The sequence below is a fragment of the Leptolyngbya sp. FACHB-671 genome, assembly GCF_014695745.1.
Lineage (GTDB): Bacteria > Cyanobacteriota > Cyanobacteriia > Elainellales > Elainellaceae > JAAUTN01.
This window is the reverse complement of the sequence record NZ_JACJOV010000136.1, coordinates 1-57671: the sequence shown is the minus strand read 5'-3', so window position 1 is coordinate 57671 and position 57671 is coordinate 1. Positions and strand designations below refer to the sequence as shown.

The window sequence follows — 57671 nt, the reverse complement described above, 5'->3', positions numbered from 1 at the left end:
CGCTGTTCCTGGCTAGAGGTTTGAGCTAGTTCATCATCGTTGTAGTCATTGCGATAAAGGGTATCGAAGCCCAACAACCGTAAATAGGTTGCCAGCTTGCCCAAATGCACATCCACCACAAAGCGCATCGGCGATAGCGTTGGGGGCTGCACCTGGGAGACGGGTGTGATATCCAACGTGGTGAACTGGGGATAGACACTGATGCGATCGCCCTCCTGCACCAGATAGCCAAAACTAACCGATTCCCCATTCACAATAATCAGGTTAATTTCGGGATGAGGGACTCCTACCGCTTCGATCGCATCTTTGATAGAACCTCGGTCTTTGATATAACGCTCAAATTCCACCTGCCGACGGTGGGGTGGCAGGAAATCATTCAGGCTGCTATAAAAGCGAAAAAAGGCATGGGGCATATTATCGCTGGAGCGTGACGTTGGCTTATCAAATTGCGCTGATCAAATTAGTCCGCATTCACTTCTGATTCTGTATCCTCAAACAAGCGATCGCCTCGGTGTAATCGATATGCCATCTGATAAGTTTGCTCCTGCGATCGCATCGTGGGCGCATGAGCCGCCAGATATCGCGCCGCTGCTACCAGTACAGGTACCCCTTCCACAGGATTGGTGAGTTGAGAATACAGGCGAAATGCCGCTTCCATCGATTGCATCACATGAAAATCTCGATTCTCGCGCAACATTAGTTTTGCCAGCACGGTCATCAGAGCTTTAGGATTGCCACCGCTATAAAGATATTGCGCCACCAATCGACCCGTTTCGTTGACCTGCTGCTGGCGATCGAGCAGGTCAGGCAATTTCTCCAATAAAGATTCAGGATTGGCAACAGTATCTTTAGCGTCCGGTAAGCGCGCAGGCGGCACGTTGAGAAATCGGTTCAAATAAACGCTCATAGCTGCATCAAATACACCCCGAAGTAGCTCAACCGTTGGAACCCGACGAATTCCCTGTAGGACAGCATTCGCAAAGGTAAAGGGATGGTGGGCACTGTTCCAATCTCCATGATCATTATTCGTGTGGAATCGGGCAACGCGCAGGGCAGCTGCATAGGTGACGATTTGGGCTAACTGTTCCTCAGTACAGCCCGACCGCAATGCATCTAACAAACCATTGGCGATCGCCTGAGCATCCTCTCCCAATAACACGGAAAGGAATTCTGGAGGTTGAACCCACTCTCCTCGATGAGATTTTCCAGTTTCTAGCACAGCAGGCAATTGCTCAAATGCCTCTTCTAGAATGGCTACCAAATCCACCGGATATCGCCATGAACTGGCTTCTTCCATGCGCGTTGCATTTGCCAACCCTGCCACAAGACTTGCCAGAACAGGTTCAGCTTCTTGCCAATCGGTTGCCTCGCCGTGCTCCGAAGGAGTAACCGCATCTAATGCCTCTAATGCCTTATTGATAAAATCCAGCACATGCCCCACATCCAGGTAGCGATGATCGGTTGCTGCTGCAAATAACATTTCGGCAATCTGAGTACGACTGATTCCAAGCTCTACTGCGGTCACCAAACACCGTTCAGCCGCCTCGCGATCGCGCTGGTCGATAAACTGACGAAACCAGGCTTTTAAGGTCACAAAATCTAAGTGAGTTGTCGGCAGGGGGTGTACTCGAAAATGAGGAGGAGACCCTGCACTGTCACGCGCAACAGCAGAAAGTCCCTGATAGAGGGCACGGGGGCAATCGCTTTCATCAAGGTAGGGCAGCAGATTCATCATGCAGGTGAGCATGGTTAGCCCCGTATCCCATCCGGTTTTGTTGTAGCGAGTGCCAAAGGACAGCCCGACCTGAAAGGGCTTAGTTGGCGCAATTCCCAAATCTAGTAATGCGATCACTGATTTCGCAATAACCAGTGAAATGCCTTGCTCCAGTCCATCCTGTAATCGTTGCTGATGATGAACTTTGAGGTTATCCAGGGGGGTAACGTCTATCCAAATCTCCCCATCTCGAATCTGTACGGGAAACGATCGCACATCATCTGCCCAAGAATCAAACGTGCCGCCGCTTGCCAAGTCAAACCGAGCATAGTGCCACGGGCACGTGACAATCCCATCCTTACACACACTGCCGTGTAGTGGAAAACCCATGTGTGGACAACGGTTATCGATCGCATAGACGCGATCGTCGCTGTAGAACAGCGCAATGGGTTGCTGGTTTAAACGGACGAGTAACTGTCCTTTTTCCTGAAGTTCTACCAGAGTTGCAGCACGAACAAGTGATTGAGGTCGGTCCGAAATAGATTTCATATTTATAAAGAATTAACTTTATAAATATCCTAAGCAAGTCCCCTTAGTTTGTAAAGACTTTCCTTTAGTTTCTTGACTGCCGCGATCAAGATTGGTTTGGAATTGCTTTGTCAGTCACCACTGTAGACAAAACGATGGAAACTTCGACCGCTCCCAGTTGGAGAAATCGCTCCATCATCCCTTCCAGGTGTTGCATGGAAGGGAGAACTGCTTTCAAGATGTAATATTCGTTGCCCACAACGCGATGGCAACCTGACAAGCTATCCGATTTTTGAAGGGGCTTAGCAATAATCAAGTCCCTTCAAAAATTTATCATGAGGTAATAACAACGTTGAGCTACTTATCCTAACTCACTCATTCTATTTTGCCGCTTAACGCGGTAGTGGTCATAAGCCGCACAAATCCACGCTCCAATTAGCATAAACACATTTTTGTCCCAGTTGCCCTGGTTATTAGGCAATAGTCCACCTGGTCCAATTAGACCAAAAGCCAGAATAAAGCTCAGGAGCATGAGCATCATGATGATGCCAGCCCAGCGCACCCAACGGTTTACTACAAAGGCGGCTCCCACAATCATTTCGACTGCCGGAAGCAGATAGGCATAGGGCAAAGCAAGGAAAGCGGGCAAAGGTCCAACCCCTTGAAATCCCCAGCCCCAGAGAGCTAGCTTGCTCTGTGTCACTGTTTCAAAGAAACCACCTGGGGTGCGAAAGTAGATGTAGTTGGCGATTCCTGAAAGGATAAAAAAGATGCCTAAGAGGACGCGCATGGTGGCGATCGCCGTGATCACCATGCTGCGTTCGCTCTTTAATCCAACTCGCTGATCAAAAGTGTCTTGAAGCATTTGAAATTTTCCTAAAGTATCGGTTTCCCTGTAGAAGCGTTTCGCGAAATACCCCTACAAAATTCATCTATCTAGTTAGCAATGCCTGAAAACACTACTGGCTTTGCTGTAACTGATCTAACAACACAGGTAAACCCGTCGGTCGCAACACCTGACTAAATTGATTGGGCTGGATTGCTCGCCAAAACAATGCACTGCTACTGATTACCACCAAAACGGCCGCAATATCTCCCAACCGTTGCAATAGATGAAGGGAAGGTTGACTGGATAGGTTAGGTTGACTGTGACGGCTAAAAACTTCATAGGTGAGCCAATCTACCGTCGCCCTAAAGTTGTGAATAGGGGTTGGCAAAAGCTCTAAATAGGTGCCCTGACGAATCAAATGCCCCGATCGCCCAGAAATGATAAAGCGATCGAATAAATTAGCAGCTGCCTCCCCTAATCCTAGTTTCATCAAGGTTCCTCGAAGGGTAACTTTGACGGGTTTAAGAGGTTTGTTTTGCACCATTGCCATCACATTGTGGGCAATTGTAGCCCCCTGCTGGTAAGCAACTTGCGCTGTTGCAGGTAGCATCATGTCCAGTGCCGCATTATCCCCACCTACAAACACCTCCGAAAAATCAGGTAGCTGCATGGTGGGCGTAATTCGCAGGCGACCAGAGCGATCGCGCCGGTCAGCAGGAATGTCTAGTTGCTTGAGCAAAGGGTGAACGGCAGTTCCGGCTGTCCAGATAATTGTCGCCGCATCAAGCTTGTTCTCATGTCCCTGCTGCTTGTATTGCAAACACTCTGGATGAATGGCGCTGACTGTTGCTTCTGTCACAAGTTGCACGGGAATGGTGCGCTTCTTCAACGCTTTTTCAGCTACTTCCCGCAAATGACTATTAATGTCTCCTTTAAGAATTTCCTTACTACGATTGAGGATAAAAATTTGAATTTCTTCAGGGTTACCATTGAGCTTTCGATACCACTGGGGCAACAAGTCTGCTAAGGTAGCAGCCATTTCTACACCAGACGGACCTGCTCCGGCGATCGCCACCGTCAACAGGACGCGACGACGCTCTAGATCATCGGTTTGACTTGCCTGCTGGAGACACGCTCGCAAGTGCCGTCCCAGCGATAGTGCATCCTCACCCGTGCGAAATGCAAAGGTGTAGTCTTCTGCTCCAGGAATGCCAAAGTAGTTTGTTGTACTTCCCAATGCCAGCACAAGATGTCCATAACTATATTGCAATCCAGAGGCTAACTTAACCTGTCGCTGATGCAGATCAATCCCCTGAACCGTATCCTGCACAAACGTGATGCCGTCACAATCTAGCAGTTTTGCATAGCGAGGTTGAACCTGGCTATCGGCCATTTCACCACTCAACAACTCATATAGGAGTGGCTTAAACACAAATCGGTCCGCTTGTTCGATCAAAACAATGGGTCGAGAGTGTCGGTGATGGCAAAGGTGTAATGCCGTCAGCAATCCAGTAAAACCACCACCTAAGATCACGGTTGGACTTAACGGATTCATGATCTCCCCATCTAACTAGAGAACTGGGAATCGGTTAGCAAAAGATACAACATACTTTGGGTGGAATAGAAACTGTAGGTTGGGTGGAACAGAGCGTAACCCAACACGGGCTTGAATTTTGTTGGGTTACGCTACGCTTCACCCAACCTACGCCTTTTTGGAGTAGGAACTAGGAACCAGTGAACTGTTAGCAGTGTCAATTGAGGCTATTGAATGCTGGCGCTGCTTGAACCTCCCAGGACGGCATAGCCCATTGTTGCGTTAGCCGTGCGACACCAAATTGAGACGGATTTGAACTCTGATAGATTAACCGAATCTGGAATGGGATAGCGCTGTTCACCCGTGACACTTTGCAGCGCACCCAAGTTTACAAAGCTACCAAAACTAGAGTAGCTACCTGGTGGAACTTCAGAAGTTTCTAGAACGACGTGTAGATCAGGAGCCATATCGGTGGTACTGAAGGCGGAATCTAATACAACATATCTTTGTCCGTCTTCTTCAATAATTTGGGCTGTCCCCGTAGTGGGTGCCTCTGCTGCAACAAAAGTTCCAGCTAGGGCAACGATAGACTCACTTTGAGCAATTAGGCTTTCGGTTGCAATGACCGATCCGAAGGTTCCATGAACAGGATTAGCAATGGTGGCAGCAGCAGCGGCAATTGAAAGTGCTGACGCTAAAACTGAAACCATGCCAAATTTCACAATTGAATGGTGCTTAATTGATTTGATCTTCATGCAGAAACCTCTCTTAGTTAGAATGTTTTTGGAATGATCTGTTGCTTGGGCGATCGGACTAACCGTTAGAATGCACGGCGAAACTGAGAGTTGCCTGAGTTAGCCCTGAGAGTTCTCAGAAAAGATCATCAACAGGAAGTTCCTTTTCCTTGTAGATACAAGCAGCCTTGAGGTAACGCAAGACTTGAACGAAGTATCTGTGCTTAAGTCAGCTCTGTGGAAAAAGATGAAATCGAAGTTAAGGAAAAACTTATTTAATAGACTCCCTGCATGAATCATTTTTTGAAGCGTGAATGGGGCAAACTGAAGCCCCAGGTCGCCCACGACTTCATCCAGTCTCATGTTTTTACTGGTTATTTTGGCTAAATCGTAGGCTAAACGAGTGACTCTGTCGACGCATTTCTAAAAGCTGCTGTGTATACACAACGCTTTTTCTTTGTCACCTGTAATGCCATATAGCAAGTAAGTTTGCTCTTAAAGTTCTCCTTATCTTCAAGTGAAAGATAGACCTAAGCAATAGGAATATTTGACAGAATGCCTAGAAGCTCTGGGTAAATTGATGAATGTAGAACCTCACCATCCCATTTCTATTCTGCGTCGTTGGAGAATGTCATCTCCGCACTTTGCAACCCTGGTTATGTTGGGGATTGTGGTGTTGTCAGGCGCAATTACGGCTGCCTGGTTTGCTGGAGAGGGTACGATTAGCACGCTTTTTCAGCAGTTGGATCAGCTTCAGGCAAGCTCACCCATGTGGATTGAAGCGCCAATGATGGTTGGGAACTACCTGCTGTTTTGGACGGTAGCGCTGATGCTCGTCGTGATTGCTATCACCAAGATATCTCCACGACCGCGTACCTGGTCAAGAACAATTGTAGTAGGCATTCTGTTAATTCTAGCTATCCGCTATTTGCTGTGGCGATCGCTCTCCACCCTCAACCTCAGCACACCTCTAAATGGAGTATTCAGCATCAGCTTATTTTTAATGGAGCTGATGCTGCTGAGCGGCGGCATTATTCAACTCATGTTGTTATTGCGAACCAACGATCGCCGTCCTGAAGCCGATCGCCTTTCGCAAGCGGTGATCAATAAGACCTATTTACCTACTGTTGATATCTTAATTCCTACCTATAACGAACCTAGCTTTATCCTGCGGCGCACGATAATTGGCTGTCAGGCGTTGGACTATGAGGCAAAAACGATTTATTTGCTCGATGATACTCGACGACCGGAAGTGGAGGCATTGGCGACAGAGTTAGGCTGTGAATATCGGACGCGCCCCAACAATCGCCATGCTAAAGCTGGGAGTCTGAATTATGCGATCGCCCACACCCGCAGCGAACTCATCGTGATCTTTGACGCTGACTTTGTGCCCACCCGCAACTTTCTCACCCGCACGCTTGGCTTCTTTCAAGATCCTCAGGTGGCACTGGTGCAAACTCCTCAAACCTTCTACAATCCTGACCCGATCGCCCGTAACCTTGGCTTAGAGAATACGCTTACGCCTGACGAAGAGGTGTTTTATCGCCAGATCCAGCCGATCCGGGATGGTGTGGGAGGTGTAATTTGTGCAGGAACATCCTTTGTGGTGCGGCGATCGGCATTAATCGCAACCGGATGCTTTGTCACGGAGTCGTTAAGTGAGGACTACTTTACCGGAATTCGATTAGCGGCAAGTGGCTATCAGGTTCTTTACTTGAATGAAAAGCTAAGTGCAGGACTGGCGGCTGAAAATATTGCAGTTCAGGCACTCCAGCGAACCCGTTGGGCACAGGGAACGTTGCAAGCCTTTTTCATCAAATCCAACCCACTCACAATTCCAGGGTTAAATCTGTTGCAACGATTGGCACATTTGGAAGGACTGCTGCACTGGTTCACCAGTCCGGCACGGGTTGGGTTGTTGTTTGTGCCTCTGGCTTATGCCTTTCTGGGTGTGATTCCGGTTCGAGCCACAGGAGCAGACGTGCTGTATTTCTTCATTCCCTTCTACCTGGTGCAAATTAGTACCTTCTCCTGGCTCAACTCACGATCGCGCTCCGCCGTGCTATCTGACGTTTACTCACTGGTGTTAGCGTTTCCGCTAGCAATTACCGTGTTTAAAGTCATGCTCAATCCCTTTGGCAAAGGTTTTAAGGTGACTCCCAAAGGAGGAGTAAGCGATCGCTTCTCCTTTAACTGGCAGCTAGCCTTTCCACTGATTGCCATGTTTTTGGTGACGGCAATCAGTTTGTGGATGAACCTGGGCACTTATCTGATCATGGGAACCTGGCAGCCCAGTATGCCCGTAGAAGTGGCGGAACAGTTGAAGGGGATCGGTTTGGGCTGGGTGTGGAGTGCTTACAATCTGCTGATGTTAAGCATTGCCCTGCTGATTTTGGTAGATGTGCCTCGCACTAGTCCCTATGAATGGTATAACTTGCGCCGCACCGCACGGATTCAAGTGGGTGAACAAATGCTTTGGGGATTCACCACTGCAATCTCAGAAATTGGAGCAGAGATTGCATTAACTCAAACTAACCATCTAGCTATGAGTGAAGTAAAAACGTTACCTGTGCAAATAACTTTGATGGAAGAAGAATTAACCTTTCCGGGGCAAATTGCGCGGACTGATCTGAGCAATGAATATCCAATTGTGCAAGTTTTGTTTGAAGCTCTCACCCTGGATCAACAGAGAGGATTAGTAGAACTGTTATATTGCCGTCCGGGGCAGTGGAAGAGTCGCTGCTCTCCCGGAGAGTTAGAATCTCTGGGGTTGCTGCTTAAAATCCTGCTTAAACCGCGATTCCTATTTGACCGTCAGGCAAATGTTAGAGCGATCGCCGTTGCCCACGTTGATTGAGGTAAAAAATTTATGGAAACCGCAGATTTAATTGTGATTGGCAGTGGTCAGGGTGAAATTCCACTTGCGGCTGCTTTTGCTAAAGACGGACGAAAGGTTATCTTATTTGAACGCGATGCACTGGGTGGAAGCTGCGTTAACTACAGCTGTATGCCTTCTTGCCCCAATGCGTAACCCAATCGCATTTTCAAACTCACGTTGTTTAAGAGGTTTTAACCAATGAAATTTGCTCCATTGAGTATCCTTGCCAGTTTTCTTATCTTATCTGTAGGCTGTGCTGAACAAGCTGTTGAACAGCCTGTGAGCGAGACCGCAAGTCCTTCCCCTAGCGCAGAGGTTACGGCTTCGACGGATGCACCTGCCGCGTCGGAGGCTTCCACAAAATCTGGTACCTTTGTGCCCGGAGAAGCCCCAACCGAAGGAATGGTTCAAATTGTAACTGAAAATAGTGAACGTTATTTAGAGCTAGATGAATCCTTCAAAACCAGCGATCAAGGGCCAGACCTATTTGTAATTCTGCATCGTTCTGATGATGTGTTGGCAACGACTGAGCCACCTGCTTATCCCTTACAAGAGGGGGATTATGTCATTCTGGCTCCGCTTGAGGAGTTTACTGGCGCTCAGCGCTACCTAATTCCTGAAGAGGTAAATCTAGACGATTACAAATCTGCTGCAATTTGGTGTCGCCAGTTTAACGCCACATTTGGGGTAGCTAAGTTTGAAGGTTAGAAACAGCGAGAATGAACTACCCCCGACGGACAGCCCTACAGCTTCACTGGAATTATTGTCGAGCAACAGGTGACATAGCTCCGGCTCATCGTACTGACTTTTAGCAGGGCATTCAAATTTGGCTACTTGGTGTCTTTGCCCTGGCACATCTGCGAGTGTACAACATTTATTAGGTAAGAGTTTTAAGCTAATTACTCTTCGTTGCAGCAACGCTCGCATCACCTCTTTTACTGATCAGTCACATCATCGTTTGATTGCTAAATTTCTGTTTTAGCAGAGCGCGAAAGTTTTTCTTCTTAACAGGTTCTTGCAAAACCTCTGAAAGCGATCGCCACAGTTCGGCACCTGCTTCTCGAATGTAACAATCGTCATAACCTGCTTCTTTGGCGATCGCCCTATATTCCCTACCGTTCCAGGAATGATGGAATACCAATGTTTTGACCGAGGTTAATGTCCCTGGTGGTAAAATCCGTTCTACAATTTCCAAGGCTTCTTGGGAAGTCATAATTCAACCTCTAATTTTGATGGGATATGAGCTTGAGCTTTGGCTTCGATGAGAAGGTATCTTGCGGCTCAGGCAGGCACTCGTTGATATATATCTGCATCATTGGATTAAGACTGAAGTGAGCTCCCTGCCGCTGTAGCAACGATCGCCGATTGAGCGAATCTAGTCCCTCTAGCAAGTATGGTTGATTGCTTAATAGAGCAATATCCTTGCAGAACTGCGATATTGAGACTGGTGTCTGATGAAGAGCCAAATAACAAGCTAATTCTCGTTCTACTTCAGAGAGTCGATTGAACTGTTGGCTGAGTAGATCACGCAGATCGCCAAACAACAACTGCCCATGATTGAGATATCGAAGATAGTTAGAAATACGACCGTTGAAATAGTCTTGAATACAAACCACGACCACTTTTAACGCTAATGGATTTCCAGCAAACAGTTCAACAAGCGATCGCCACTCGTCTGTAGATCCAACTAGTTCACTGTGGTTGCCAAACATCTGTTGACATTCCAATAGTGATAAGCCGTTGAGTTGAAGCGATCGAATATAAGATTCTCGTTCAAGTCCAATCGCTCTTGGCTTTTCTCGGCTGGTGATGATTAAACAACTTTGGTGAGGAACTTCTGCAACAATTCGCAGCAATTCACCATAGGCTTCATATCCTGGGCGACAATAGCCTGCATACTGCCTGCCACACAAAACTGCATCAAAGTGATCAAACACTAATAAACAGCGGTGTTTCTGGAGCTGTTCGATTAGCATCCCTTTCAATTCTTCAATATGAGTTGGTAGTTGGAAATTTTCCTCCGTTCGTTTACTCAGACACTGAAGAATGCTGGTCAAAACGGTCGGAATCGTCGGAATATGGTGAAGGCACCTCCAAATCACAAACTCAAACTCAGGCTGGGCTGCCTTCACTAGCATGGTTGCTAACGCCGTTTTTCCGACCCCTGCAATTCCTAAGACCTGCACGAATCGACAATGCTCAGTAATGACTGCTTGATTAAGCTGAGTTAACTCATGAACCCGCCCACTGAGGTGAGCTTCATCCACTGCTTCACTCCAATCCTGATGCTTAACTGGAGAGACTACCTTTAAAGATGCTGTTGCGGGTGCGTTCACAGATGGCTGAACTTCAGTAGATTGGTGACATAAACCTGCATGAGCATAATCCCCCTCCTCAAGCTGGATCTGTAATATCCGAAAAATGAGTTGGATCGATCGCTTGTCTACTCCGTTTTCGCCGTTAAGAATCTTTCTAACCGTTATCGGGTGAATGCCTTCAGGTTCACTCAATTGGACCCGCTCTGCGATTGTCCGAGGGCTTTGCCGCAATCGAGTTTGAATTTCTAGCTGCTTAATTTGTTCCTGTAGCTTTTGCAAACCCACAGTAGTCAAGACAAAACCACGGTATCTTTGAGGGCTACGCAGAGTTTTTGCCATTACGGATCTACCCCAAGCATTTCTAACAATTGTCGTTATCATGACTTGTTCTTCTTAGAAGAAGATTAATTTAGAAACAAATTACTTTCCGATTTTGGAAAAGCAAAAAATTGCATTAAGAAGTTGGGATAATAAGTCTTTTCAAGTTACCCTATTGAACTCTTACCCAACCTTTTAACCAGTTCCTTTGCATGGGAAAAATGAGTTCACAAATTGTTCCTTTGGGGTAATGCGATCGCCTCTGAAACCGTCCTCCTAGTTCCCGAGCAATAACTTTTGCTTGTTTCGTTCCCTGTCCTTCGTGAACAGATGCAGAACCCAAACCATTATCAGTGACTCGCAATACGTAATTATTTCCATCCCGGAGGCACATTACATCTAAACGAGTCGTACCTATTGCGTGCTTCCCCACGTTCCACAACGCTTCCTGCAGGAATAGGCATAATCCTCGTTTTTGTTTGACACTGAAATGATTACGCTTGAGAACTTCAAAATCGGGTGAAATATAGGTTTGAATGTCAACGAAACCAGGAGCCTGTATCTCCAGGGTATAGTTGTAGACTTGATAAAGCAGTTCTGAAATTGGGGCTTGTAGATCTAGAATCAGGTTTCCTTTCAGATAAAGTCTGTCGCTGCGGGTTAACATCTCCTGCCGCATATGTTGAAAAATACTGCGTAGCTCCTCGTTCAGAGACTGTAATTGCTGCTGTAACTCTCCAGGTGAATTGCTCTCGTCCAAACTTCTGAGGACAACAGCCAAATGTTGTAATGGACCATTGTGAATGGCTTCATACATCCGTTCAACTGCAACGCGACGATACTCCAGTTCAAACCGTAGGTTACGCTCTAGAAAAGCTGTAACCAATCCGGCTCCATTCAGTGCTAGTCCCGCTGGCACTAAAGGAATCCACCATCCAAGGATTAAGGCAAAAAAGCTAATACCGATCAGGATAGCTGTGGCGACCACAAGGCTTAATACGCTTCTCCAGGGAGATTGCAGCAGGATTTCTAACATAATTCCTAGCAATCCCCAAGAGGCAATCCACAGATACTCCCAAGCATCAGCCCAAACTCGAAGCTGGGGCTGTCGTGTAAGTGCTATGTTAATGATCTGGTTTGCGGCATGAGCCTGTACCTCTACGCCATAGATGAGTTGAGTTGCTGGAATTAGTCTACTAATCAGGCGAGACGATAACGTTTCTCTCAAAGCAGAGGTAAAAAACACATCTTTGACGCTGGGAGCAGTCATTCCAATGATCACAATGCGATCGCGAATCCACTCTGGTGCAAAGTTTTGTTGTAGAACATCGGTTAATGAGAGCGTTTGAAAGAGGCTCTGGGCGGCACAAAAATTAAACAGTGCTTGATGACCCATTGTTTTAGCCCGAATGTAACCTCCAGAGCTAGCTTGAAATTGACTCAGCTCAGAGGTACCCAATTGAATTGATTTACTGGTGAAGTTTTCAGCTTGAAATGGAATATTTTGACTTGCAAGATACCTCTGCGCCAGCTGTAGTGCAAACGAATACAGCATTCCTCGCTCAGTTTGACTTGCCAAAACCATTCGGCGTAGTTTGCCATCTTCATCGACGCTAACATCAACAAAACCAATTCGCTCTGATGGCAGCATAGAGGGTGGCTTAATGTTTAAGCTTGGTTCTGGATTTAATGCCATCTCAACCCCAACCAGGTTTAAATTTTGAGCAAGCATCTGGGCAAGCGCGTCGTGCCCAGGCTGTACGGGCATATCTCGAAACAAACCTAGCCCAATCACAGCGGGGCTATAACGTTGTAGTGTCTTTAGCAAATCTACTAGTGTTTGATCGGGAATAGGGAAGCCCCCAACCCTATCGAGATCTGCTTCATCAATTCCCACAATCACAATGAAATGCTCCGCCGTTGAAGAGGAGCAGCGGCTTGATAGGGAATCGAATGCCATCCATTCTTGAATTTGTAATAGCCCAGTCCAGCGAATTAGCAGCACAAGGACGATGATCAGTAGCCCTGGCAAAGCAACTTCACACCAAACGATTGCCTGTTGTCTAAACCGTTGCCAGAGCGCAATTAACACATCAGCTGATTAAACCTACTTTTCGGGCTGCAATCTGAATCTGAATCCGTAAATCTTGATTAGGATGATCATAAACATTCAGAGCATCTTGAATTCTAAGCCAATAATTGCGAATGGTGCGATCGCTGATTCCCATCCGTTCTGCGATCGCTTTATCAGACAAGCCCTCCTGATATTTGAGCATTAGAACTTCCAGCCATCGTCGGTCGAACTCTGGGCGCGATCGCACCTCTGAAGGTAAATAAATTGAACCTCGTAAGGCTAAATCTACATACTTCAACATCTCTCGAACCGGCAGGGATTTATCCAATGCTACAAAGCCACCTTCATAAATATGAATAGCAGGCTTAAGCCGTAGCAAAGGTTTCACATTAACACTCAACACCATGAGGTTAGGTGCTGGATCAGTACGCATGAGTAACTCTAGAAGTTGAAGCCCAACTTCAGTACTGGGAACAGTAGCAGGAGAGGCAGGTAAACCGAGATCAACTACAACAAACTCTGGGCAACATCGTTTGATGCACTGTTTTGCTTCTTGCTGACTTTTTGCCGTTAAAATCTCAACCGTTGGATACTTTGTCTGAAGCGCAGGAACTGTGCCCTCCAAAATAGCTTCGTGGTCATCAATAACCAGAAATCGACGTAGTGTTGGATTGGCGCTGCTTGACTGCATAGACAGAATAGAGGGTTGCTGGTGAGATATGGGAACAAGGAATGTAAGTCACTAAGCAGCAGAACCTAGAGAGGCAATCGCCCCCGTCTCATTCTCATCTTGGCAGTCTACTCTAACTGGCAACTTTAAAGCATAAGATAACGGTGAACTTAAGCATTATTTCAAGACCTCAAAACAGATCAGCGCAATACCATCTTTGTTGAAGCGGGGTGTCCCTACAAATTTGCAATACCCCGCTTCAACGCCAGGAGTACAGCTTGAGTGCGATCGCTCACCCCTAATTTACTTAAGATATTGTTTACATGATATTTGACGGTGTTTTCTGCAATGTGCAAACTATCTGCAACATCTTGATTACTTTTGCCCTGTGCCATTAGTTGCAGCACTTCCCGTTCACGATCGCTCAACTGAGGATGACTCAACCGTTCTGCGAGTTTTGCGCCGACTTCAGGCGGGATGTATTGTTTCCCCATATGAACCGTGCGAATTGCTTTGAGCAATTCATCCAGGGGAGCATCTTTAAGGATATAGCCCTTTGCCCCAGCTTGCAGTCCCCGATAGATATCTTCGTCAGTATCATAAGTTGTCAAAATGACAATGCGGGCATTAGGCGAATCTTGGCGAATCTTGGCAATTACCTCTACGCCGTTCATGTCGCCCAAACGTAAATCCATCAGGGTTACATCGGGTTGATGTTCACGAAATTGGGCGCTCGCCTCAATGCCAGTGCTAGCTTCAGCTACCATTTCCATGCCTGATTCATACTTGACCATCAGCACTAAGCCATTACGAACAATAGGATGGTCATCAACAATCAAAATCCGAATCGGCTTAGAGGGTATCATGATGACTCCAAAGGTACTTGAATGCAAATATTAGTGCCTTGTTCTAGTTGGCTCTGAATAGTCAAATTGCCGTTAATGCGATCGGCTCGTTCAGACATACTAATCAGTCCAAAACCACCCGTATCATTAGGAAATAAGAAGCCACGCCCATTGTCTTGAATGCATAAACTGACCCATTCAGCCTCGTAGGTTAGCATCACTTGAAGTTGAGTCGCACAGGCGTGTTTAAGCGTATTGGTGATAGCTTCTTGCCCGACCCGCAGCAAATTTTTACCAATTAGTGGAGAAAGTAGACGAGGGTCTCCTACAATCTGCATTTGAACTTGAATGTCAGTCCCTTGAGTCATTTGTTCAACGTATTGGGAGAGCTTTGTAGCTAGGTCGGCAAATTCTTCTGCTGTTGGATGCAATGCCCAAACTGACTGCCGCGCTTTAGATAGGGCTGTATTCGCAAGTTCCATGACGCGGTCGAGAATTTGTGACACCTCATCTGGGCTATGTTGAGCGATGCGTTTCGCTACACCCAGTTGAATCGAAATCGCTGTGAAAGCTTGAGCCAGCGTGTCATGAATCTCGCCTGCCCAACGGTTACGTTCTTGGGCGATCGCTGCCCGTTGAGCCTCTTCTGCCAGTCGAGTTAGCTCTAGAGCCAGTACCGCTTGGTTAGCCAGAGCGTGAGCGAGTTCAGCCTCCTCTGGAGTAAAGCAGTGGCGATCGCCAAATCGCAGCACCAGGATTCCCCGCAGCTCGTCATCTAAAAACATAGGAACTTTCAACGCCGCTTTAATCTGCCGCTGTTTAAAGTAATCTCGATACTGCTCGTAGGCAGGTTGAGTCTCAAAATCTTCCTCGTAATCTGCGACAATCTCACGTTTTCGCAAGTGAGCCAATATATCTTGATTCCGAATTTTCTTAGCCACTTCCAGACTGCCACCGGGATGAGATGCCTCTGATCGCAGTCTAATCCTGTCATCTTCGTAGGAGACAAACAGGCGAAAGATGCCCTCCTCATAGCGCCAAAGCCCTGCTTCTGAAGCTGCAAACCGTTTGGTACAAACCGTTAACAGATGTCCCAAAAACTTTTCTAACTCTGGTTCTTCTGCCAATTTTCGCAGTGAAGCTTGCAGAACTTTGTTTGCTTCACTAAGTTCTACAACTCGCTTTTGTGCGGCTTGCTCTTGCTCGTGGATAGATTCCTCCCGCTGCCTGTATTCGAGCACCTCTGCTTGCAGTGCAGCATAGGCTGCTTCCAGATCTAAATTGTAGGGTGAGGTAAGCGATTGTGAGGAGGTGAGTTGCGATCGCAACATTGCATTCTCCGACTCTAGGGCAGCGATGCGTTCCTCAAGTTGAGCAATCTGTTGATCCTGTTCGGAGTGGGAGTTTGACACAGTTTTACAATAAACCTATTCACTTCTACTCTTACCTAACTGCCAATCTAGCCACAACCCTTCACTCGCCCATCGCAACCTAACAACTCAAAGACTAATCAAAAGTTGAGGGATCAACCCATCCTTAGGAGTAGGTCAAACTTGGCGTTTTGAAAGGGCCACAATAATCCTACAAGCGGGTGACATGTAGCATCTGACTTTGTAAGCTTTCAGAAACTAGATCAATCGTTGTAGCCCAGGTTATGTAGATGTTATCTAAACCCTAACGTAATAGAAATACAGAGAAAACTGGTACAGCTTGCTTCTAGAATGGAGTACAAGACGAATGCAACCCCGTCTCCCCAATGCTTCAAGCAGGGTAGAATTAACTCATATTTTGATAGTTGGGCAAGGTGCGACAGTAGATGCAATCAAAATAGAACTTTGTCGGCAAGGCTATCAGGTTGATACGCTCGATAGCAACAAATTGACACTCCTCACTACTCACAAGATGCATTCCGACCTTGTGATTTTAGATGGACGGCACTCAACCCTAGTGAGTCTTGATATTTGTCGTTACTTGCGGCAGTTAAGCCAAGTACCGATTATTTTATTAGCTTCTACTTATGAGCTGATTGACTCTAACGCTGGGTTCGAGGCTGGAGTTGATGACTGCATCTATCATCCATTTGAGATTGAAGAGCTATTAACCAGGATTCGGGTACGCTTGCGCTACGTCCATAAGGAAAAACCACCTATTTTACAGTTTGACAAGTTGACATTGAATTATCAGAAACGCGAAGTGCATTGGAGCGACCAAGAGATCAGATTAACGTCTAAAGAATTTGACTTACTCAAATATCTAATGGTTCGCTATCAGCAGGTCGTTCCTCGATATGAACTGATGGAGCATCTTTGGGGATCGAAGTACAATGTATCTTCTAACGTGGTTGAAGCTTACATTTGCCGATTACGTTTCAAGTTAGAACAATATAGTCAGGAGCGTCTAATTCAAACTGTGTATGGAGTCGGGTACAGGCTGTATTACGGAAATTGTCAGGACTGAGTATCAAATATTGCCTCTTTTTCATAAAAGTATCTTTCCTCTCCTTTCCTTTGTTAAGTAGCAGCGTTGCTTTATCTCTTGATGACTCTGCTCAATCAGATTCTCTCTGCAATCTCCTACCTCATGTTCAACCGCTTCTTCCAGTTCTTCCTCAATCGCTCTGAGATAGCAGGTGTTTTCATCAGTTGCTACTCGTTGCGGGAAGGTACTGTGCGACCTCATAGGATTGAGCGAAGAATGCTTTTGCGGATTCCATGTCTCGCTTCTCGCTCAATCCCACATCCACCCAGGCTCAAATTGAGTACCCAGTTCTGACAGAGTCCGTTAATCAGATGACTCACTGAATAGCGATGGCTGACCTATTGAAGCATCCAACCCGCAAATTGTTTTTCAACGGCTTTCAAGGGATCGGCGATCGCAGAGAATGCACTCTGAGAAACTGGATCGGGATAGACATCATCAATTCCTGTCTCAATTGCCTGCAAAGCGGCTTTAGCTACTTCGCTCGGAGCAATTTTTTCTGCAGGAACGGCTTCAGCCATTGCCGTATCGACCGGTCCAGGGAATACACCAATCACTTGCGTTCCCTGCTGTGCCAGTTCTGCGCGAATGCGTTGGGTTAAGGAATGGAGCGCGTCTTTGGAAGCACTGTAGCAGCTAAATACAAGTGCATTAGCAACGGCTACCACTGACATCATATTGACGATCGCACCGCCACCGTTGCGCTCTCAGACGCAGGGTTGAGGCGGCTAAGCCAACATTGTAGAACCATCGCCACAGCTTGTCGGCTGCTTTAGGGTCATTCTCGTGAATGCTGGTAGCAAGGATATGATCTTTAAATTGTTTAATTCATTCTCCGCACGTCGTTGCAGAAGAAGAACCGCTAGCAGAATCCAGGTAATCAGCCCATTCAAAGGTCTTCGCAGCCAATTTAGCGCTACCATCTTTGCCTCAGCCTCGGCTTGTTTAGGCCCTTGATGGTTAGCATATATGCCCAACGGAATCCTTTGCTGATGATCCTTAGTTTTGATTGAGTCTGTTTTTGGCAGCAGCGTAGCTATCAGGCTAATGCGATCGCCCCGTAGCTGTAGGGCAACTCCCATTTTTGCTGCTTTCAATCTGGCATTGGCTTTTCGGACTTCCTCTTGAATGTTCATGTCCAATCGAAATAGAGACACAGAGACAACGTAGAGACGCAAATAGAGACAGGGTGTTTTTAGCCCAAAACCCAGTGATTACAATGGTTTAAAAGAATAAGAAGAAGAAAATAGAGACAACTTTTTCTTTTCTGCTCCATTTCCTTTGATCCGTAGTTCTGAAGCTTAACGGATTACAATCAGAGATTGGCTTAAGTTTGGCTTAAATTTAGGGCAGAAATTGAAAGAATTGAGTGCGATTTAGAAGATAGACATCCCTCCAAATCACACCCGAAACTCTTGACGCTTATGAATTTTGGCGAAAGCTGGTGACAAGACTCGAACTTGCGACCGGCTGATTACAAATCAGCTGCTCTACCAACTGAGCTACACCAGCAATATGACTAATATATCAAATTGGGCGATCGCCTTCCAACAAAATCGCCTTCCAATAAAAAAACCCAGCAGCCCCTTGCTGGGTTAGTTCAATCAACGTCACTTACAGTTATTAAGGTAACGGCAACCGATGGTCTATCGCCTCATTCCAACGGCTCACCTAGTTGGGTGATTTTCACCAATGTTGGATTTTGAGTTCCAAATTTGAGTAAACCGCTACAACTTCATCTTTTACCCTTGCGCTGCCGCCTCAGTCTTTGCCTTATCAAGCTTCAGCACTAGTACGCCTAACGGTGGCAAACACAGATCAATCGAGTAAGGGCGATTGTGGTAAGACCATTCCTCTGCCCACTTACCGCCCAAGTTGCCCATGTTGCTACCGCCATATTCCCGCGCGTCGCTGTTAAACAGCTCTGTATAGAAACCAGGTTGAGGCACACCGACCCGATAGTGGGAATGGGGCTGGGGGGTAAAATTGCAGACCGTAACCACAAAATCTTCAGAGTCCTTAGCTTTGCGAATGAAGGAAACGACGCTGTGGCGATTGTCGCTACAGTCGATCCATTCAAAGCCGTCAAAGCTAAAGTCATGCGTATACAGAGCTGGCTCGTCGCGATAAAGCTGATTTAGCTTGGTAATAAAATGCTTCAGCTTTTGATGCGGCTCGAACTGGAGCAAATGCCATTCCAGGTCGCCCCAGACATTCCACTCGCTCCATTGCCCAAACTCCATGCTCATAAACAGTGTTTTCTTACCCGGATGGGTAAACATGTAGGCATAGAGGCAGCGCAAATTAGCAAATTTCTGCCATTCGTCACCTGGAATCTTGCCGATCATGTTGCTCTTGCCATGCACCACCTCATCGTGGGAGAGCGCCAGCATAAAGTTTTCGCTGAACGCATACATGATGCTAAAGGTGACATTGTTTTGGTGGAACTGGCGGAACCACGGGTCCATGCTGAAGTAATCGAGCATGTCGTGCATCCAGCCCATATTCCACTTCAGGTTAAAGCCTAAGCCGCCAACGTAAGTGGGCCAGGAAACCATTGGCCAGGAGGTCGACTCCTCGGCGATCGAGAGCGCTCCAGGGAAATAGCTAAACAGAGTATGGTTGGTCTGGCGGAGGAAATCGGCTGCTTCAATATTTTCTCGTCCGCCGTACTGGTTCGGCAGCCATTCACCGGGTTCGCGGCAGTAGTCAAGGTAAAGCATGGAGGCAACCGCATCTACCCGAATGCCGTCAATGTGGTACTTGTCAAACCAGAACAGGGCATTGGCAACCAGGAAGTTACGCACCTCATGGCGGGCATAGTTGAATACTAGCGTTCCCCATTCTTTGTGTTCACCTTTACGGGGATCGGCGTGTTCGTATAGGTGGGTGCCGTCAAAGTTAGCCAATCCATGTCCGTCTTTAGGAAAGTGCCCGGGCACCCAGTCCACGATTACGCCAATGCCGTTTTGGTGGCACTGGTCGATAAAGTACATCAAGTCTTCCGGACTGCCATAGCGCGAGGTGCAAGCATAGTAGCCCGTCACTTGATAGCCCCAGGAACCATCAAACGGATGCTCAGCGATTGGCAGTAGCTCGATGTGGGTAAAGCCCGTCTCCTTGACATAGGGGATCAGCCGATCTGCTAGCTCTCGGTAGGTCAGGAAGCGTGCTCCAGGCTTAAGTTCTGCCACAATAACGACGGGTTCGTCTTCGCCTGTGAGAGATTTGGCGGGTTCGGCGGCTGAAGCGTGTAGCCAAGAGCCAAGGTGAACTTCGTAAACTGAGATCGGCTGAGTCAGGGGGTCGGAGTGGCGACGCTGTTCCATCCAATCGCGATCGCCCCATTCATACCGATCCAAATCCGCCACAATAGAAGCCGTCTTAGGACGCACTTCCTGCTGAAATCCATAAGGGTCAGACTTCTCGTAAATATGACCCGTCTCATTCTTAATCTCGTACTTATAGCAGTCACCAACTTTTAGCCCGGGCACAAATAGTTCCCAGATGCCGCTCGAACCTCGGCGCATCTGATGCTTACGACCATCCCAATAGTTGAAATCGCCCAAAACGGAGACGTTTCGCGCATTCGGTGCCCAGACTGCAAAATAAACGCCTTCAACCCCTTCAATTTCGGTCAGGTGAGCGCCTAACTTTTCATAAATTCGGTGGTGGTTGCCTTCGGCAAACAGGTGAATATCAAAGTCCGTTACCCGGGGCGATCGAAACGCATAAGGATCATAGATGACTCGCTCATGCTCCCCTTCCTTAACGCGAAGCTGATAATTAGCAAGTTCAGGGCGTTCTAAAGTGCATTCAAAAAAGTGCGGATGATGCACGGTCTGCATTGGGTACTCGGCCCTTTCTTCTGGCAATACCACCCATGCTGCGCTGGCATCAGGCAGATAAGCCCGCACCACCCAGACAGCTTTGCCGTTGTCCTGAATTCGGTGGGGACCTAAAACCTCAAACGGGTCTTGGTGCTGGTTCCAAACAATCCGTTCGATCTGCTCTGGAGCGACAGTCATCGACATGAAACTACCTACCTAAATCGAGTTGTTGAACAGAGGTTAAAGGGACTTCAAAAATAAAAGATTACTCTTTTGGGTTTAACTTAGCTGCTTACTAATACAGGAATAGGGAAACCCTTAGAACCTGCCACTACTGCTGATAAAACTAAATCCAGCCAGTCTTCACATCAGTCTAGGGATGCAATCCTGGCGGATGGGGTCAGTTAGATGTCATCCATCTAAGGAAAGGAGGAAAGTATAAAGAATATGTAAGCATCTGTAATAAACCGTAGCAAATAGCGGTTAAAGTCTCAAATGTCGCATGGGAGAAATATTGGAAAATCCGTCTCCGCATCTCTTTTGCCTCTGCGTCTCTATAGTAGTGGTGCTAGGTCAACAACTGTGATAAAGATTTTGAGGCATTGCTGAATTGGGCAATTGCCAGCGCTTCCAGGTAAAACAGCATTGTTGAAGCTGCACTAGAATGAAGTATTGAGGAATTAACAGCCAGACGGGCTGGCGGATTTTTATATGTCTTTGCCTATAGTTGCTATTATCGGTCGCCCCAATGTGGGCAAGTCTACGCTTGTCAATCGTCTGGCAGGGGGAATGGATGCGATCGTACACGATGAACCCGGAGTGACCCGCGATCGCACCTACCGAGAAGCCTTTTGGCGCGATCGCGAATTTTCAGTCGTAGACACAGGCGGTCTGGTCTTTGACGACGACACCGAATTTCTGCCGTTGATTCGAGAGCAGGCAATGGCAGCTCTCGCAGAAGCCAGCGTGGCGATTATGGTAGTTGATGGTCAGGAGGGTCCAAATGCTTCTGATGAAGCGATCGCCACTTGGCTCAGGCATCAGACTGTTCCTGTACTGCTTGCGGTAAACAAATGCGAATCGGTCGAGCAGGGAGCAGTGCAAGCGGCAGAATTTTGGAGCTTGGGGTTAGGCGAACCCTACGCGGTTTCTGGCATTCATGGCAGCGGCACAGGCGATTTGCTGGATGCACTAATGATGTATCTGCCCGCTACAGAAGAATTGCCAGAAACAAACGAGATTCGAGTGGCGATCGTCGGTCGCCCCAACGTGGGCAAATCTAGCCTGTTGAATGCCTTTGTTGGAGAATCTCGTGCGATCGTCAGCCCCATCTCGGGCACCACTCGCGATGCGATCGACATGGTGGTCGAGCGTCAGGGGCAAATCTATCGCCTGGTTGACACCGCAGGCATTCGTAAAAAGAAGCAGGTCGAGTACGGCCCTGAATTTTTTGGCATCAACCGTGCCTTTAAAGCAATTCGACGGGCTGATGTAGTGCTTCTAGTGATTGATGCCATAGACGGTGTGACCGAACAAGACCAAAAGCTAGCCGGACGAATTGCCGAAGACGGACGTGCCTGTGTCGTCGTCGTGAACAAATGGGATGCTGTCGAAAAAGACTCCTACACTATCTATGCCTACGAAAAAACGGTGAAAGATCGACTGCACTTCACCGACTGGGCTGAAACGATCTACGTCAGTGCCATGACCGGACAACGGGTAGAAAAAATCCTGGAACTGGTCAACATTGCTGCAGAACAACATAAGCGTCGCGTTTCAACTTCCGTCATTAACGAGGTGCTGGAAGACGCGGTCAAGTGGCACACGCCTCCCACAACCCGACAGGGACGACAGGGCAGAATCTACTACGGCACTCAAGTGACCAGTCAACCCCCAACGATCGCCCTGTTCATCAACGATCCCAAGCTGTTTAACGACAACTACCGCCGCTACATCGAGCGCCAGTTTCGCCAAAGCCTTGGCTTCAATGGCACCCCTGTTCGTCTCCTCTGGCGCGGCAAGAAAATGCGCGAACTAGAGCGAGGCGCGAATCGGGCAACGAAGGTTAAAGGGTGAATCTGGGGCTGGGAACTGGGGAAAGAGGGAGAAGGACGCAAAGAGCAGGAGGGAATTACTTTTCTGCTTTTTAGAGTCTTTTGGTGGTGTTACACATTTGACGAATGATTTTCGTAGGGGCAAGGCAATGCCGTGTCCTTACAGTGGGCAATTCGCATACTAGGAATTTCCGCATCATTCTCAATTTGTGCAATGCCCTTTTGGCGACTTCTCTTTGAAAAATTGCCCAATGTTTGCAACGCTGTAGACTGGACTGAGCTTGTGAAACTTAGACATTGCACAGACAGAGACTTAACGATGCCAAACTCTCACAGCCGCAGGATTGGGCAGGTTAAGCCCATCTCCTCTGTTGGGTTCCGCCGCGCTTCACCCAACCTACGGTTCTGCGATCTGTAGGTTGGGTGGAGCAGAGCGAAACCCAACGCTTTAGACTTGCCGTACTACTACCGTTCTACAATTCCGTGATCTTCCCTAGCCCCCAGCCTCCTCCTAGTCCCTAATTACCCTCATGGATCTGCTGCGATCGCTCCCAATTGGGCTTTATCTCGAACAACCCGTCACCTGGCTCCATCGGATTGATCCCCGAATCAAACTGGTCTGGCTATTTGGATTTTTGCTCTCGCCGATTTCAGCGGGTCCAATTTGGCGGCTTTCACTGGTTGGCTGGCTGCTGCTGTTGACGCTGGCAACCCGAATTCCGTTTCGGGTTTGGCGGCAACAGATGGGGTTGGTGATCATCTTTAGCCTCCTGCTGTTTTTTGTCACCATGCTGGCTCCAGACGGCTTAAATGTAGGTCATCAGGGTCGGTTGCCCGAGAATGAACTTGCTTTTGTAGAAGCAACGTTAGAACCTACAGATGCGGCGGTGGAGGTGGCAGCTAGTGGATTGCCTCAGCCCACGGGCTATCAATATGTGCTGATTGAGCAGTCCCGAATTACGGTGACGCGGCGATCGCTGGAGTTAGCCATTCGCGCTGGGACGCTGATGTTTGTGCTGATCTACAGTACGAATTTGTATCTGCTAACCACTGCGCCTGAAGAGATCACTGCAGGACTGGATAACTTGATGCAGCCGTTGCGTCGATTTAACGTACCCGTCACTGAAATCGTGCTGACGTTGACGCTATCGCTGCGGTTTATTCCGCTGGTACTGGAGGAAATTCAGAATTTGGTGCGATCGGTTCGCACTAGAGCGATCAACTGGAAAAAATTGGGGCTTCGGGGCACGACGCAGATTTGGCTGGTGATTTCTGAGCGGCTATTAGACAACCTGCTGCTGCGGGCAGAGCAAATTGCTAGCGCTATGCAGGTGAGAGGGTTTACCAGTCCCAATCAGCATCAGGTGCGCTGGTATCAGTTTCGGCTGCGGCTATTGGATTGGGCAGTGCTGCTGGGTGCAGGCGCATTTTGGAGTGCCCGTTTTTTCTGGGGCCATCTGTGAGGGGCAATGCTGCAATCGATTCAACCCTGGCACTGGCGATCGCTTCCCCTTAACCAGCGCACTGGCTCAGACGTATTTGAGGCGCTGTTTCACCGTCCAGGTGGAGCTGCTGAAACGGGCGTGGGGGCGATCGCCACCCTGCTAGAAAGTCCTTCTGCCACTTCTATTCCTTCTGCTTCTTCCCTAGCGCGATACTCCATTTGTGCCGGAGCGCCCCGCTTTCAACAGGGGAAACCGCAGGTCTGGACACCCGCTGTCGGCAAGATTTTGCCTCAATTGCGACAGCTACTCCAGCATTCAACCACTCTGGAGATTCCCGATCCTGAACTTCCCTTTACCGGAGGCTGGCTGGGCTGGCTGGGCTACGACCTTGCCTGGGAAATTGAGCGGCTCTCTTCGCTCAACCCCGATCCTCTCCCCTTTCCGGTTGCCTACTGGTACGAGCCAGACCAATTTGCCATCCTCGATCACCACAGCCAAACCCTCTGGCTAGCCGCCACCCATTCCTCGCAACTCGACACCCTCCAATCACGCTTAGAAAGCCCTCCATTCGCCAATTCCCAATCCCTAATCTCTATTCCCCCCTCACTCCCCAAGCCTCACTTCCACACCTCTCAAGCCGACTACGAAGCCGCTATTCTTCAGGCTAAAAAATACATTCAAGCCGGAGACATTTTTCAGGCAAACCTCTCTCTGCGATTTGAGACTCACACTCTGGCAGATAACTGGTCAATCTACCGAGCCCTTCAGCAGATCAACCCTTCCCCCTTTGCTAGCTATTGGCAGACTCCGTGGGGAGCAATGATGAGCTGTTCACCAGAGCGATTAGTAGAATTGCGGGGACGCGAGGCTCAGACTCGACCGATCGCCGGGACGCGATCGCGAGGCAACACCCCAGAGCGCGATCGCCAGCAGGCTCAAGACCTGCTCGACAACGCCAAAGAAAATGCCGAACACATCATGTTGGTTGACTTGGAGCGTAACGACCTGGGGCGTGTCTGCGAATGGGGATCGGTTACCGTGGATGAACTGCTGACGATCGAACGCTATAGCCATGTGATGCACTTAGTCAGCAATGTCAGAGGCAGACTTCACTCAGACTGTGATGCGATCGCCTTGATTCGGGCTTTATTTCCGGGTGGCACAATCACAGGCTGTCCTAAAGTTCGCTGTATGGAGATCATTGAAGAACTGGAGCCCGTCCGCCGCAGCTTGTTCTACGGTTCCTGCGGCTATCTGGACTGGCGCGGCAACCTGGACTTAAATATTTTGATTCGTACCCTTCTCTCCGCCCCTGCTTCATCGCTGTCAGGTCTGACGGAGGGTGCAGCGGGCGATCGAGGGAATGTAATCTGGGGGCAGGTAGGAGCGGGGATCGTAGCAGATAGCAACCCAGAATTGGAGTGGTTTGAAGCACTACACAAGGCACAAGCACAACTAGCTGCACTAGCAATCAAATCTCGTAGTGTCGAGACTTATCAAGAGAAATAAACCCAGAAATGCCCTGATTTTGATAACATTTGATCAGGCTTTCTACAAATTTCTATAAATTAGGAAAAAGTAGCAAAGTCGACATAAATTAAGCAACGGTAAGTAATGTCCAGCCAGCGTTTTGACATCTACCTCCTAAATTTTTGCGTTTGGTTAGACCCGTTCTTTAACTCAATTCCCGATCCTATTGCTGCCACACAGCCCAAATTTGAATGAGTACTGAAACTTATCTAAATCATCCAACATTTGGTTTGCTGTTTAGGGTCTGTCTCGTCGAAGAAAGCCGCGAACTATTTGCTACGCTCTACGCCCAACGATTGTTCTTTCTAGTGACTACCGGACCAGGCGGAGTCCAGTTTGAACCAGTGGGTCGCAGTGATGCTCGAATTCTGGTTGAAAATCGCCTCCGCAATCTGCGCCGTCTGGGGCAGCAGCAGGAATATACTCAGCTTCAGGCGGCATACAAACAAACTTTTCATTAGACCCCCTACATGAATAGGGGCTACAGATGAAAGGGCACCCTGCGGAGCAGGGTGCCCTTTCATCTGTAGTCTCTTTTTAGAGATTAGAGAAACGTTGTAATTTGCGCTCAATTACCGCAATAAACAATCAGGTCAATTTCTACATTGCCCTGACCTGCCAGCCCCATCACTCCAACAGTGGTACGACTGGGACGGCGACTGGCGTCAAAATAAGACGCAAATACCTCATTGACAACCGCATAATCTCTAAAATCAGTGAGAAACAGACGAGCCATCACAACGGTGTCAAAGCTCGCGCCTGCATGGTCAAGCACAAGCTTCAGGTTTTCCATCACTCGTTTGGCTTGCTCGGCAATGGGTCCGAGAATAATCTCGCCACTTTCTGGATCTTCTGATAACTGCCCCGTTACAAACAAAAAATCACCTGCCCGCACAGCATGGGAATAGGGAGCTGGAGGCGGCAGCAGGTTATCTGGAAGCGTAATGAATTCAAGCATGGGCTACAGCGGTTTCGCGACTAAGGTTCCGGGTTCTTGCTGAATTGGCAGCACATCTAAAGTATCAGTTTGGGCGCAATATTTCAGGTCATCAATTACTCCCAAACGCAGCAATCGCTGACCATGACTGGCTTGGTGCAGTAACTCTAGCAGTTTGTCTTGCCACTGCGTATACAGGGCGATCGCCCCCACAACTTCATCGTTACCAGATAGCTCTTTTAGGGAAAGTCCCGTTTGAGTTAGCAAACTGTGGGCGATCGCGCCTGCACAAACCGTATCTTCTAAAGAAAAGCTACCCTCCCAGCCAGAGCCAGAGATCCAAACGGTTTCAGGCTGATGGCTGAGCAAATATTGCACAACCGCATTTCGGTTGACTAGCGCCGCCGTCAACACGACCGGGGCATTCTGAATGCGCTCTAGACAGCGAGTGCCATTGGTGGTGCTGATAAATAGACGTTTGCCGCTCACCCGTTCTGGGGTACAGTCCAAAGGCGAATTTCCTAAATCGCACCCTTCGACCGTAGCTCCCCCCCTTTCACCTGCGCGGAGTCGTTTGTCGGATGGCCACGCTTCACTGGTTTGCATCAACTGGTCGATGCTGCTAAAGACCTGAACCGCTTCAGCACCATTTGCCAAGGCACTTGCCATCGTCGTTGTAGCACGAAGCACATCAATGGCGATCGCACAATCAGGCACGTTATCACTAGGGGTAAGTTCGGGTGTATGGAAAACAAATAGCTTCACGAGTTGGCGCACCTGGGTTGAGAACTGCCGAAAACCATTCTAGGGTGATTAGGGTAGCAAATTAGCATTAAAGTTATTTCGGTGAATCAGTAGGAGCATACTCGGAAAACATGAAAGGGGGAAGCAAATATCAGCCACTACTGGACTACTTGCTTCGGAGCGATCGCCCTGAAGTCACGCTAACCTTTGCCGAAATTGAAGCAATCATGGCTGAAAAGCTGCCTGAATCTGCCCGCACCCATCGCGGCTGGTGGAGCAACCGCAGCAAAGGAGCCCTGCAAGCAACCTCCTGGATGAACGCAGGCTTCCAGGTCGCAGCGCTCGACCTGGATTCCGGAAAAGTCACCTTTCGCAAACCGCCAACTCAGTACATCGTGAAGCGCGTCGGCGACACCGTGATCTGGCACAGCGACTTAATCAAGGCACTCCGACAACATATGCAACTGTCGCAGACCGAGTTTGCCGAAAAGCTGGGCGTGCGACAGCAAACGGTAAGCGACTGGGAAACGAGGGTGTATGATCCCCGTCTGTCTACTTCAAAACATCTAACAATCGTGGCAGAGCAGGCTGGCTTTGAATATGTAGAAGAAAACGGACAGACTTATTCAGAAAACTCTTAACCAGCCTCTTCTCAATTGGATGACAGCCATTCGGCATTCGGTTGACACGATACACATAAGCGTGTATCGTGTTAATACTGCCCGATGAGCCAGTTTTCACAGCCATACCTTACAGCTATCTACCTTATAGAGAGTGTGCTCCCCCCAACTCTCCTGTAAGGTGCGGTGAAAATTCAGCAATTTTCTACTGGAATAGACCAGCGATTTTCTACTGGCTTTGCAGTGCAATGTCTTTGCAGATATCTTTGCAGTGCAATGTCTCAGACTTCGCCTGTATGAATGCTGCAAAGTGAAGCCTTTCATCGCTTGCTCTATACTCCCTGGGGGCATGGCAATGCCATGCCCCTACTGAAGGGATTGAGATCCGTGAATCATACCCGCATTCAGCAACGCCATCTCCAGCACTTCACGCTTGTTTGTCGCAGTGCCACCTCTGAAAACCCAGTTAGTACAAAAATACTATAATTAATAAAAAGGTTAACCCCGGAGGTGTTAGCCAGTGGATGCTAAATACAAAGCTGTTTCACGCAAAGGGCTAGTAATTTCACGCACGCCGACAACAGAAATTCGCCCTGGAGGAATCTTTAAGTACGTGGGGGCAGATCAAGGCTACGCTAAGCGGCTACCAGGGTACGTTTTGATTCACAAAAACAATCCTGAATACAAAATGCTGAAGCGAGAAGACGGTTTTCCGGAGGTTGCCTATGACATGACAATGGTAGAAGCACTGCCTCAGGATTACTGCTTGTTTTGGGTGGAGAAGGCTGATTTGCGCTCGCTCACTCCAGAAGAGCACCAGGAAGCACTAACCCAAATGGGCATCGAGATCCTGGAGCCAGAGTTAGAACCCGAACCCCACTCAGAACTGCAGTCGGTTCAATAGTTTATAGGGGCTTAGTGTTGCCGAATGAAGGGATCGTAACGGGCGATCGCTCTGTTGCCCTGATTTCAGGCATGAGCTACCTAAGGCTCAAAACAATAAGCCCTAACCTCGCGGTCAGGGCTTTGTTTTTTATATGCCAACCTTATAAAGCGTGGCTGGCGGTTTTGGTATAGATGTATCATCCTGCTTTCTTTTGCTCTGGCATAGTCGGTGATCTACCCGTCCTTATGGGTAGATATGGGCAAAGCAAAGAGCAATCATGCTCCTGTATTGGAGCACAATTTCTAACCCAAGGTTTTGCAATTTCTGCCAGATGAGAGAAAGAGAAAAACTGCTTGATCAGCCTTGATAGAGCAAGTGTGTTTTCCACTGTGACTATGAAAGATGTGCAAGCTAAACCCCATACCCACCAAGCGATTTTGGCAGGACTGACCGTGCTTCTGGTTGAGGATGAGCCTGACATTGCTGAACTATTTACGTTCATTCTTGAAGACTACGGAGCCGAGGTTATCCTATCTAACTCTGCTATTGAAGCTTTAGGGAAGTTGGGAGAACGACGACCAGACGTTCTAGTGAGCAACGTCAAGCTTCCTGAAGAAGATGGACGTTGGTTGATTGAACAAATCAGGCAGTTGGAGGGCGTATGGAGCGAGCTTCCAGCCATTGCTGTCACGTCTTATACCAGGGAGTACGACGCTGAAGGAGCATTAGAATCAGGCTTTCAACGCTTTATGCCCAAGCCCCTAGACCCAGATGAGTTAGTTCAAGAGATTCTCAAACTTGTTGGGAGAGGCAAGGCAGAAAAGAATGAGGACAATAGCTAAAGCCTTGTATAGGAATTCTCAATTGCAGTGCATACAGCAGTAACGCACCGTACCACTGCTGTATACACTGCTTTGTAGTCCACTCAAGCAAGAATCGCTATATTTCAACGGAGAGGGTGGGATTCGAACCCACGGTACCTTTCGGTACACTCGATTTCAAGTCGAGCGCATTCGACCACTCTGCCACCTCTCCTTCAGACCTCTTATCTTAACCTGAGTATCTGCATTGGCGAAACCATCCTGATTGTAGGACAGGAAGGTTTTTCTGTCTTAAACCCTTAAGAATCTGCCACTTCATACCGCTTCTACATGAAGCTGCCTAGTTCAAAACGCTCCAAACTAGGCAGCCTTAAAGAGAATTGGTATCAGTCATTCTTAAGTGGATGCAAGTTGTGCAACCGGATTAACCTGATAAAGAATTTGCTCAGAGTGCACGTCGAAATCTTGATTGAGCCAGGTCAGGGTAATTTGCGAAACCACGCCTGACTGAAGCGTGACGAGGGAAAAGTTTCGGAGGCGATCGCCCCCTTGCTCGACAATTCGAGGCACGCTCGCTGCATTCAGGTAGACCGTCCCTTCGGGGCTAGTGTGAACCATTTTGCGAAGCTGGGTCTTGGTGTGACGCAGCCTATGGTGCATGTGCCCAAAGGAAACTAGAGGAATCTTTTTCTGAGACAGACGGACTTGAGCGATCGCCTCTGCCAAGTCCGGATCGCCATAGTCACCGCCAATCGGCTGCCAATCTCTACCACAAGGATCTTCGGCTTTGTCACCCAAGCCGATTGGTCCACAGTGCCCAATAAAAATCAGGGCATCTTCAGTAGCACTTTCAGCCGCCGCTAAGATTTTTGCGGTCGATTCTGCAAAACTGCTGACTCCGTAACGTTCTTGATAAAACTCTTGATTCTTCCAAGTAGAGCCGCCCCAACTAAAGGGACGACCTCCCACCACGGTCAGCCCCAATTTTGGTAAATCTAGCTTGCCGTAACCGACATGGGCTACCCCCAGCAAATCTATTTGCTGCTGCACTCGGTCTTCTTTTTGGCGGTCGTAGGGACACTTTTTTCTGCCCCATTCCGTAGCGCTGTACCAGGCATCGTGGTTGCCAAAGATGGCGGCTTTGGGAATGCCGAGGGCGGCGATCGCCCGGACGACATCTACCGACTCATTGCCAAAATCACCAACCAACAGCACCAGATCCACGCCCAAATGCTTTAACGCCAGTTCATCATCGGCATCCCAGCAGTCATGGACATCTCCAATCACTGCGATCGTGAGTAATTCTGCTTGACCCTGGCTGCTCATGCCAACTCCCTTTATCCTCTGCTGATGTGCAAGTTGTGAGGGCCCACTTCAGAAGGATGCGCCTTCCACAACCCATTTGGGATTCATCCACGATCCCCTTCTCCAGAATAGGCAACGTTAGCTGTTTTTGCATTCAACCCCCGATCACGCGGGGATCGTGTAGTATCAGCAGTAATTCAGCTAAAACAATCCATCGTGTGACCAATGAGTGATTGACGAGTATGCTGAATGAACACATCTGGAAAAAGCCATTCTGAAGCATCACAGGCGTAGGCAAGGGCATGGTGAGGAAGTATTTTGACCGCCGATCGGGGACAAAGACAAATCAATACACACAACACACATCCGACTGGCAAATTCAGAATATCGAACCAGCCGACTTGCACAAGCTGAAGCTGCCAAAGTTACCTATTAGTCCCCCTGATGCTACGGCTCCAGCCTCTCCTCCTGCGGGAGTAGGCAGCACCGTTGAGTCACCGCCCGCAGAAGTGAGCCAACCGCAGGAAGCGGACGCACCTCAACCCGCTCAAGCGGAGAATGCAATTCAGATTGCGCAACCTGGATCAAGGCGATTACCCCAGAGGGGGAACGGCTTCGCATCGCGCCGTCAGCAGATGCGCTCACCCAAGTCGTGGAACTGGTCAATGCTGGGACTGGGGGCAATCATTCTCTCGGTTGGCATGGGGGCTGTTGCCCTAACGTGGCTGACCACCTTGCCACCCCTGCCTGACTGTGGAAAGATATCGCCGATTGCAGCAGATTCAGAACGGCTTTACTGCGCTCAAGAAGCGATTCGCTCAGGCGAATTGCCCCAACTAGTGGCAGGGTTGCAATTAGTGGGGCAATGGCCAGACGATCATCCGCTTCATGGTGAGGCGCAAAAGCTAATGGCAAATTGGTCTAAAGCCATTCTGACGATCGCCAACGACAAAATTAACCATAACGACCTGCCCGGTGCCGTCGAAGCGGCTGAACACATTCCGCCGAACAGTCCCATTTACGAGGAAGCACAGGCATCGATCGCCCACTGGAAAGAACAATGGCAACAGGGAGAAACACTCTACAAGACAGCCCAGGAAGCCCTGCAAAACCAGTATTGGGATAAAGCTTCTGAGCAAGTCTCTGCCCTAGGACAATTAGAAAATCCCTATTGGCGGCAACGGGCAGACCAGCTAACCAGCCAAATTTTGGCAGAAAAGCAGGCTCGATCGCAGCTTGTCGAGGCCCGCAACCTGGCTAAGCGACAGAACCCGAAAGCGCTGGGAGAAGCGATCGCTCTGGCCCAGCAAATTTCCCCCAACAGCCACGCCTGGGCAGAAGCCAAAACCGAATTGACGCAGTGGAGTCAGGCACTCCTCAAAACTGGGATGCAGCAGTGGCAGCAAGGCAACCTGGAAGCGGCGATCGCCCTGGTGCAGCAAGCCCCTCCTGACCCGACCCTGTCTCCCGATGCAGCCGCTCTGGTGCAATATAGTCATGCCCAGCGGCTGGCAAGCTGGAGCGAGGTACAGTGGGAGCCGTCCTTCAAGCAAATTTGGGGGTTGATGCAAGCCCTTTCTACAGTCAACCGAATCGAACCTGGCAGCGAGCTTTATCGCCAAGCCCAAACCGAACGTGAAACCTGGCAGGCTCAACTAGACGACCTGGTTCAGCTTCAGTTTGCCAACCTCAGCGCCAGTCTAGGTCAGCGATTCTCTTTAGAAACTGCAATCAAACAGGCAGAATTAGTCGGAGCCGATCGCCCCCGTCGAGTTCAGGCGCAAACTCTGGTCGCCCATTGGCGGCAAGAAATTGAGCGCGTAGAAGACCGCCCCTATTTGCGTCGTGCCCGCGAACTGGCAGAACCTGGCACCATCCCAGCGCTCAAAGCGGCGATCGCTCAGGCTAGCGTCATCCCGCTTAACCGCGTCTTGCGAGGAGAAGCACAGGGGGCGATCGCCGCCTGGAATAGCCAGATTGAAACGATTGAGGATCAGCCATTCCTGGATGAAGCTAGAACCTTGGCTGAGAAAGGCAAACGCCGAGAAGCGATCGCCGCCGCCGAAAAAATTCGTTCTGGTCGTGCCCTTTACGACGAGGCCCAAACCGCCATTAGAAACTGGCGCACCGAAATCGAAATTGCTGAAGATCGCCCGATTCTCAACGAAGCTTACGAACTGGCAGAAGAAGGCAGCCTTTCCGGTGCGATCGATGTCGCCTCCCAAATTGGTCGAGGTCGAGCCCTCTACTCTGAAGCTCGATCGGCGATCGCCCAATGGCGAATCGAACGAGAAATCATCTGGGACTCCTGGGAAGCAGAATCCGCTCCCGAAAGCGACGATTCTTACTACGAGGAAGATTATGAATATGACGAAGGTTATGAAGAAGACTACTAATCCTTAAAGTCTTCTTTAAGGTATGTTTTTTGCATGTGCGACGCACATGCAAAAAACATACTTGGAACAGTTCCAGTTCTTAGCTCATGCAATCCCTCCAGCACAAACTGATAGTCTCCTGCCAGGCTCCCGTTGACTCCCCGTTACATGACCCGATGGTGATTGCAGCGATCGCCCAGGCAGCCGTTAACCAAGGGGCAGCAGGCTTGCGAATTGACACTCCAGCCCATGTTCAAGCGGTCCGACAACGCACTTCAGTTCCGATTATCGGACTCTGGAAGCGACAGTTTGAGGGGTCTGAAGTCTACATTACCCCTCAAGCTGAGCAGGCAAAAGCGATCGCCCAGGCAGGCGCAGATATCATTGCCATTGATGCTACCCTCAGAGCGCGTCCCGGTGGAGAAACCGTTGCTTCCCTGATTGACTTCATCCACAATCTAGGAAAACTCGTGATGGCAGATGTTGATACGTTAGAGAGTGCGATCGCCGCCGCCGCTGCGGGTGCCGACCTGGTTGGTACAACCCTTTACGGCTACACCCAACAAACTCGCCATTTGCCCCCTCCTGGCTTCGACCTGTTGAAACAGATGGTCGATGAACTATCAGTTCCTGTAATCTGCGAAGGCGGCATTGCTTCTGCCGCTATGGCCAAGCAGGCTTTGGACTTAGGAGCCTATGCAGTCGTGGTAGGCACAGCAATCACAGGCATTGATGCTCAAGTTAAGGCTTATTGTGAAGCGCTTAGTTTCCAGTAAAAATGCGATTCATTGCATCTCCACAGGACAGGGTAAAGCTTTACAGAATGTTAGCTTTTACACCTCTACCAAAGAGTCATTTAGCCCAAATTAAGGGCATCATAAGGACACTCACAATGTGCCTTAAATAACATCCACCGATGGATAACGCTACAACCAAAGTTCTCCTGGTGGAGGACGACGAGGACGATTACATCATTACCTCAAACCTTTTCCGTGACATCCAAGAAAAGAAGTTTGAAGTTGAGTGGATTCGCAACTATGACAATGCCTTAGAAATCATGAGCAAAAATCAGCACGATGTTTATCTTGTTGATTTTCGCTTGGGCATCAAAAATGGAGTGGAGCTATTGGAGCAAGCCACTGCTGACGGTTGCAAAGCACCCATTATTTTGTTGACAGGGCAAGGAGATTCCCGAAGTGACGTTGCTGCTATGAAAGCAGGTGCAGCCGATTATTTAATCAAAGGACAAATTGATGCAACGGGGCTAGAACGAGCCATTTCCCATGCCATTGAGCGAACTCACACATTCGAAAAATTGCGTCAGGCACTGCAGGAAAATAGCCGACTCGCTTCTGCGATCGCCAACATCACAACGGGCGTCGTGATTACAGACCCCAAACAGCCTAACAATCCAATTATTTTTGCAAATCCAGGCTTTACAGCTGTCACAGGTTACACCCAGGAAGAGGTACTGGGATCCAATTGCCGCTTCCTACAGGGCAAAGAGACAGATGTAACAACCCTGCAACAGTTGCGAGAGGCGATCGCTCAGGCTTGTCCTCATACCTGTGTTTTGCTCAACTACCGTAAAGACGGCACTCCCTTTTGGAACGAACTTAGCGTCAACCCAGTTTTTGACTCACAAGGCGAACTCACTTACTTTGTCGGCTTGCAAACAGATGTGAGCGATCGCAAACAGTCTGAAGCAGCGTTGCGAGAGAGTGAAGAGCGCTATGCTCTAGCCGTACGAGGCGCAAATGACGGCATTTGGGACTGGAACCTTAAAACCAGCGAGATCTATTTTTCACCTCGATGGAAATCAATGCTGGGATATCTTGATGAGGAGATCACAAACCAGCTAGACGAGTGGTTTGAACGGGTTCATCCAGAAGATCTAGATTGGGTCAAGGTCAAAATTGCAGCTCATTTAGACGGGCTAACGCCTCACTTTGAAAATGAACATCAAATGCTGCATCGGGATGGCACCTATCGCTGGATGCTGAGCCGAGGGTTGGCAGTACGCGATGCCAAGGGTAAGGCGACCCGCATTGCAGGCTCTCAAACTGACATCACAACTCACAAACAGGCAGAAGAGCAGCTTTTACACGATGCTTTTTATGATGCACTGACAGGTTTGCCAAACCGTGCCCTGCTGACTGACCGGCTCAAGCAGGTTGTCCAAATGGCGAAGCGTGATTCCAGCTATCAGTTTGCCGTTTTGTTTATCGATGTTGATCGCTTTAAAGTGATCAACGATAGCTTGGGTCACATGCTAGGCGACGAGTTGCTGATGGCGATCGCCCAGCGACTGTGTGACTGTCTCCGCCCCACTGACACGGTTGCCAGGTTAGGCGGCGATGAATTTGTGATCTTGCTAGAAGATATCAATGATGTCAACAGCGTTACCACCATTGCAGATCGGGTGCAGCAAGAACTCACGTTACCGTTTAGCCTGAACGGGCATGAAGTGTTCACCAGCGCCAGCATTGGCATTGCTCTGAGTGAAACAGGGTATGAATTGCCAGAAGATCTGCTGCGCGATGCAGATACCGCTATGTATCGGGCGAAAGCTCAGGGCAGGGCGCGATACGAGATATTCAATACCGGAATGCATGTTCGAGCGTTAGCCCTCCTGCATCTGGAGACTGACCTGCGGCGGGCGATCGCGGCTGATCAGTTAACGGGCGATCGCCAAGAATTTCAGCTTTATTACCAACCTATTGTTTCGCTCAAAACCCGCTGTGTGGTTGGGTTTGAGGCGCTATTGCGTTGGCAACATCCCACTCGTGGTTTCATTTCTCCGATCGAATTCATTCCCATAGCGGAAGAGACGGGGCTAATTATTCCAATTGGAGATTGGGTTTTGCGAGAAGCCTGCCGTCAAATGCAGGTTTGGCACGCTGAGTTTCCGATGAAACTGCCTTTGTCATTGAGCGTGAACCTATCAAGCAAACAATTCACACCGCGCTTGATTCGCCAAATCGAACGAGTTTTGCAAGATACGCATCTGGATACTCGATCCTTACGACTTGAGATTACCGAAAGTGCACTGATGGAAAACTTAGAATCAGCTGCAGACTTACTGGCACAAGTGCGATCGCTAGGAATTCAGCTTTCAATGGATGACTTTGGTACGGGCTATTCTTCGCTCAGCTATCTGCATCGTTTTCCAATCGATACTTTGAAAATTGATCGGTCTTTTATTAAAAAAGTAGATGCAGACGGCGAACAGTTGGCGATCGTTCGCACCATCATTACCCTTGCCTGGAATCTAGGTATGGATGTAGTTGCAGAGGGGGTAGAAACTCTTAAGCAACTGGCACAACTGCGATCGCTCAAATGTGAGTATGGACAGGGATACTTATTCTCAAAGCCGCTCGATAGCCAAGCCGCCGAACGGGTCATTGCAGCGCAATCGCAGCTAGGAATTGGCATCACAAATCTGGGGCAGGACACGAGTCACTGCAACCTGTAATGGCAGAAGAGACATCGTTCTATACCAATCGTGCTAAAGCCCATCTGGGCGATCATTTGGATCTGAGCGGTGATGAAGATTTGAGCAATTCCCAAAATCTGAGCCGCGATATTGTCAATTGTGTACCAGTTGGTTTGATCATTTGGCACCTAAAAAATCTGGATGATCCTAATAGTTTTCAGCTCATCACGGCTAATTCGGTAATGAGCGAAATTCTGGAGATGCCGCTAGACCAATTGTTGTGTGAGGCGATCGCGGCTCCCTTTCCAGCTTTTTTGGGCATCGAACCTGCTGATTTCTATGGCGAGGTCATTCGCTCTGCGCAAACTAGGAGCCTGGGCGAAGTTCGCTACCGAAACCGCCAAAAAATTCAGACCGTGCTGTCGCTCACCGCATTTCCCATGCCCAATCAGTGTGTTGGGGTCGTAGTAGAAGACATTACCGAGTTCAAACAGATTGAAGCAGGACTGCAAACTGATAGAAACCTGTTTCAACGCATCGTTGCCACCACGCAGGAAGGGATCTGGTTGTTTGACGTTGAGGGCAAAACGAGCTACGTCAATCAGCAGATGGGCGACATGCTGGGCTATTCTGTGGCAGAGATGCTGGGCCGTTCGCTGCTGGACTTTGTCGATGACGAAGCCCGCACAGCGATCGCCGTTCCGTTTGCCAAACAGCATGGTCTGAGAGGGCAGCACGACTTGCGGTTTCGCTGCCGCACTGGAGATTCTCTGTGGGCAATCGTCTCAGCCACCCCCATGTTTAACGAAGATGGCAAATTCGTTAGCACCCTCGTGATGGTGACAGACGTAACCGAGCGCAAACAGGCAGAAGTCAATCTGACCGCCTCTGAGACCCTTTACCGGCGGCTATTTGAAAGCGCTCAGGATGGCATTCTGGTTGTTGCGCCTGAGAATGGCAGCATCACAGATGCAAACCCATCGCTTCTCAAGTTGCTAGGCTATGCCTACCAGGAGCTAGTCGGGAAGAAACTATGGGAAATTGGTTTCGTTTCTGAGGCAGAAGGACAACAGACTTTCCAAACGCTGATAGAGCAAGGCGACCTACGCTACGACAATTTGCTGCTACGGACACGCTACGGGCGGCACATTGAGGTAGAGTTTATCAGCAATGTCTATCAGGCGGGCAGCAGGCAGGTGATTCAGTGCAATGTTCGAGACATCACGGAACGCAGGCAAACTGAGGCAGAGTTACGGCAATTCACCACTCGACTGCAGCAGAGCAATCAAGAATTAGAAGATTTTGCGGCGATCGCCTCTCATGATTTACAGGAGCCGTTGCGAAAGATTCAGGCATTTGGCGATCGGCTCAAGAGCCAATACAGCCAAGCCCTCACCCACGAAGGGCAAGATTACCTGGAGCGAATGCAAACCGCTGCTAGGCGAATGCAAGTCCTGATCAACGACCTGTTGTCTGTCTCTCGCATCACGACCAGAGCAAAACCCTTCGTCAAAGTTAACCTTAACGAAGTGATTCAAGAAGTTTTGTCTGACCTGGAAATTCAAATTCAACGGGTAAAAGCACAGATAACCGTAGAAGAACTGCCCACCATTGATGCAGATCCGCTACAAATGCGCCAACTGCTGCAAAACTTGCTTAGCAATGCCCTTAAGTTTCACCAACCTGACGTTCCACCCATCGTTCTGATTCGCAGTCAGATCTTCAACTCTGCGTGTCCGGATGGTTCCAATCCTCTACAGAATGCCCGGTGCCAAATTATCGTTACCGACAATGGAATTGGCTTTGCTCAGAATTATACTGATCGAATTTTCACCGTGTTTCAACGTTTGCACAGTTCCAGCGAGTACGAAGGTACAGGAATTGGGCTAGCAATCTGCCGAAAAATAGCTGAGCGGCACGGTGGCACTATTACTGCCAGTAGCGTGCCTGGACAAGGCTCAACATTTACGATTGTGTTGCCGCTGCAACAGCCTAACTAATACGGAATCCACTTTGTAAAGAGACACTATCTTTGTGTAGGGGGCGAAAGCATTCGGGCATAAACTCTGCAACTTACAGCAATTTCTGTAAGGACGCACTGCGGTGCGTCCCTACCGATATCCCTACCCTGTAAGCGGATTCAATATTAAACGTCCTTCTGCAAAAGCTCTGCAAAGGAAAATTGCATTGCTTGAGCATAGGGCAGCAAAATTTCAAGATACTCAGACTGTATCCGGGCTTGAATCTCTTCGAGCAAAAGTTGGACTCCCTGGTGAGCTAGATTCCAGGAGACACCAACGGTTGGATAAACCATCATGCACAGAGGCACTAGCTCTTCTTCAATTGATGTTGTGCTGCCTTCAAGAATGGAAAGCCAGAGGTAGCCCTGAAACATCTGCATGTCGCGAATGCTAGATGTCATAATGCCCGGGTCGCTCAACGTTCCCCGCCGACTTTGATAATGCGGGTTTATCTCAAAGGCACGTTGAAATACAGCAACGGCAATGTCATGACTGTAGGGCAACATTTGTCGAACTAGAGCCAAACTGGGAGACTGCACAGTGTATCCCGCAGCTGCTTGACAGACGCGCTTCCAGGGAATGCAAACTTGCTCTTCAAGAAACCTGAAGTAAGGCGAGAGCAGTAATTGCTCGGTGGGGGTGAGTCTGCTCAGCAAAAATTGAGTGGTGAAATGAAACTGCGTACTCAAGAAGCCGATCGCCCTTGGGTCTTTTGCAGCAAAGTGCTGAAGCCGCAATTCTTGTAGGGAGGGTTCAAGTTCTTCTAATAGTTGTGCGATCGCCTGAATGCCCAACGACGGCATCAGCACAAACGACGAAGGCGACGGTGACTGCTGCTCGTAAAAGTCTAGAACCTGTGTGTAAAGTCGCGTTGCAGCAGTGGCAATTCGCTGGGCATCGCTGAGGTTGACTACATTGGGAATGTAAGAGAAGAGCGTATTAGTCTGAATTCCTGCTCGTTCACAGTTGAGTTGCAGCACTCGTTTTAGCTGCTTAACCGTTTGGCTGCGTCCCGTTGGAGAAGAAGTTTTGACGAGGGTTACAACTGCTTCTTGCCCTGTCTCTGAAGAGAGTATGGATAGATCGGTTGTATAGCAAGATGCCCATAGATTAGTCAGGCTTTCCACGGGTGTGTTATCCCGATAGGGGGTATAGATGGGTACATATTCTAGTAGCACGCTTTTCTCCATTGAAGATATCCAGGCTTAAAGAGCAAAGGCTGCGAAACACACCGATGGAGTAGATGATCTAAAAATGTGGCAACAGAATAAATGCTGCGACAGAATAAGTAGCGTCCAGGTAAGCGTACCTAGACCTACTTAAGAAATTTCGCAGATCTACGAAATTTCACAGAGGGCTACGTAATAATCTATGCCTCATTGTTGTGCAATGAGTTGAGCCATTTGGCTGAATTCGCAACACACCGTAATTGCACGCAACACAGGAGCCCTTTTGTACCAATTCATTTTTGAGCATAAACAAGTAGCACGGCTCAACCGCGCTACCGTTCACGTTGGAGGTCTAAGAAATTCTGACTATTTTGTAGTCATGGTGTGGACACCATCCCAGGCAGTAGGGGGCGGGCTGATTAGGTAAGCATTGGCGCGCTCTAGGTGGACCGCGATCGCCCGGTCGTCTTGCTGCAAGCGCTGCGCTTTCTCAAAGCAGCGAATCGCCTGCTGAAAGTTCATCTCTGTGTAGGCTGACCGTCCCTGCTCATAGAGCGCCAGGAACTCATGGGTCTGATCGTCGAGGGTATGGTGGCGATCGCCAATCAACTCGTAGATGCTGATCGGCTTCGTCTTACCTTTGACTCGAATTCGGTCTAGCTCTCGCACGACGATGTGTTCTCGACATAGCCCGTAGGTGTACTCGCTCAGAATGATGTCACAGCCATATTCCTTGGTGACTCCTTCTAGGCGAGAGCTGATGTCTACACCATCGCCAATGACGGTATAATCCATCCGCTTTTGGGAGCCGATGTTGCCCGATACGACTTCTCCAGAACTGATGCCGATGCCGATGCGGATTTGAGGCTGATGCTTAATCCGGCGATTTTGGTTAAATTCTGCTAACCGCCGCCGCATATCCAGCGCCGACTGTACAGACATCCAGGCATGGTTTTCGGTCAATGGCAGCGGCGCACCAAATACCGCCATCAGGGCATCACCGATGAATTTGTCGAGCGTGCCTTCATAGTTAAAGACCGCTTCTACCATCGTTTCAAAGTAGTTGTTTAGCAGCGAGACGACCTCTGCCGCTTCCATCTTTTCGGTGAGGGAGGTGTAGCCGCGAATGTCAGAAAATAGGATGGTGACTTCTTTGCGTTCACCGACCATCAGCGCATCTTCGCCCAAGGCCATGACTCGCTCTGCTACTCCAGGCGTCATGTAGCGGTACATCGTCGCTTTCATCCGCTTTTCCTGGCTAATGTCTTCCAGCACCACCAGACCACCTCGGACGGTGCCTTCTGGATTGGTCAAGGGATTGACGGTTAAGTTAATGCTGCGCTCTATTTCTCGCACCTGTTCTTGAGGAATGGGGGAGATGGGATGCGCTTTGCTTTTGGCTGTCGTCAGATTCCAGGGAAGGAAGCTGTTGGAGTTGTGGCGATCGCGCATTGCCATTGCATACATTCCTGCCCCACTTCCATTGCCATTCCGGTCGGCAGGATCGTCTGGCTGGTTGACAAATAACCCAACTGTCAGGCTTTGTTCAGGGACGTAATGCTTTGCGCCAAGTTTAAGGCTGTCCTCAACCCGCATTTGCAGATTGTCAATCGGCACTACTTCCCAAACCAGACGACCGACAAGCTGCTCTATCCAAAAATTTTCTTGGTGGCGATCGCCTTCCTTCTGGCGCGGACAGCCCAATAGCTCCAGTGCTGCGTCATTAATGGTGACAATTCTGCCCTGCATGTCGGTCGAGATTACGGCATCCGACAAGCTTTGCAGCATATCTTTTTGGTACTGCTTTTCTAGCAACACGCTTTCAAATAGTTGAGCGTTTTCCAGTGCGATTCCCGCCTGAATGTTGAACGCCCGCATGAATTCTTCGTCGGAACTGGTAAAGCTGCCCTGGTGCTTGTTAATCAGTTGAGTGACACCAATCAGCACTCCTTCTGAGTTGTAGACGGGCATACAGAGAATGTTGCGGGTGCGGTAGCCCGTGCGTTTGTCAGTAGACGGATCAAAGCGCGGATCTTCGTAAGCATTCGGAATGTTCAGCGCTTGCCCAGTGGAAGCAACATAGCCTGCAATGCCTCGGTCTGCTGGAATGCGAATCTCCATCAGCGTGCTGCCATCAGCGGTTTCCACCTTTGACCAAAGTTGCCCCTGTTCTCGATCGAGCAGAAACAAGGTGCTGCGGTCAGCCTGCATGAGTCCACGAGCTTCATCCATCACGGCTCGTAGGGTTTTTTCTAGATCCAGGCTTTGTGCCAGACAGGAGGTGGCTTTTAGCAGAGCCGCTACGCCTTTCTGATTTCGGGCGGCAATGTAGAAGGAGTTGCAGCTTTCTAGAATAATGCCAATCGACGAGGCAAACTCGCGAAACTGACGTTCGTCATCAGAATCAAACGGTTCACTGCCTGCCTTGTTCATCAGTTGCACGACGGCAACGACGCGATTTTTGGTGCTAAAAATCGGCATGCAGAGGACGTTGCGGGTGCGATAGCCCGTCTGCCGATCAACATCCCGGTTGAATAGGGGATGGCTGTAAACGTCGGCAATGTTGAGGCATTTCCCGGTTGCGGCGACGTGTCCGGCAATGCCAACATTCAGCGGCACCCGAATTTCTAAAGATTTCTCGCCTTCGCCCTGGGCAATCTTTGACCAGAGCTGCTCCCTTTCTTCGTCAACCAGAAAGATGGTAGTGCGATCGGCTTGCAAAATCTGCCCGATTTTCAGTGTGAATGCCTCCAGGATTTGCTCCAGCATCGTTTCCAGGGCTTCGTTGTTGATCATTTCGATCGCCCTGAGAAAATGCTCAAACTCTCTTGTAATTTGTTCGAGCAGGCTAGCAAATTGAGGAACGGGAAGATCCTTAACGCGGCGGGTGAGATCGCCTTTGCGATCGCCCTGTGACAAGGCTGCCAACATGCTGCCAGGAGAAGTGCCAGGAGTAGTCATGGTCATGGCCGCTAGTAGGGGTGTAGTGTTGCCCCGAATTAAGGAAACATTGAATGCAAATTGGGAGACACACCGTTACATATAGTTATACAGGAGATAGCTATACAGGCAGTTATCGCCTTGCTATCGACTGCTATCTCCTATATTCATCGCCGCAGTCGCCAATCAGTTGGTATAGGTCGCGGGATTGTCTGAGTACAGCATCAATTTGGGAGCGATCGTCCTCGTCTAGCGTCAGGTCAAAAACTCTAGCATTGTCCTGCAAATGGTCTGACACACCTAACCGTGCCCCCACAATCACACCTGCTACCGTTGGCTGATCTAAAACGCAACGCGTTGCGATGTTGGCGATGCTCACCCCGTGCTTTTGGGCAATAAGCTGGAGTGCCGAGAGCAGGCTTTGAAATAACTCCCAACCACCCCACACATCGATCATGTTCTTGTACTTTCTCAACGAAGCCGTATCGAGTGAGCTTCGCTCGGGCTCGGGCTGCCCCAAATAACGCTCCGACAATAGCCCCCCACAGACTGTGCCGTAGGCAAGCAGCTTAACGTGGTGCTTCTGACAAAACGGTACCATACGAACCAGGGGACGGCGATCGATCAGAGAAAATTGCACCTGGTTGGAGACAATTGGAATGTCGTTTTCTAGAACAGTTTGTAAATGCTCTGTGTCAAAGTTGGTTAGGGCCAGGCGCTTGATTTTGCCCTCGTTTTGCAGTTCTGTGAGGTATTTGAGCGCATCCAGATAGCTTTTGTTGCGATATTCCCACCAATGAAACTGGAGCAGGTCTAGGGATGGCACATCCATTCGCCGCAGTGAGATGTCAACGTTTTCCTCAACCAGGTTGCGGGTCATGCGTTCAGGGCGTGGCACCCATTTGGTAAACGCTTGCAGGCTAAGCAAGACTGCCGTACCGCGCGTTGCAGAAATCTGTCGTCTAAACTCACCGATAAAATCCTCAGCCGGGCCGTAGTGATCTGCTAGGTCCCAGGTGGTAAAGCCTGCATCAAAGTAATCGAACATACTCTGGACCGCTCGTTGGGGAGCGATCGCGCCATGTGCCCCCGACACCTGCCACATGCCATTGAGAATGCGGCAAATGTTTAACTCCGGAGTAAATTGCAGCCTGCGAGAATCAGGTGGATTCATCGTGAAGTTTTGTTAACGCTACACTCCTATAAGGTATCCCGTTTCCACAAAAGCGGGCGATGTAGGAAATTGATAGGGAACCAGGAATTTTTTTAACAGTCACACATTTCTGCAATTAATCTAGTATCTTTAGACTTGAATATTTTTCTTCACCCGGCACAGCAGCAAAGTTAGCTTGCGCGTCTAGGAACATAAGTTAGGTTCGAGATTTCATAAAGACGAGGTATTTGGCAGATGTCCTGATCAATGCAAGGACTTTTATCAAACGCCGCGTTTGTGTAAACCAGTAAGAAGTGTTACTTGATCCCCCGTTCTTAGTCATTTACTCCTGAGGAATCACAAGAAGTCGCGCTGTTAATGATGCAAAAGAATTCTGTTCGGTTTGGGAAATTGCTGCTGTTGTTTGGGCTGGGTCTGACAGCGCTGGTTGTTCTAGAAACGCACCAGGAAATTGGCGGGGCGCTCGATCTCAGCCATGTACCTGGCAATGGTCTTTCAGATCTGGTTCGAGAGGCTGCTCCAGATGTGGCGGTCGATCCTCCCCTCGACGCAGAGGTGCGTACCGATGCAGAGGCAAAACCGGATGCGGATGCTGCTTCATCTGAATCAGAAAGGGAAACTTTGGCGATCGATGCGGGTGCTGAGGCGGTGAATCCACAGGAAGTCGCTCAAATTGATCCCAGTGCGATGGCAGTAAACCAGTGGCAAGGGGCTTCCTTTCCGCTAGAAGGATTTCAGGAGTACACGTCTCCATTTGGCTATCGCTCGTCTCCAATGGGTGGCTACAGCCAGGAATTTCACTACGGCTTAGACATGGCGGCCCCCTCTGGCAGCTACATTCGCAACTGGTGGTCAGGTACCGTCGTTGAAGTGACGGACGACAGTAACTGTGGCACTTCGGTCGTGGTGGAGTCTGGAAGCTGGCTGCACATCTACTGCCACATGCAGGGACATGTTGAGTCCAATAGCCAGGGGCGCTACATGATTGACCGAGAAGGCGGTTTGCAGATTTGGGAAGGGCGAGAAGTGCTGGCTGGGGCGCGCATTGGTCGAGTCGGCATGACGGGACGGACGACCGGACCTCACCTGCACTGGGGACTGAAATATAACGATAACTGGGTTGACCCGGCGCTGGTGCTGCGGGCTATGTATTCAGAACAGCAAACTGCGGCTTCTAATCGGGTTCAGTAGACCTGATTGATCTACGATCCCCATTCCCGATTACTATGACAGTGTTGCCTCTGATGCAGATTGGGTATGCGTTCTTTTTGGTCTGATCCTTACCTGTGGATTCACCTGGCGGGTATTGCTGCGCTACCGATTTTTTTGGAAATTTGTTTGTTAGGACTAGCGGCGGGTGATCCTCTCCTGCCTGCGGTGCTGGAGCTAGGATTTGTTGCCGTGGTGGGAATTGCACCCATTTTTTGGATGCAGTGGCAGCGCCCCTTTTACATTTTTAGTCTACTGGCGATCGCCATTCAGCCTGCCCAACTCAGTGATGAGGAGCGGCGAATGCTGCGTTTCTTCAAGTCTCAAGAAGTGCGGGTGTTGACTGTGATCGCCCCAATCCTTCTGACAATCATCCTCTGGCAACTCTACAAACTTGCCCCACTCGCGGCAGAAGTAACCCCCTTCTCTGGGCGGCTGGTCGGGTTGCTGGTAGCAGCGATCGCTTTTCTGGGCTGCAATCTGTTTTTGCAAGTTCCCTTGAGCGTTGTGCGGGTGCTGTTAGCGGGTGAAACTAAGTTTGCCGCTGCGGAACCCTATCCCTTAGAGCGAGTTGGGCAAGATTTTACCGTCTTGGGGTTGCGCGTCAAGCAGATTTTGCCTGCGATCGCCCCCCCTCCACAACCCGTAGCCGTTGCTAAGCCTGAAGCGGCTGCGGAGACAGAGAAAACACCTGTTGCAGAGGCGATCGCTTCAGATGCGGCAACCGTCGCAGCATTAGTTCCTACAGGCGAAGAAACTGCCACAGCCGAAATTGCAGAAACCCAACCGGCGGAAAACCAAGTGGCTGTAGATGAGGCCGTCACCGTCGAAGCGGAAGTTGCACCCATTCCAGATCAGGAATTAGAAACGTCGCCCTCAGAGGCTCAGACGGCTTCAGTCGATCAGCCATTCCCTGATCCAGCAGAGGCAGAAGCGGTTACTGCGGTTGAGCTTTCAGACAGTGAAGAGGCGATCGCACCGGAGGCTGAAGCTGCTTCGGTGATTGAAGAACAGGCAGCAGAGGAAGTGATAGAAGAAATGCTGGCATGGGAATCGCAAGACATTCAGCCCGACGGTCAACCCGATGCTCAGCCAGATGTCGAATCAGACGCTCCTTCAGAATTGACATCTGAGCATCCTCATTCATGAATTTTGCACTAATTTGCCCAACCGTGTAGCTCAACACAGTCAAATAGATTGACTACGCTATGCTGTGATTAAGGGAAATTTCATTTCCCCTAAATCCTTGCACCATTCCTGAAACTTCTATGGCTATTACTTCTTTCCCTTCTGGTATACAGTCCCCTGGAGATGAACAGGTCTGGGATAGCTTAAAGCGGGCGATCGCCTCCAGTTCTGGGTTCAAGCGCTGGCAAACTGAGCGTAGCGACGAGCGGCATCCGCCACTCAGCCAAGATCAGCTTGTGCGTCGATACTTGCGCGAAACTTTAGAGACTTTGGCTTATTGAGGTTCCGACCTTATCCCAATTCCCTTTAGAGCTGCATAGTTTGGAGTGTGCCCATTTACGCTCCAGGCTGTGCAGCTTCAGATACAGACTGTATTGTCTCCAGTCTGTTACAAATATTGTTTATAAAGCTCTGCTTCTTGTACTTTCAGGAGGCAGAGCTTTTGATCTTCTCAAGCTTCTCAAAACTGAATATTATCGAACACGCCTTCTAGCCCACCTTCCAGAAGTCCGCCAAAGCGTTCTTGAATCGCTTGAAGCTGACCATAGGCTGCAACGAGGCGATCGCCATCAACCACCACCTCATCAGTCGGGTAGTTTTGAATCACTTCGATTAAGCTAATCCGGTCGTCATCACTGGCTGAAAGGACCAGAGCCGATCGCAATGCCTCGCGGCTAGCTTCACCGGATGGCGGATAAATGGCTTCACCCACTTGGTCAAGCACAGTATCGCCGATTGGATTGTTCAACCCGCGATCGACCAAAACCACGTTTACTTGTGCTTCTTCGGTTAAGGTCTGGCGCACTTCTTCAGGCTGTTTGCCCGCTAACCGCAAATAGCGACGCAGCGATCGCGACGTTTCTCCCGTTTCAGCGAGCGTGGTCAGTTCAGCGACAGAAACCGACTGTCTCAAAACGCTGTATTTAAGAACAACCCGTTCGGCGGCTATCGCTCCTGTTGCCCACAGCGGCACAGAAACGCCAATTCCTAAAATCAGCGACAGTTTTGTAATCAACGAATTTAAGCGCATGACCCGTGCAGCGAACTGCAAATTAGTGTTTTCCCTTATCTATCCTGATGATATCGATTCGGTAAAGTTCCAGTGAGGGCTGCGATCGCCTTGACTAACATTTCGGGGTCAATTGGTTTGGACATGTGCTGTTGAAATCCTGCGGCTAGCGCCTGTTGCTGGTTGAAATCACCTGCATAGGCCGTGAGGGCGATCGCCTTGACCTGTCCACCTTGCTCTGGGGGTAATGTTCGCACCTGGCGCATCAGCATATAGCCATCCATATCTGGCATACCAATGTCGCTCAACAAGACATCGGGTGGCGAACGCTTCAATATTGACAGTGCTTCTCCTGCGGTCGTGACGGCTGTCACCTTTGCACCAGCCTGTTCTAGCAGAAACTCAACAAGTTCACGGGTATCGGTATCATCATCTACTAGCAAAACGCAAACGTGGGCTAGGGGATGAGGGATGAAGGATGAGGGATGAAGGGGATCGGTTTCATTCATCCCTTCATTCTCGTCCTTTAAAAGCGGTAGCCTAACGATAAAAGTAGCTCCTAGTCCTTCCCCTTTGCTTTCGGCTTGAATGGTGCCACCATGCAGTTCAATCAGGTGCCGCACGATCGCCAATCCCAGTCCTAACCCGCCAAACTGCCGCGTAGTTGCACTATCTGCCTGCCGAAAGTAGTCAAAGATATAGGGAAGGAAGCTGGGGTCAATTCCTTTGCCCGTGTCGGTAATGGTAATTTGAGCCTCTCTATCGCTCTCAACTTGCTCTAGTCTCACTTTCACTAGTCCGCCTGGAGGCGTGAATTTGACGGCGTTGGAGAGGAGGTTCCACATCACTTGCTGCAAACGTGTTGCATCACCTGCGGCTTGAGTGGTGGGAGCCAGATCTGACTCTATGCGAATGGATTTAGCTTCTGCGGCGAGACGCACAGTTTCGATCGCCGCTCGAATGGTGGCTGCTAAATTGACTGGGCTAACTGCCAGACTGAGCTTGCCGCGCAAAATTCGAGAAACATCGAGCAAATCTTCGATTAGTTCTGCTTGCAGTTTGGCATTGCGCTCGATCGTTGCTAGAGCGTGTTTGGCTTTTGTCTCGTCAAGTTTGCCATCTTGCAGCAGTCTCGACCAACCGAGAATAGGGTTGAGGGGCGATCGCAACTCATGGGACAGCACTGCCAAAAACTCATCTTTAACGCGGTTGGCGGATTCTGCTTCGGCACGGGCTGCTTGTTCCCGTTGCAGGAGATATTCCCGTTCTTGCTGCAATTGTTTCTGCTCTTCGATATCGGTTGCAGTGCCAAACCATTTGAGAATTTTGCCCTGAGCATCTTTCAACGGCACCGCCTGATGCAAATGCCAGCGATAGACTCCATCGGCTCGTCGCATTCGCCCTTCTGCCTGATAGTGGGTGTCGTTCTGTTGCGCGGCTGCCCAATCGTGGGTGAGTTCAGCTATATCATCAGGATGAATGACCGCTTGCCATCCTTCAATTTGAGCCTGCTCTAGGGTTAGCCCCGTATAGTCCATCCAGCGCTGATTGATATCCAACAAAATTCCTTCGGCATTTGCCGTCCAGACCAGTTGGGGAATCGATTCAGCCAAATATCGATAGCGTTCTTCGCTTTGACGCAGAGCATTCTCGACCTGTTTGCGGTCGGCGATATCGATGAAGTAAGCAACGCCGCGATCGCTATAACCGGGCAACAAGGCTCCGCCAATTAGGATGGGCACCTGAGTGCCATCTTTGCGGATGTAAGCTTTTTCAAAGGGAGGACATACGCCATCTGCCAGCAGTTGTGCCTGCATGGCTGCATCAATTTCGTGAAACTCAAGAGGAGTAATGTTTTGCCACTGCACCTGTCCTGATTGCAGTTCTTCCTGGCTGTAGCCCAACATCTGCACTGCCATTTCGTTGCCAGCGGTGATGCAGCCAGATGCATCCCAAAAGAGAATCCCAACCATGTTGGATTCGACCACACCCCGAAAGCGGGACTCACTTTCGCGCAGAGCCGCTTCAGCGTAGACCCGATCGCTAATATCCACCAGGGAAACCAGCACTCGGTCATAGGCTGCCGAGGCAGGCGGGAAAGCGATGGTAAACCAAACGGGAAAGCGATCGCCCTGCAGAGTTTGCAGAACGGTTTCGGCAGCGTAGGAGGGTTTCTCATCCGCAATAGCCAGCAGCTCTTCTACAAAGATTGCTTCAGCTTCGGGTGTGAAAATCTGATATAAAGAATTCAACAGTTCTGCTTTGCTTTGTGCCCTAAACAGTCGCAGCGTTGCTTGATTGACATCTCGCAGATGCACCATTGCAATAGCCTGCTGGACAAACTCCGGACGGTCTGTGAAGTATTGCCGAAAATCTTTAACTCCAGACGCTTTAAGGTGGGCGATCGCCGCTCTGACTTGAGAAAAATCTTCTTCCCAAATTGAAATGCTGACTGCTTCAAAAATGTAGCGATAACGCTGTTCTTGAGCAATCAGAGCCATTTCAGTTTGCTTGCGATTAGTGATGTCGATCGCAGTGCCAATGAATTCTACTGGCTGTCGGGATGCTCCCTCTCCGTCAAACTGAACCTGCCCATTCGCTGAAATCCACCGCTCAATGCCATCGCCTACCAAGATCCGATAATCAATTTCGTAAGCACCTGAAGAGGTTGGGGAAAGAGCATGGCTTATAGCGCTTACCACTCGTTCCTGGTCCTGAGGGTGAATTCGTTCTAGAACGGTTGATAGGGGAAGGAAAACCGCATCCTCTGGTTCTCCCCAAATTTCACGCATTCGCTTGTCCAGTTCAACCAGGTTGGTAGCCGGGTCATAGCGCCAACTTCCTAGCCGACCAATCTGAACGGCGAGTTGAATTTGCGCTTCACTCTCTCGCAGAGCCTCCTCTACTCGTTTGCGATCGGTAATGTCACTCACCAGGCTGAAAAAGCCCTCTACAGCCCCCTGACTATTGACGTGAGGAACATAACCCGCGCTAACGTAGCGAGTGCCGCCCGTCTGGTAAGAAATTTGGCTCTCAAAACTAACTCGCTGTCCTGAGAGTGCTTGCTCTATGTAAGGAAGCACAGTTTTGTAAGCCGCCTCACCCAACACCTCAAGAATGTGCTTGCCCGTCAGGTCTGAGGGACGTTGTCCAAACCAGGCTTCATAGGTTTGGTTGTTAAATCGGTAGTAATGGTCTTTGTCCACGTAGGCAATCAAAGCCGGAACGGCGTTGGTCACGAGCCGCAGTTGCTCTTCTCGGCGGTATAGCGCTTCTTCCAGGTCTTGGGGGGTAGGGTTGCTGGGGGTAGGCAGGCTATCTTCGACTAAAACTCTACACCCCGTGGCAAATACTCCATCTATTTGACCTGCTTCATTCCAAAGAGGGCTATAAGACCAGGTGTAATGACACTGTCTACCAGAGCAATCGCCCGGAAAGGGTTGATTTTCACAGCGTCGGGGCTGCCCTGTAGCAAACACTTGCTCAACATCAGCTTGGATTTGCCGCCAATTTTCATTCCAACTGTTGCTGATAGGTTGACCGACGAGAATCGGCTGGTCGTTTGCCCGCAACAGCAAAGAGTAGGCATCGTTATAAAACAAAAGGCGATCGCTTCCCCAAACCAGAAACATTGGAGAGCAAGCATTAAGCAAAATATTTAGGGCTGTCTTGAAGCTTGGCGACCAAGTTGCGATCGCTCCAATGGACACTGACGAGCCATTAGTGACGTTCTCGGCACTTGCAAAACGGGACTGCATGAGTGCCGCCATCTCGCTGTCACCAATAAAGATATGCTCGGAGTTGGCATTCATCTTTTAGATTACAGGTTTAGCAGTCTTTCAAAGGCTGCCTGTCAGTTGTCCTAAAACCGCCCCTTTAGTTATAAACGTTATGGAGAAGTCAATACAAGGTCAATCAGGGTACAGAAGCCCTGTTTGAAATTTCCTGCGTTTTAGTGAGAAAAGTCTTCTACCCAGAGAGTCAGGCAAGCTGTAGTTTAATGAAAGATTAAACTAGCCCTCACAATCCTTATTGAAGAAGGTATACTATTTTCCCATCGGATTTACTCCTCTTTAAAGTTAGAACGGTAAGAATTAACGGTCACCTGAGGGAATGGTGAAAGGGCAATCGTTGAAATAAAGTTGAAATGAATGAGAGCGATCGCAGACTGAGTTCAGCCAGTGGAAGTCGAGCAAGCCCATCATGCACTCCTGGTTCCGTCGTCCCTGCTTATCTAGCCTCCGTCTGCGCCTAATTCTGCTCGTTCTTCTGGCAGTCATTCCAGCACTAGGGCTAATTCTGCATACGGCTAATACTCAACGACAGAGCGCGGCTAGAAACGCCCAGGAAAGCCTGCTGCGACTGACAAAGTCTACGGCTGCTAGTCAGCGTCAAGCAATTGAGGGGGCACGACAATTGTTGATCGCGCTTTCGCAAGTACCTGCAATTCATGAACTAGATACCGAAGCCTGTAACCAACTGCTGGCTAATCTATTAAAGCAATATCGTTCTTACGCAGGTTTTGTGGTAGCAGATGCAGCAGGTAACTTAACTTGTAGTGCCCCTGCAACAACACAGTCGATTAGCGTAGCCGATCGCGCTTACTTTCGTCTTGCGCTTGCTAATCGTGACTTTGCCATCGGCGAATATCAGGTAGAGCGAATTACAGGTAAGTCTACGCTCAATTTTGGCTATCCCATTTTAGATGAATCGGGGAAAGTAAGGGCGATCGTCAGTGCAGCATTAGATCTGGACTGGATGGATCGATTAGCTGCCGAAGCAGAGTTACCAGAAGGCTCGACCGTTACCGTAACCGACCGCAACGGAACGATTTTAGTTCGCTACCCAGATTCACAAGATTGGGTCGGCAAGTCTGTCCCGAATGCTCCTATCACCCAAAGGATTTTGGCTCAGCGCGAGGGTACGACTGAAGCCACTAGTTTAGATGGGGTTGAGCAGCTTTATGCATTTACCACATTGGGTAATGGCTCTCATGGCTCTTTTGATCAAGATGTCCATATCAGAATTGGAGTGCCCAGAAACGTTGCTTTTGCAGAAGCTAACCAACTGCTCGTGGAAAATCTGGTTGGGCTAGGATGCGTCACTGTTTTGGCGCTGACGGCTGCCTGGTTTGGGGGAGATATTTTTCTCACCCGCAAAGTGCAATCCCTCGTACAAACTGCTCAAAAGCTCCAAAGTGGCGACCTTAGCGCCCGCACTGAACTAGCTGATGATACAGGAGAGCTGGGGCATTTGGCACGCGCCTTTGACGAGATGGCAGCGGCGATCGCCGCTCGTGAACAGTCGATCGCCAGCCTCAACCAGGATTTGCAAACGCTGTTTGAAGTGATTCCAATTGGCGTATTGATTACCCAAGATCCAGCATTTAGGCAGGTCAAAGCCAACCCAGCCTTTGCCAAAATGTTGGGAAGTATCCCAGATGCCAATGTTTCTTACACCCCCGCTGATGCTCCGCCTCCGTCCTACAAAATCATTCAGGAAGGACGCGAACTCACGCCCAATGAATTTCCCTTGCGCTATGCCGCCCTGCACAATGTAGAAATCAAAGGAACAGAGGTCGATATTGTCCGAGGAGATGGAAGTCGCTTTAGCTTGTTTGGTTATGCCAAACCTTTGCTTGATGAGCAAGGACAGGTTAGAGGCTCAGTCGCAGCATTTCTAGATATTAGCGATCGCAAACAAGCTGAAGCCGAGCGCGAACAATTGCTGCATCAATTAGAGACAAGTGTGGGTCAGCTTGAAGCAATCCTAAACAATATGACTGAGGGGTTAGTGATTGCTGACCCGCAAGGCAACATGTTGACATTTAATCCAGCAGCGCTTGCCCTGCATGAGTATGACACCGTCGAGCAAGTCCGGCGGCACCTGCAAGAGCTTCCAGACACCTTTGAGGTGCATGATTTGCAGGGCAACTTTGTCTCCGTAGAGCAGTGGCCGATCGCTAGAGCGCTCAACGGTGAAACCTTCTCCAACTATGAAATTCAGGTTCGTCGTCGAGATACTGGCAAAACCTGGATTGGCAGCTACAGCGGCACTCCCGTACAAGATAAACAAGGAAAAGTCATTCTGGCAATTGTTACGATCCGCGACGTGACCAAACAGCATCAAGCGCAGCTCGAACTTGCCCGTAGCCTGACCGCCGAGCAAACGGCCCGAGCAAACGCAGAAGCCGCAAATCGAATTAAAGATGAGTTTTTAGCCGTTCTTTCCCATGAATTGCGAACCCCGCTGAACCCCATCTTGGGCTGGTCGAAACTGCTGCGATCGCGCTCATTTGATGCCGCAACCACCGACCGCGCCCTGGAAACCATTGAGCGCAATGCCAAACTGCAAACCCAACTGATCGAAGACCTGCTGGATGTTTCCCGCATTCTCCAGGGCAAACTGCGGCTGGACAACATCCCGGTCGATCTAGCAACAACCATTCAAGCCGCAATTGAAACGGTTCAGCTAGCGGCAACCACAAAGTCGATTAACCTTCAGGCTGTGCTTGACCCAACCGTTGGTAAGGTTTCTGGCGATCCGGGTCGCTTGCAGCAGGTCATTTGGAATTTGCTCTCCAATGCCGTCAAATTCACGCCTCCAGGCGGACAAGTTGAGGTGAGGCTGTCATTAGTCATGGGTCACGGGCCAGGGGTGAAAGGTCAGCAATTCAAAACAGATCCCCAAGGACAAAGGACGAATTACGCTCAGATCACCGTCATCGACACGGGCAAAGGAATTACTCCCGACTTCCTGCCTCATGTGTTTGATGCCTTTCGTCAGGCTGATGGAGCAACCACGCGACAATTTGGGGGACTGGGACTGGGATTGGCGATCGCCCATCACCTGGTTGAACTGCACGGTGGCACGATCACGGTAGCCAGCCCCGGAGAAGAGCAGGGATCGACCTTTACCGTCCGGCTACCGCTGCTGAAGGATGAGGAGGCAGGGATAAAGGATGCAACCGATCCCCATCATCCTTCATCCTTCGTCCCTCATCCTTTGAAGTCGCTGCGCGTTTTGCTAGTCGATGACGACACGGACACCCGTACTTTCTTCGTGTTTGTATTAGAGCAGGCTGGAGCCGAGGTGATTGCAGTGGCATCCGCAGAAGCAGCACTACACACACTGACACACACCAAACCAGACCTACTGTTGAGCGACATTGGAATGCCGGACATGGACGGCTACGCATTGCTCAAGCAGGTGAGAAGCCTACCACCCGAGCAAGGTGGCAACATTCCAGCGATCGCCCTCACTGCCTACGCAGGAGAACTGAATCAGCAACAAGCCCTGACAGCAGGGTTTCAACAGCACCTCGCAAAACCTGTTGAACCAGAAGAATTAATCAAAGCGATCGCGGCGTTAAAAATTGGCGATCGGACTTTCAACCAAGAAAGCTGAAGATTCGTTTTAGCCCTTATCCTTCATCCTTCTCCCGCTTCATCCTTTTTCTCTTGCTCAACTGCATCCTCAATAGCCGCAATTTCCCCCTCAACTTCGGCAGCGACTTCTTCCTGAGTAGGTGCCACTGCTACGGGCGGGGCAAACACCAGCAGTCCTTGTGGAATACACTCAATCTCAACGGGTGTGGTGCCAATAATTTCTCCATCAACTACAACCTTTTGGGGTGGGTCAGTCGTTACCGTGAGTCGTTGGGTTCGCAGACAGATAATGTCTTCCCGATTGGTAGCAGTTTTGATCAGCGCGGAGCCAAACAAATTCAGCATCGTGTCGATCGCCTGGAGCCGAGTATTTGCAGTGCTGATCGTCACATCTAGCAGCCCATCATCCACAAGCACCTGCCCAAAGCCTTGAGCTAACACAGAAGTCGGAGGCGCAACGTTAGCAATGGTGATTGCTCCTGCTTGACACTCGCTGACGGTGCCACTAACGTCAATTTGGGCAAGAAATTGCTCCTGCTGCCCAAATTGCTGCACCCCTGCCAGAATGTAAGCCAAGACGCCCAGGCGATTTTTCAGGTCGCGATTGGCCCGGTCAATCGTTTCTGCCTCAAACCCAATTCCAGCCAGCAAAATCATCGGCGCACCGTTACAGCGGGCTGCATCTACAGTGCGCGTTAGCCCAGACAAAATTGTCTGGCAGGCTCCCTGCACGGCTCTAGGAATTCCCAATGCAACGGAGAAAGCGTTGGCTGTGCCCCTTGGAATCACACCCAAAGGAACGCCTGTGCCAATCACCCCAGCCGCCGCCGCAGAGATGGTGCCGTCGCCTCCCGAAGCCAAAATCATGTCGGCTCCAGCGGCGATCGCCTCCTGCGCGACCTGCTTAACGTCGTCTTCTGGAGTCGTGGTGTGAACCGTCAGCAGCATGTGTGGCTGCAACAATTCTCGGATTTGGGACAACGCCTCCACGGGATTGCTCTGACCCGCAACCGGATTGAAAATTAGAAAAGCATTCTTGGTGTTAGAGAGTTGAGAAGCGATCGCCTCGGCAGTTGCCAGATTGGTCGCAAACAAAACATTATGCACCTCACAGATCCGCAGCAGGGCGCGAATATCAGGTTCGTGGGGCTGAGCATAGAGCGGATCAATCAAAAAAATCACCGCAGCGACATCCCCTGTCGTCACCTCAGCCGCAATCTGAGCATCCCCACCCAACGGTCCAGACAGCTTACATTCGACCGTTAAATCCGTCCCAGCCTGAACCCTTTCTCCTGTCGTGCCGGTAGCAATGAGTCGGTAGCGAGACAGAAGATACACATACTTCTGAGCAAACGCCACCATATCGCTTTTTTTGCGGTCGTGGGCAATCAGAGCAATCGTTGGAGGCATATAAAGCAGGGATTTTCTCTCAATTTAACTACTAATCGTAGGGGAAAGGGGAAAACACACCCTTTTCCCCTTTCCCCAAATCAAAACAACCCTAACGCTTGAAGACTGCGCCGCGTCACTTCGATGCGGGCAGGAAAGTCATCTTCGTCTTGCGTGGCGATGTTGGTCGCAAAGAAGTAGACGTTATTGTTTTGTTCTAAATAACCGACAAACCAGCCCAGCTTTGGCCAGCCCGTGGTGATGGTGTCCAAGCCCGTTTTGCCGCGCAGTACATAGTCTGGAGTGCGCTCGACTACCATGATGTCTTTGACCAAATCAATAGTGCGTTGGGAGAACGGCAACTCGTTTCGATAGAGTTTTTGCAAAAACTCTATTTGCTGATGGGGGGTGACTCGCAGCGGACCTTCTAACCAAAATCGATCGATCGCTTCGACTGTTCCGATGTCGCGATTGCCATACTCAACCTGATTCACAAAATCCTGCATTCGCTCATGTCCAACTTTGCGAGCCAGGACTTGATAAAACCAGATGGTTGAATCTTTGAACCCTTGGCGGAGATTGGTGTCGCGGTTCCAACTTGGAAATTCACGCTCGATCCCGTCCCAGGTCAGAACGGTTACGTCATCGCGGATTACACCCGTCTCCAAAGAGACGAGCGCATTCAAAATCTTGAACGTGGACAAAGGGAAAAAGGCTGTTGTGTTGCGGGTGGGATTGTGTTCATAGAATTGATTTGCGTTCTGGTCGTAGAGCAGCACAGAACCTTCTATCCCAAGCTGCTCAAAGGGTTGTGATAGATCAACCTGGGCGATCGCCACTTCTTCTACCTGCGCTCCTGACACCCCTGCGAAGGCAGCCTGATTGCCGTTAAGGTGTCCTCCCATCAGGAGGGCAAGCAGGCTCGCTAGAGCAAGCAGGAGGAGCGATCGCCATTTTCTAGACAGAATCTTTCTAGCTTGATGCATGATGCTTCTTGATAGAACTGCTTCTGAGAACCCGTAGGGATACACCCCAGGGTCAGATAGTTCCAGAAACTCAGGCTCAGATTTGAGGGATTTTCGAGAACACGCCTGTTAGGGCAAACAGCCGTTCGCCCCTACTGAAACACCGTCAGTTGTGCAGGGGTTTCCTTTCCCCGAAATGCCTTATACGGAATCCGGCTGTGGAGTAACACTATAAGATAGAAGGATGGGACGTACAATTACACTGGCAAAACACCTCAGTCGTGAGGAATTAAAAACTCGCTATCAAAACAGCAGT

43 protein-coding genes, 2 tRNA genes and 1 pseudogene (1 of these 46 running past the window's edge) are annotated in these 57671 nt (G+C 49.5%); 19 read left to right on the top strand and 27 right to left on the bottom strand.

Annotation, left to right across the window (positions count from 1 at the left end):
- The 6 genes from H6F93_RS21390 to H6F93_RS21365 all read right to left on the bottom strand — a co-directional run.
- On the bottom strand, nucleotides 1–413 hold the 5' portion of the coding sequence (locus tag H6F93_RS21390; RefSeq protein WP_190685055.1) for a Mut7-C RNAse domain-containing protein. The gene continues 358 nt to the left of window position 1, outside the view; only the first 413 of its 771 coding nucleotides appear in the window; the start codon lies at nucleotides 411–413; the stop codon falls past the left edge of the window.
- Nucleotides 414–460: 47 nt separating this feature from the next.
- Nucleotides 461–2263: a Rieske (2Fe-2S) protein gene (locus H6F93_RS21385; RefSeq protein WP_190685052.1), complete on the bottom strand. Its 1803-nt coding sequence runs from the start codon at nucleotides 2261–2263 to the stop codon at nucleotides 461–463.
- Nucleotides 2264–2348: 85 nt separating this feature from the next.
- Nucleotides 2349–2558, bottom strand: coding sequence for an Lrp/AsnC ligand binding domain-containing protein (locus H6F93_RS21380; protein ID WP_190685049.1), 210 nt, complete (start codon nucleotides 2556–2558; stop codon nucleotides 2349–2351).
- 45 nt (nucleotides 2559–2603) lie between these two features.
- A complete protein-coding gene (locus H6F93_RS21375; RefSeq protein WP_190685046.1) occupies nucleotides 2604–3107 on the bottom strand; it encodes a MauE/DoxX family redox-associated membrane protein in 504 nt (167 codons plus the stop codon).
- Between the two features lie 94 nt (nucleotides 3108–3201).
- Complete coding sequence (locus H6F93_RS21370) at nucleotides 3202–4626, bottom strand: NAD(P)/FAD-dependent oxidoreductase (RefSeq protein ID WP_190685043.1); 1425 nt, start codon at nucleotides 4624–4626, stop codon at nucleotides 3202–3204.
- A 206-nt stretch (nucleotides 4627–4832) separates the two neighbouring features.
- Nucleotides 4833–5360: a DM13 domain-containing protein gene (locus H6F93_RS21365; protein WP_190685039.1), complete on the bottom strand. Its 528-nt coding sequence runs from the start codon at nucleotides 5358–5360 to the stop codon at nucleotides 4833–4835.
- A 526-nt stretch (nucleotides 5361–5886) separates the two neighbouring features.
- Between H6F93_RS21365 and H6F93_RS21360 the strand changes: the two genes are divergently transcribed.
- The 3 genes from H6F93_RS21360 to H6F93_RS21350 are packed head-to-tail and all read left to right on the top strand — an operon-like array spanning nucleotide 5887 to nucleotide 8925.
- The gene (locus H6F93_RS21360; protein ID WP_524537991.1) at nucleotides 5887–8196 is read left to right on the top strand and encodes a glycosyltransferase family 2 protein; all 2310 of its coding nucleotides are present in this window, start codon (nucleotides 5887–5889) and stop codon (nucleotides 8194–8196) included.
- A 12-nt stretch (nucleotides 8197–8208) separates the two neighbouring features.
- Nucleotides 8209–8370 (top strand): hypothetical protein, encoded by a 162-nt coding sequence (locus H6F93_RS21355; protein WP_199313875.1) that lies wholly within the window; start codon nucleotides 8209–8211, stop codon nucleotides 8368–8370.
- 45 nt (nucleotides 8371–8415) lie between these two features.
- A complete protein-coding gene (locus H6F93_RS21350; RefSeq protein WP_190685036.1) occupies nucleotides 8416–8925 on the top strand; it encodes a DM13 domain-containing protein in 510 nt (169 codons plus the stop codon).
- A gap of 238 nt (nucleotides 8926–9163) precedes the next feature.
- Here the strand turns inward: H6F93_RS21350 and H6F93_RS21345 are convergent, their stop codons facing one another.
- The 6 genes from H6F93_RS21345 to H6F93_RS21320 all read right to left on the bottom strand — a co-directional run bounded on the left by H6F93_RS21345 (nucleotide 9164) and on the right by H6F93_RS21320 (nucleotide 15854).
- Nucleotides 9164–9430, bottom strand: coding sequence for a helix-turn-helix domain-containing protein (locus H6F93_RS21345; protein ID WP_190685033.1), 267 nt, complete (start codon nucleotides 9428–9430; stop codon nucleotides 9164–9166).
- A 10-nt stretch (nucleotides 9431–9440) separates the two neighbouring features.
- The gene (locus tag H6F93_RS21340) at nucleotides 9441–10874 is read right to left on the bottom strand and encodes an NB-ARC domain-containing protein (protein WP_190685030.1); all 1434 of its coding nucleotides are present in this window, start codon (nucleotides 10872–10874) and stop codon (nucleotides 9441–9443) included.
- A 151-nt stretch (nucleotides 10875–11025) separates the two neighbouring features.
- Complete coding sequence (locus tag H6F93_RS21335) at nucleotides 11026–12945, bottom strand: CHASE2 domain-containing protein (protein WP_190685027.1); 1920 nt, start codon at nucleotides 12943–12945, stop codon at nucleotides 11026–11028.
- Between the two features lies 1 nt (nucleotide 12946).
- Nucleotides 12947–13618, bottom strand: coding sequence for a sigma factor-like helix-turn-helix DNA-binding protein (locus H6F93_RS21330; protein WP_190685024.1), 672 nt, complete (start codon nucleotides 13616–13618; stop codon nucleotides 12947–12949).
- Nucleotides 13619–13833: 215 nt separating this feature from the next.
- Nucleotides 13834–14463 carry a response regulator gene (locus H6F93_RS21325; protein ID WP_190685021.1) on the bottom strand — a complete coding sequence of 210 codons (630 nt, stop codon included), beginning with the start codon at nucleotides 14461–14463 and terminating at the stop codon, nucleotides 13834–13836.
- Nucleotides 14460–15854, bottom strand: coding sequence for a histidine kinase (locus H6F93_RS21320; protein ID WP_190685018.1), 1395 nt, complete (start codon nucleotides 15852–15854; stop codon nucleotides 14460–14462). The genes H6F93_RS21325 and H6F93_RS21320 overlap by 4 nt, the downstream gene beginning before the upstream one ends.
- A 325-nt stretch (nucleotides 15855–16179) precedes the next feature.
- Here H6F93_RS21320 and H6F93_RS21315 point away from each other — a divergent pair, with 325 nt between their 5' ends.
- Complete coding sequence (locus H6F93_RS21315) at nucleotides 16180–16899, top strand: response regulator transcription factor (protein WP_190685015.1); 720 nt, start codon at nucleotides 16180–16182, stop codon at nucleotides 16897–16899.
- 359 nt (nucleotides 16900–17258) lie between these two features.
- On the opposite strand, the pseudogene H6F93_RS21310 reads toward H6F93_RS21315, so the two are convergent.
- The 4 genes and pseudogenes from H6F93_RS21310 to glgB all read right to left on the bottom strand — a co-directional run.
- Nucleotides 17259–17609, bottom strand: a pseudogene (locus tag H6F93_RS21310) (SDR family NAD(P)-dependent oxidoreductase); the annotation flags it as partial.
- 39 nt (nucleotides 17610–17648) lie between these two features.
- Nucleotides 17649–18056, bottom strand: a complete 408-nt coding sequence (locus H6F93_RS21305; protein WP_190685008.1) for a hypothetical protein — start codon at nucleotides 18054–18056, stop codon at nucleotides 17649–17651.
- Nucleotides 18057–18359: 303 nt separating this feature from the next.
- Nucleotides 18360–18432 (bottom strand) — tRNA-Thr (locus H6F93_RS21300).
- A 230-nt stretch (nucleotides 18433–18662) separates the two neighbouring features.
- Nucleotides 18663–20954, bottom strand: coding sequence for a 1,4-alpha-glucan branching enzyme (gene glgB, locus H6F93_RS21295; RefSeq protein ID WP_190645792.1), 2292 nt, complete (start codon nucleotides 20952–20954; stop codon nucleotides 18663–18665).
- 507 nt (nucleotides 20955–21461) lie between these two features.
- Here glgB and der point away from each other — a divergent pair.
- The 4 genes from der (at nucleotide 21462) to pipX (ending at nucleotide 26240) form a co-directional block, all read left to right on the top strand.
- Nucleotides 21462–22826: a ribosome biogenesis GTPase Der gene (gene der, locus H6F93_RS21290; RefSeq protein WP_190685005.1), complete on the top strand. Its 1365-nt coding sequence runs from the start codon at nucleotides 21462–21464 to the stop codon at nucleotides 22824–22826.
- A gap of 508 nt (nucleotides 22827–23334) precedes the next feature.
- A complete protein-coding gene (locus H6F93_RS21285; RefSeq protein WP_190685002.1) occupies nucleotides 23335–24267 on the top strand; it encodes a CbiQ family ECF transporter T component in 933 nt (310 codons plus the stop codon).
- 6 nt (nucleotides 24268–24273) lie between these two features.
- Nucleotides 24274–25758, top strand: coding sequence for an anthranilate synthase component I (locus tag H6F93_RS21280; protein WP_190684999.1), 1485 nt, complete (start codon nucleotides 24274–24276; stop codon nucleotides 25756–25758).
- 212 nt (nucleotides 25759–25970) lie between these two features.
- On the top strand, nucleotides 25971–26240 hold the full coding sequence (pipX, locus tag H6F93_RS21275; protein WP_190684996.1) for a transcriptional coactivator PipX: 270 nt from the start codon (nucleotides 25971–25973) through the stop codon (nucleotides 26238–26240).
- Between the two features lie 107 nt (nucleotides 26241–26347).
- On the opposite strand, the gene H6F93_RS21270 is transcribed toward pipX, so the two are convergent.
- Together H6F93_RS21270 and H6F93_RS21265 are read right to left on the bottom strand one after the other, a co-directional pair.
- On the bottom strand, nucleotides 26348–26737 hold the full coding sequence (locus H6F93_RS21270) for a RidA family protein (protein WP_190645797.1): 390 nt from the start codon (nucleotides 26735–26737) through the stop codon (nucleotides 26348–26350).
- Nucleotides 26738–26740: 3 nt separating this feature from the next.
- Complete coding sequence (locus H6F93_RS21265; protein ID WP_190684993.1) at nucleotides 26741–27481, bottom strand: 2-phosphosulfolactate phosphatase family protein; 741 nt, start codon at nucleotides 27479–27481, stop codon at nucleotides 26741–26743.
- A 110-nt stretch (nucleotides 27482–27591) separates the two neighbouring features.
- On the opposite strand from H6F93_RS21265, the gene relB reads away from it, so the two are divergent.
- The 3 genes from relB (at nucleotide 27592) to H6F93_RS21250 (ending at nucleotide 29808) form a co-directional block, all read left to right on the top strand.
- Nucleotides 27592–28101 carry a type II toxin-antitoxin system RelB family anti-toxin gene (relB, locus tag H6F93_RS34765; RefSeq protein ID WP_190684989.1) on the top strand — a complete coding sequence of 170 codons (510 nt, stop codon included), beginning with the start codon at nucleotides 27592–27594 and terminating at the stop codon, nucleotides 28099–28101.
- 499 nt (nucleotides 28102–28600) lie between these two features.
- On the top strand, nucleotides 28601–28984 hold the full coding sequence (locus H6F93_RS21255) for a hypothetical protein (protein ID WP_190645800.1): 384 nt from the start codon (nucleotides 28601–28603) through the stop codon (nucleotides 28982–28984).
- A gap of 377 nt (nucleotides 28985–29361) precedes the next feature.
- Nucleotides 29362–29808, top strand: coding sequence for a response regulator (locus tag H6F93_RS21250; RefSeq protein WP_242043549.1), 447 nt, complete (start codon nucleotides 29362–29364; stop codon nucleotides 29806–29808).
- Between the two features lie 108 nt (nucleotides 29809–29916).
- On the opposite strand, the gene H6F93_RS21245 is transcribed toward H6F93_RS21250, so the two are convergent.
- Both H6F93_RS21245 and H6F93_RS21240 read right to left on the bottom strand, forming a co-directional pair.
- Nucleotides 29917–30001 (bottom strand) — tRNA-Ser (locus tag H6F93_RS21245).
- A 182-nt stretch (nucleotides 30002–30183) separates the two neighbouring features.
- Nucleotides 30184–31113: a TIGR04168 family protein gene (locus H6F93_RS21240; protein ID WP_190684987.1), complete on the bottom strand. Its 930-nt coding sequence runs from the start codon at nucleotides 31111–31113 to the stop codon at nucleotides 30184–30186.
- Nucleotides 31114–31394: 281 nt separating this feature from the next.
- Between H6F93_RS21240 and H6F93_RS21235 the strand changes: the two genes are divergently transcribed.
- The 4 genes from H6F93_RS21235 to H6F93_RS21220 all read left to right on the top strand — a co-directional run bounded on the left by H6F93_RS21235 (nucleotide 31395) and on the right by H6F93_RS21220 (nucleotide 38903).
- The gene (locus tag H6F93_RS21235) at nucleotides 31395–33488 is read left to right on the top strand and encodes a hypothetical protein (protein ID WP_190684985.1); all 2094 of its coding nucleotides are present in this window, start codon (nucleotides 31395–31397) and stop codon (nucleotides 33486–33488) included.
- A gap of 86 nt (nucleotides 33489–33574) precedes the next feature.
- The gene (locus H6F93_RS21230) at nucleotides 33575–34243 is read left to right on the top strand and encodes an N-acetylmannosamine-6-phosphate 2-epimerase (RefSeq protein WP_190684982.1); all 669 of its coding nucleotides are present in this window, start codon (nucleotides 33575–33577) and stop codon (nucleotides 34241–34243) included.
- 140 nt (nucleotides 34244–34383) lie between these two features.
- Complete coding sequence (locus tag H6F93_RS21225; RefSeq protein ID WP_190684978.1) at nucleotides 34384–36942, top strand: EAL domain-containing protein; 2559 nt, start codon at nucleotides 34384–34386, stop codon at nucleotides 36940–36942.
- Complete coding sequence (locus H6F93_RS21220) at nucleotides 36942–38903, top strand: PAS domain-containing sensor histidine kinase (RefSeq protein ID WP_190684974.1); 1962 nt, start codon at nucleotides 36942–36944, stop codon at nucleotides 38901–38903. Before H6F93_RS21225 ends, H6F93_RS21220 begins: the two co-directional genes overlap by 1 nt.
- 146 nt (nucleotides 38904–39049) lie before the next feature.
- Here H6F93_RS21220 and H6F93_RS21215 read toward each other — a convergent pair whose 3' ends face one another.
- The 3 genes from H6F93_RS21215 to H6F93_RS21205 all read right to left on the bottom strand — a co-directional run bounded on the left by H6F93_RS21215 (nucleotide 39050) and on the right by H6F93_RS21205 (nucleotide 44207).
- Nucleotides 39050–40114: a hypothetical protein gene (locus tag H6F93_RS21215; protein WP_190684971.1), complete on the bottom strand. Its 1065-nt coding sequence runs from the start codon at nucleotides 40112–40114 to the stop codon at nucleotides 39050–39052.
- A 345-nt stretch (nucleotides 40115–40459) separates the two neighbouring features.
- Nucleotides 40460–43054: an adenylate/guanylate cyclase domain-containing protein gene (locus H6F93_RS21210; RefSeq protein WP_199313876.1), complete on the bottom strand. Its 2595-nt coding sequence runs from the start codon at nucleotides 43052–43054 to the stop codon at nucleotides 40460–40462.
- Between the two features lie 133 nt (nucleotides 43055–43187).
- On the bottom strand, nucleotides 43188–44207 hold the full coding sequence (locus tag H6F93_RS21205) for an aldo/keto reductase (protein WP_190684963.1): 1020 nt from the start codon (nucleotides 44205–44207) through the stop codon (nucleotides 43188–43190).
- A gap of 357 nt (nucleotides 44208–44564) precedes the next feature.
- Between H6F93_RS21205 and H6F93_RS21200 the strand changes: the two genes are divergently transcribed.
- From H6F93_RS21200 to H6F93_RS21190, 3 genes are all read left to right on the top strand, one after another.
- Complete coding sequence (locus tag H6F93_RS21200) at nucleotides 44565–45398, top strand: M23 family metallopeptidase (RefSeq protein WP_524537990.1); 834 nt, start codon at nucleotides 44565–44567, stop codon at nucleotides 45396–45398.
- A gap of 66 nt (nucleotides 45399–45464) precedes the next feature.
- Entirely contained in the window at nucleotides 45465–46565 is a 1101-nt protein-coding gene (locus tag H6F93_RS21195; RefSeq protein ID WP_190684960.1) for a low-complexity tail membrane protein, read from the top strand.
- A 119-nt stretch (nucleotides 46566–46684) separates the two neighbouring features.
- Nucleotides 46685–46885 carry a hypothetical protein gene (locus H6F93_RS21190; protein WP_190645810.1) on the top strand — a complete coding sequence of 67 codons (201 nt, stop codon included), beginning with the start codon at nucleotides 46685–46687 and terminating at the stop codon, nucleotides 46883–46885.
- 179 nt (nucleotides 46886–47064) lie between these two features.
- Here the strand turns inward: H6F93_RS21190 and H6F93_RS21185 are convergent, their stop codons facing one another.
- The gene (locus H6F93_RS21185) at nucleotides 47065–47634 is read right to left on the bottom strand and encodes an alpha/beta hydrolase (RefSeq protein WP_190684953.1); all 570 of its coding nucleotides are present in this window, start codon (nucleotides 47632–47634) and stop codon (nucleotides 47065–47067) included.
- A 35-nt stretch (nucleotides 47635–47669) separates the two neighbouring features.
- Complete coding sequence (locus tag H6F93_RS33440; protein WP_199313873.1) at nucleotides 47670–51425, bottom strand: hybrid sensor histidine kinase/response regulator; 3756 nt, start codon at nucleotides 51423–51425, stop codon at nucleotides 47670–47672.
- 391 nt (nucleotides 51426–51816) lie between these two features.
- On the opposite strand from H6F93_RS33440, the gene H6F93_RS21160 reads away from it, so the two are divergent.
- Entirely contained in the window at nucleotides 51817–55020 is a 3204-nt protein-coding gene (locus tag H6F93_RS21160) for an ATP-binding protein (RefSeq protein WP_190684950.1), read from the top strand.
- 23 nt (nucleotides 55021–55043) lie between these two features.
- Here the strand turns inward: H6F93_RS21160 and mgsA are convergent, their stop codons facing one another.
- On the bottom strand, nucleotides 55044–56411 hold the full coding sequence (gene mgsA / locus H6F93_RS21155; protein ID WP_190645814.1) for a methylglyoxal synthase: 1368 nt from the start codon (nucleotides 56409–56411) through the stop codon (nucleotides 55044–55046).
- Between the two features lie 80 nt (nucleotides 56412–56491).
- The gene (gene blaOXA / locus H6F93_RS21150) at nucleotides 56492–57376 is read right to left on the bottom strand and encodes a class D beta-lactamase (RefSeq protein ID WP_199313872.1); all 885 of its coding nucleotides are present in this window, start codon (nucleotides 57374–57376) and stop codon (nucleotides 56492–56494) included.
- Nucleotides 57377–57671 lie beyond the last annotated feature (295 nt).

What these genes read in the sequence shown, in the direction of transcription:
- H6F93_RS21355 (WP_199313875.1), top strand. Translation starts at nt 8,209, where the DNA reads ATGGAAACCGCAGATTTAATTGTGATTGGCAGTGGTCAGGGTGAAATT.
- H6F93_RS21195 (WP_190684960.1), top strand. Translation starts at nt 45,465, where the DNA reads ATGCGTTCTTTTTGGTCTGATCCTTACCTGTGGATTCACCTGGCGGGT.
- H6F93_RS21240 (WP_190684987.1), bottom strand. Translation starts at nt 31,113, where the DNA reads ATGAGCAGCCAGGGTCAAGCAGAATTACTCACGATCGCAGTGATTGGA.
- mgsA (WP_190645814.1), bottom strand. Translation starts at nt 56,411, where the DNA reads ATGCCTCCAACGATTGCTCTGATTGCCCACGACCGCAAAAAAAGCGAT.
- H6F93_RS21330 (WP_190685024.1), bottom strand. Translation starts at nt 13,618, where the DNA reads ATGCAGTCAAGCAGCGCCAATCCAACACTACGTCGATTTCTGGTTATT.
- H6F93_RS21325 (WP_190685021.1), bottom strand. Translation starts at nt 14,463, where the DNA reads ATGATACCCTCTAAGCCGATTCGGATTTTGATTGTTGATGACCATCCT.
- H6F93_RS21305 (WP_190685008.1), bottom strand. Translation starts at nt 18,056, where the DNA reads ATGAACATTCAAGAGGAAGTCCGAAAAGCCAATGCCAGATTGAAAGCA.
- pipX (WP_190684996.1), top strand. Translation starts at nt 25,971, where the DNA reads ATGAGTACTGAAACTTATCTAAATCATCCAACATTTGGTTTGCTGTTT.
- H6F93_RS21230 (WP_190684982.1), top strand. Translation starts at nt 33,575, where the DNA reads ATGCAATCCCTCCAGCACAAACTGATAGTCTCCTGCCAGGCTCCCGTT.
- H6F93_RS21220 (WP_190684974.1), top strand. Translation starts at nt 36,942, where the DNA reads ATGGCAGAAGAGACATCGTTCTATACCAATCGTGCTAAAGCCCATCTG.
- H6F93_RS21215 (WP_190684971.1), bottom strand. Translation starts at nt 40,114, where the DNA reads ATGGAGAAAAGCGTGCTACTAGAATATGTACCCATCTATACCCCCTAT.
- der (WP_190685005.1), top strand. Translation starts at nt 21,462, where the DNA reads ATGTCTTTGCCTATAGTTGCTATTATCGGTCGCCCCAATGTGGGCAAG.
- H6F93_RS21205 (WP_190684963.1), bottom strand. Translation starts at nt 44,207, where the DNA reads ATGAATCCACCTGATTCTCGCAGGCTGCAATTTACTCCGGAGTTAAAC.
- glgB (WP_190645792.1), bottom strand. Translation starts at nt 20,954, where the DNA reads ATGTCGATGACTGTCGCTCCAGAGCAGATCGAACGGATTGTTTGGAAC.
- H6F93_RS21190 (WP_190645810.1), top strand. Translation starts at nt 46,685, where the DNA reads ATGGCTATTACTTCTTTCCCTTCTGGTATACAGTCCCCTGGAGATGAA.
- H6F93_RS21350 (WP_190685036.1), top strand. Translation starts at nt 8,416, where the DNA reads ATGAAATTTGCTCCATTGAGTATCCTTGCCAGTTTTCTTATCTTATCT.
- blaOXA (WP_199313872.1), bottom strand. Translation starts at nt 57,376, where the DNA reads ATGCATCAAGCTAGAAAGATTCTGTCTAGAAAATGGCGATCGCTCCTC.
- H6F93_RS21225 (WP_190684978.1), top strand. Translation starts at nt 34,384, where the DNA reads ATGGATAACGCTACAACCAAAGTTCTCCTGGTGGAGGACGACGAGGAC.
- H6F93_RS21185 (WP_190684953.1), bottom strand. Translation starts at nt 47,634, where the DNA reads ATGCGCTTAAATTCGTTGATTACAAAACTGTCGCTGATTTTAGGAATT.
- H6F93_RS21375 (WP_190685046.1), bottom strand. Translation starts at nt 3,107, where the DNA reads ATGCTTCAAGACACTTTTGATCAGCGAGTTGGATTAAAGAGCGAACGC.
- H6F93_RS21345 (WP_190685033.1), bottom strand. Translation starts at nt 9,430, where the DNA reads ATGACTTCCCAAGAAGCCTTGGAAATTGTAGAACGGATTTTACCACCA.
- H6F93_RS33440 (WP_199313873.1), bottom strand. Translation starts at nt 51,425, where the DNA reads ATGAATGCCAACTCCGAGCATATCTTTATTGGTGACAGCGAGATGGCG.
- H6F93_RS21340 (WP_190685030.1), bottom strand. Translation starts at nt 10,874, where the DNA reads ATGGCAAAAACTCTGCGTAGCCCTCAAAGATACCGTGGTTTTGTCTTG.
- H6F93_RS21235 (WP_190684985.1), top strand. Translation starts at nt 31,395, where the DNA reads ATGGTGAGGAAGTATTTTGACCGCCGATCGGGGACAAAGACAAATCAA.
- H6F93_RS21365 (WP_190685039.1), bottom strand. Translation starts at nt 5,360, where the DNA reads ATGAAGATCAAATCAATTAAGCACCATTCAATTGTGAAATTTGGCATG.
- H6F93_RS21210 (WP_199313876.1), bottom strand. Translation starts at nt 43,054, where the DNA reads ATGACTACTCCTGGCACTTCTCCTGGCAGCATGTTGGCAGCCTTGTCA.
- H6F93_RS21250 (WP_242043549.1), top strand. Translation starts at nt 29,362, where the DNA reads ATGAAAGATGTGCAAGCTAAACCCCATACCCACCAAGCGATTTTGGCA.
- H6F93_RS21315 (WP_190685015.1), top strand. Translation starts at nt 16,180, where the DNA reads ATGCAACCCCGTCTCCCCAATGCTTCAAGCAGGGTAGAATTAACTCAT.
- H6F93_RS21280 (WP_190684999.1), top strand. Translation starts at nt 24,274, where the DNA reads ATGCTGCAATCGATTCAACCCTGGCACTGGCGATCGCTTCCCCTTAAC.
- relB (WP_190684989.1), top strand. Translation starts at nt 27,592, where the DNA reads ATGAAAGGGGGAAGCAAATATCAGCCACTACTGGACTACTTGCTTCGG.
- H6F93_RS21285 (WP_190685002.1), top strand. Translation starts at nt 23,335, where the DNA reads ATGGATCTGCTGCGATCGCTCCCAATTGGGCTTTATCTCGAACAACCC.
- H6F93_RS21370 (WP_190685043.1), bottom strand. Translation starts at nt 4,626, where the DNA reads ATGAATCCGTTAAGTCCAACCGTGATCTTAGGTGGTGGTTTTACTGGA.
- H6F93_RS21200 (WP_524537990.1), top strand. Translation starts at nt 44,565, where the DNA reads ATGATGCAAAAGAATTCTGTTCGGTTTGGGAAATTGCTGCTGTTGTTT.
- H6F93_RS21385 (WP_190685052.1), bottom strand. Translation starts at nt 2,263, where the DNA reads ATGAAATCTATTTCGGACCGACCTCAATCACTTGTTCGTGCTGCAACT.
- H6F93_RS21270 (WP_190645797.1), bottom strand. Translation starts at nt 26,737, where the DNA reads ATGCTTGAATTCATTACGCTTCCAGATAACCTGCTGCCGCCTCCAGCT.
- H6F93_RS21160 (WP_190684950.1), top strand. Translation starts at nt 51,817, where the DNA reads ATGCACTCCTGGTTCCGTCGTCCCTGCTTATCTAGCCTCCGTCTGCGC.